Origin of the sequence: Actinomadura vinacea (genome assembly GCF_039532545.1) — a bacterium.
Taxonomy (GTDB): Bacteria; Actinomycetota; Actinomycetes; order Streptosporangiales; family Streptosporangiaceae; genus Spirillospora; species Spirillospora vinacea.
The window spans coordinates 224,672-279,685 of the sequence record NZ_BAAARW010000024.1 but is presented as its reverse complement, the minus strand read 5'-3'; the positions used below and the strand labels follow the sequence as shown (position 1 = coordinate 279,685).

Annotated in this window: 54 protein-coding genes (2 of these 54 only partly in view); 29 read left to right on the top strand and 25 right to left on the bottom strand. The window is 72.0% G+C overall.

The genetic code is table 11. From position 1 onward, the window contains the following. From ABD340_RS32705 to ABD340_RS32690, 4 genes are all read left to right on the top strand, one after another. Positions 1–218 carry the 3' portion of a DUF1330 domain-containing protein gene (locus ABD340_RS32705; protein ID WP_344594245.1) on the top strand. Its footprint begins 79 nt before the window's first position, so the window shows 218 of its 297 coding nt (coding positions 80–297); the start codon falls outside the window, past its left edge; its stop codon occupies positions 216–218. Positions 219–698: 480 nt separating this feature from the next. After that, complete coding sequence (locus tag ABD340_RS32700; RefSeq protein ID WP_344594243.1) at positions 699–1,511, top strand: tyrosine-type recombinase/integrase; 813 nt, start codon at positions 699–701, stop codon at positions 1,509–1,511. A gap of 199 nt (positions 1,512–1,710) precedes the next feature. Continuing rightward, positions 1,711–2,184 (top strand): SDR family oxidoreductase, encoded by a 474-nt coding sequence (locus ABD340_RS32695; RefSeq protein WP_344594346.1) that lies wholly within the window; start codon positions 1,711–1,713, stop codon positions 2,182–2,184. After that, entirely contained in the window at positions 2,181–2,594 is a 414-nt protein-coding gene (locus ABD340_RS32690) for a Rossmann-fold NAD(P)-binding domain-containing protein (protein ID WP_344594242.1), read from the top strand. Before ABD340_RS32695 ends, ABD340_RS32690 begins: the two co-directional genes overlap by 4 nt. A gap of 310 nt (positions 2,595–2,904) precedes the next feature. On the opposite strand, the gene ABD340_RS32685 is transcribed toward ABD340_RS32690, so the two are convergent. Continuing rightward, positions 2,905–3,858 carry a GlxA family transcriptional regulator gene (locus ABD340_RS32685; protein WP_344594241.1) on the bottom strand — a complete coding sequence of 318 codons (954 nt, stop codon included), beginning with the start codon at positions 3,856–3,858 and terminating at the stop codon, positions 2,905–2,907. A 71-nt stretch (positions 3,859–3,929) separates the two neighbouring features. On the opposite strand from ABD340_RS32685, the gene ABD340_RS32680 reads away from it, so the two are divergent. Then, positions 3,930–4,757 (top strand): alpha/beta fold hydrolase, encoded by an 828-nt coding sequence (locus ABD340_RS32680; protein WP_344594240.1) that lies wholly within the window; start codon positions 3,930–3,932, stop codon positions 4,755–4,757. Between the two features lie 207 nt (positions 4,758–4,964). Here the strand turns inward: ABD340_RS32680 and ABD340_RS32675 are convergent, their stop codons facing one another. The 10 genes from ABD340_RS32675 to ABD340_RS32630 form a co-directional block, all read right to left on the bottom strand. Further along, positions 4,965–5,762 (bottom strand): carbon-nitrogen hydrolase family protein, encoded by a 798-nt coding sequence (locus ABD340_RS32675; protein ID WP_344594238.1) that lies wholly within the window; start codon positions 5,760–5,762, stop codon positions 4,965–4,967. A 17-nt stretch (positions 5,763–5,779) separates the two neighbouring features. After that, positions 5,780–6,427, bottom strand: a complete 648-nt coding sequence (locus ABD340_RS32670; protein WP_344594237.1) for an RraA family protein — start codon at positions 6,425–6,427, stop codon at positions 5,780–5,782. A 25-nt stretch (positions 6,428–6,452) separates the two neighbouring features. After that, entirely contained in the window at positions 6,453–7,244 is a 792-nt protein-coding gene (locus ABD340_RS32665; protein ID WP_344594235.1) for an ABC transporter permease, read from the bottom strand. A gap of 12 nt (positions 7,245–7,256) precedes the next feature. Beyond that, on the bottom strand, positions 7,257–8,117 hold the full coding sequence (locus tag ABD340_RS32660; RefSeq protein ID WP_344594234.1) for an ABC transporter permease: 861 nt from the start codon (positions 8,115–8,117) through the stop codon (positions 7,257–7,259). Next, positions 8,114–9,166: an ABC transporter ATP-binding protein gene (locus ABD340_RS32655; RefSeq protein WP_344594232.1), complete on the bottom strand. Its 1,053-nt coding sequence runs from the start codon at positions 9,164–9,166 to the stop codon at positions 8,114–8,116. The genes ABD340_RS32660 and ABD340_RS32655 overlap by 4 nt, the downstream gene beginning before the upstream one ends. Before the next feature lie 9 nt (positions 9,167–9,175). Continuing rightward, positions 9,176–10,246: an ABC transporter substrate-binding protein gene (locus ABD340_RS32650; protein WP_344594230.1), complete on the bottom strand. Its 1,071-nt coding sequence runs from the start codon at positions 10,244–10,246 to the stop codon at positions 9,176–9,178. Positions 10,247–10,280: 34 nt separating this feature from the next. Further along, a complete protein-coding gene (locus ABD340_RS32645) occupies positions 10,281–10,937 on the bottom strand; it encodes a GntR family transcriptional regulator (RefSeq protein ID WP_344594228.1) in 657 nt (218 codons plus the stop codon). A gap of 183 nt (positions 10,938–11,120) precedes the next feature. Next, positions 11,121–12,221 carry a winged helix DNA-binding domain-containing protein gene (locus ABD340_RS32640; RefSeq protein WP_344594226.1) on the bottom strand — a complete coding sequence of 367 codons (1,101 nt, stop codon included), beginning with the start codon at positions 12,219–12,221 and terminating at the stop codon, positions 11,121–11,123. Positions 12,222–12,731: 510 nt separating this feature from the next. Then, complete coding sequence (locus tag ABD340_RS32635; RefSeq protein WP_344594224.1) at positions 12,732–13,211, bottom strand: DUF3995 domain-containing protein; 480 nt, start codon at positions 13,209–13,211, stop codon at positions 12,732–12,734. Between the two features lie 97 nt (positions 13,212–13,308). Further along, entirely contained in the window at positions 13,309–13,806 is a 498-nt protein-coding gene (locus ABD340_RS32630; protein ID WP_344594223.1) for an FBP domain-containing protein, read from the bottom strand. Between the two features lie 72 nt (positions 13,807–13,878). On the opposite strand from ABD340_RS32630, the gene ABD340_RS32625 reads away from it, so the two are divergent. The 3 genes from ABD340_RS32625 to ABD340_RS32615 all read left to right on the top strand — a co-directional run bounded on the left by ABD340_RS32625 (position 13,879) and on the right by ABD340_RS32615 (position 16,384). Next, positions 13,879–14,448, top strand: a complete 570-nt coding sequence (locus ABD340_RS32625; protein ID WP_344594222.1) for a TetR/AcrR family transcriptional regulator — start codon at positions 13,879–13,881, stop codon at positions 14,446–14,448. Positions 14,449–14,681: 233 nt separating this feature from the next. Next, the gene (locus ABD340_RS32620) at positions 14,682–15,101 is read left to right on the top strand and encodes a YciI family protein (RefSeq protein ID WP_344594220.1); all 420 of its coding nucleotides are present in this window, start codon (positions 14,682–14,684) and stop codon (positions 15,099–15,101) included. Beyond that, entirely contained in the window at positions 15,098–16,384 is a 1,287-nt protein-coding gene (locus ABD340_RS32615; RefSeq protein ID WP_344594345.1) for an RNA polymerase sigma factor, read from the top strand. Before ABD340_RS32620 ends, ABD340_RS32615 begins: the two co-directional genes overlap by 4 nt. A 177-nt stretch (positions 16,385–16,561) precedes the next feature. On the opposite strand, the gene ABD340_RS32610 is transcribed toward ABD340_RS32615, so the two are convergent. After that, positions 16,562–17,047, bottom strand: coding sequence for a carboxymuconolactone decarboxylase family protein (locus tag ABD340_RS32610; RefSeq protein ID WP_344594218.1), 486 nt, complete (start codon positions 17,045–17,047; stop codon positions 16,562–16,564). 196 nt (positions 17,048–17,243) lie between these two features. Between ABD340_RS32610 and ABD340_RS32605 the strand changes: the two genes are divergently transcribed. The 3 genes from ABD340_RS32605 (at position 17,244) to ABD340_RS32595 (ending at position 22,763) form a co-directional block, all read left to right on the top strand. Beyond that, positions 17,244–18,158 carry an RNA polymerase sigma-70 factor gene (locus ABD340_RS32605; RefSeq protein ID WP_344594217.1) on the top strand — a complete coding sequence of 305 codons (915 nt, stop codon included), beginning with the start codon at positions 17,244–17,246 and terminating at the stop codon, positions 18,156–18,158. A 153-nt stretch (positions 18,159–18,311) separates the two neighbouring features. Further along, a complete protein-coding gene (locus tag ABD340_RS32600; protein WP_344594216.1) occupies positions 18,312–20,669 on the top strand; it encodes an ATP-binding protein in 2,358 nt (785 codons plus the stop codon). 63 nt (positions 20,670–20,732) lie between these two features. Continuing rightward, a complete protein-coding gene (locus tag ABD340_RS32595) occupies positions 20,733–22,763 on the top strand; it encodes an ATP-binding protein (RefSeq protein WP_344594214.1) in 2,031 nt (676 codons plus the stop codon). A 41-nt stretch (positions 22,764–22,804) separates the two neighbouring features. On the opposite strand, the gene ABD340_RS32590 is transcribed toward ABD340_RS32595, so the two are convergent. Beyond that, positions 22,805–23,725: an FAD:protein FMN transferase gene (locus ABD340_RS32590; RefSeq protein ID WP_344594212.1), complete on the bottom strand. Its 921-nt coding sequence runs from the start codon at positions 23,723–23,725 to the stop codon at positions 22,805–22,807. Positions 23,726–23,902: 177 nt separating this feature from the next. Further along, the gene (locus tag ABD340_RS32585) at positions 23,903–24,100 is read right to left on the bottom strand and encodes a DUF5999 family protein (protein ID WP_344594344.1); all 198 of its coding nucleotides are present in this window, start codon (positions 24,098–24,100) and stop codon (positions 23,903–23,905) included. A gap of 199 nt (positions 24,101–24,299) precedes the next feature. On the opposite strand from ABD340_RS32585, the gene ABD340_RS32580 reads away from it, so the two are divergent. Further along, positions 24,300–25,406 (top strand): tyrosine-type recombinase/integrase, encoded by a 1,107-nt coding sequence (locus ABD340_RS32580; RefSeq protein ID WP_344594210.1) that lies wholly within the window; start codon positions 24,300–24,302, stop codon positions 25,404–25,406. Positions 25,407–25,413: 7 nt separating this feature from the next. On the opposite strand, the gene ABD340_RS32575 is transcribed toward ABD340_RS32580, so the two are convergent. Next, on the bottom strand, positions 25,414–26,397 hold the full coding sequence (locus ABD340_RS32575; protein ID WP_344594209.1) for a helix-turn-helix transcriptional regulator: 984 nt from the start codon (positions 26,395–26,397) through the stop codon (positions 25,414–25,416). Between the two features lie 64 nt (positions 26,398–26,461). Between ABD340_RS32575 and ABD340_RS32570 the strand changes: the two genes are divergently transcribed. Continuing rightward, a complete protein-coding gene (locus ABD340_RS32570) occupies positions 26,462–27,862 on the top strand; it encodes an FAD-binding oxidoreductase (protein ID WP_344594207.1) in 1,401 nt (466 codons plus the stop codon). On the opposite strand, the gene ABD340_RS32565 is transcribed toward ABD340_RS32570, so the two are convergent. Then, positions 27,829–28,500, bottom strand: coding sequence for a response regulator (locus ABD340_RS32565; RefSeq protein ID WP_344594206.1), 672 nt, complete (start codon positions 28,498–28,500; stop codon positions 27,829–27,831). The genes ABD340_RS32570 and ABD340_RS32565 overlap by 34 nt on opposite strands. Beyond that, positions 28,497–29,702, bottom strand: a complete 1,206-nt coding sequence (locus tag ABD340_RS32560; RefSeq protein ID WP_344594205.1) for a sensor histidine kinase — start codon at positions 29,700–29,702, stop codon at positions 28,497–28,499. The genes ABD340_RS32565 and ABD340_RS32560 overlap by 4 nt, the downstream gene beginning before the upstream one ends. 132 nt (positions 29,703–29,834) lie before the next feature. On the opposite strand from ABD340_RS32560, the gene ABD340_RS32555 reads away from it, so the two are divergent. The 3 genes from ABD340_RS32555 to ABD340_RS32545 are packed head-to-tail and all read left to right on the top strand — an operon-like array spanning position 29,835 to position 32,411. Beyond that, the gene (locus ABD340_RS32555) at positions 29,835–30,776 is read left to right on the top strand and encodes an ABC transporter ATP-binding protein (RefSeq protein ID WP_344594204.1); all 942 of its coding nucleotides are present in this window, start codon (positions 29,835–29,837) and stop codon (positions 30,774–30,776) included. After that, complete coding sequence (locus ABD340_RS32550) at positions 30,773–31,657, top strand: ABC transporter permease (RefSeq protein ID WP_344594202.1); 885 nt, start codon at positions 30,773–30,775, stop codon at positions 31,655–31,657. The genes ABD340_RS32555 and ABD340_RS32550 overlap by 4 nt, the downstream gene beginning before the upstream one ends. A 49-nt stretch (positions 31,658–31,706) precedes the next feature. Then, positions 31,707–32,411, top strand: coding sequence for an ankyrin repeat domain-containing protein (locus ABD340_RS32545; RefSeq protein ID WP_344594201.1), 705 nt, complete (start codon positions 31,707–31,709; stop codon positions 32,409–32,411). Positions 32,412–32,436: 25 nt separating this feature from the next. Here ABD340_RS32545 and ABD340_RS32540 read toward each other — a convergent pair whose 3' ends face one another. Continuing rightward, complete coding sequence (locus ABD340_RS32540) at positions 32,437–32,787, bottom strand: DoxX family protein (protein WP_344594199.1); 351 nt, start codon at positions 32,785–32,787, stop codon at positions 32,437–32,439. Continuing rightward, positions 32,784–33,089, bottom strand: a complete 306-nt coding sequence (locus tag ABD340_RS32535; RefSeq protein ID WP_344594198.1) for a hypothetical protein — start codon at positions 33,087–33,089, stop codon at positions 32,784–32,786. The genes ABD340_RS32540 and ABD340_RS32535 overlap by 4 nt, the downstream gene beginning before the upstream one ends. Positions 33,090–33,215: 126 nt before the next feature. On the opposite strand from ABD340_RS32535, the gene ABD340_RS32530 reads away from it, so the two are divergent. Further along, a complete protein-coding gene (locus ABD340_RS32530) occupies positions 33,216–34,127 on the top strand; it encodes a LysR family transcriptional regulator (protein WP_344594196.1) in 912 nt (303 codons plus the stop codon). A gap of 50 nt (positions 34,128–34,177) precedes the next feature. Here ABD340_RS32530 and ABD340_RS32525 read toward each other — a convergent pair whose 3' ends face one another. Then, positions 34,178–36,481: an ATP-binding cassette domain-containing protein gene (locus tag ABD340_RS32525; protein ID WP_344594194.1), complete on the bottom strand. Its 2,304-nt coding sequence runs from the start codon at positions 36,479–36,481 to the stop codon at positions 34,178–34,180. Between the two features lie 470 nt (positions 36,482–36,951). Beyond that, positions 36,952–37,314, bottom strand: coding sequence for an antibiotic biosynthesis monooxygenase family protein (locus tag ABD340_RS32520; RefSeq protein ID WP_344594193.1), 363 nt, complete (start codon positions 37,312–37,314; stop codon positions 36,952–36,954). A gap of 106 nt (positions 37,315–37,420) precedes the next feature. Here ABD340_RS32520 and ABD340_RS32515 point away from each other — a divergent pair, with 106 nt between their 5' ends. Then, positions 37,421–38,383, top strand: a complete 963-nt coding sequence (locus ABD340_RS32515; protein ID WP_344594192.1) for a helix-turn-helix transcriptional regulator — start codon at positions 37,421–37,423, stop codon at positions 38,381–38,383. Between the two features lie 6 nt (positions 38,384–38,389). Here ABD340_RS32515 and ABD340_RS32510 read toward each other — a convergent pair whose 3' ends face one another. After that, a complete protein-coding gene (locus ABD340_RS32510) occupies positions 38,390–38,986 on the bottom strand; it encodes a TetR/AcrR family transcriptional regulator (protein ID WP_344594191.1) in 597 nt (198 codons plus the stop codon). A gap of 85 nt (positions 38,987–39,071) precedes the next feature. Here ABD340_RS32510 and ABD340_RS32505 point away from each other — a divergent pair, with 85 nt between their 5' ends. Both ABD340_RS32505 and ABD340_RS32500 read left to right on the top strand, forming a co-directional pair. Beyond that, entirely contained in the window at positions 39,072–40,061 is a 990-nt protein-coding gene (locus ABD340_RS32505; protein ID WP_344594190.1) for an ATP-binding cassette domain-containing protein, read from the top strand. After that, positions 40,058–40,888: an ABC transporter permease gene (locus ABD340_RS32500; RefSeq protein ID WP_344594188.1), complete on the top strand. Its 831-nt coding sequence runs from the start codon at positions 40,058–40,060 to the stop codon at positions 40,886–40,888. The genes ABD340_RS32505 and ABD340_RS32500 overlap by 4 nt, the downstream gene beginning before the upstream one ends. 18 nt (positions 40,889–40,906) lie before the next feature. Here the strand turns inward: ABD340_RS32500 and ABD340_RS32495 are convergent, their stop codons facing one another. Further along, positions 40,907–41,725 carry a TetR/AcrR family transcriptional regulator gene (locus tag ABD340_RS32495; protein WP_344594187.1) on the bottom strand — a complete coding sequence of 273 codons (819 nt, stop codon included), beginning with the start codon at positions 41,723–41,725 and terminating at the stop codon, positions 40,907–40,909. A 101-nt stretch (positions 41,726–41,826) separates the two neighbouring features. On the opposite strand from ABD340_RS32495, the gene ABD340_RS32490 reads away from it, so the two are divergent. Both ABD340_RS32490 and ABD340_RS32485 read left to right on the top strand, forming a co-directional pair. Further along, entirely contained in the window at positions 41,827–42,831 is a 1,005-nt protein-coding gene (locus ABD340_RS32490) for an ATP-binding cassette domain-containing protein (RefSeq protein WP_344594186.1), read from the top strand. After that, the gene (locus ABD340_RS32485; protein ID WP_344594184.1) at positions 42,831–43,664 is read left to right on the top strand and encodes an ABC transporter permease; all 834 of its coding nucleotides are present in this window, start codon (positions 42,831–42,833) and stop codon (positions 43,662–43,664) included. Before ABD340_RS32490 ends, ABD340_RS32485 begins: the two co-directional genes overlap by 1 nt. Positions 43,665–43,706: 42 nt before the next feature. Here the strand turns inward: ABD340_RS32485 and ABD340_RS32480 are convergent, their stop codons facing one another. Together ABD340_RS32480 and rsgA are read right to left on the bottom strand one after the other, a co-directional pair. Beyond that, complete coding sequence (locus ABD340_RS32480; protein ID WP_344594182.1) at positions 43,707–44,222, bottom strand: GNAT family N-acetyltransferase; 516 nt, start codon at positions 44,220–44,222, stop codon at positions 43,707–43,709. Continuing rightward, positions 44,219–45,280 carry a ribosome small subunit-dependent GTPase A gene (gene rsgA, locus ABD340_RS32475; RefSeq protein ID WP_344594181.1) on the bottom strand — a complete coding sequence of 354 codons (1,062 nt, stop codon included), beginning with the start codon at positions 45,278–45,280 and terminating at the stop codon, positions 44,219–44,221. The genes ABD340_RS32480 and rsgA overlap by 4 nt, the downstream gene beginning before the upstream one ends. 297 nt (positions 45,281–45,577) lie before the next feature. Between rsgA and ABD340_RS32470 the strand changes: the two genes are divergently transcribed. The 7 genes from ABD340_RS32470 to ABD340_RS32440 form a co-directional block, all read left to right on the top strand. Further along, complete coding sequence (locus tag ABD340_RS32470; protein WP_344594179.1) at positions 45,578–46,567, top strand: hypothetical protein; 990 nt, start codon at positions 45,578–45,580, stop codon at positions 46,565–46,567. An 84-nt stretch (positions 46,568–46,651) separates the two neighbouring features. Further along, positions 46,652–47,902, top strand: a complete 1,251-nt coding sequence (locus ABD340_RS32465; protein WP_344594178.1) for a hypothetical protein — start codon at positions 46,652–46,654, stop codon at positions 47,900–47,902. A gap of 74 nt (positions 47,903–47,976) precedes the next feature. Next, positions 47,977–48,702 (top strand): response regulator transcription factor, encoded by a 726-nt coding sequence (locus ABD340_RS32460; protein WP_344594177.1) that lies wholly within the window; start codon positions 47,977–47,979, stop codon positions 48,700–48,702. Next, the gene (locus ABD340_RS32455; RefSeq protein ID WP_344594176.1) at positions 48,699–50,174 is read left to right on the top strand and encodes a sensor histidine kinase; all 1,476 of its coding nucleotides are present in this window, start codon (positions 48,699–48,701) and stop codon (positions 50,172–50,174) included. The genes ABD340_RS32460 and ABD340_RS32455 overlap by 4 nt, the downstream gene beginning before the upstream one ends. A gap of 101 nt (positions 50,175–50,275) precedes the next feature. Next, positions 50,276–51,589, top strand: a complete 1,314-nt coding sequence (locus tag ABD340_RS32450; RefSeq protein ID WP_344594174.1) for a bifunctional glycosyltransferase family 2/GtrA family protein — start codon at positions 50,276–50,278, stop codon at positions 51,587–51,589. After that, positions 51,586–53,748 carry a glycosyltransferase family 39 protein gene (locus ABD340_RS32445; RefSeq protein WP_344594173.1) on the top strand — a complete coding sequence of 721 codons (2,163 nt, stop codon included), beginning with the start codon at positions 51,586–51,588 and terminating at the stop codon, positions 53,746–53,748. The genes ABD340_RS32450 and ABD340_RS32445 overlap by 4 nt, the downstream gene beginning before the upstream one ends. Before the next feature lie 39 nt (positions 53,749–53,787). Beyond that, on the top strand, positions 53,788–55,014 hold the 5' portion of the coding sequence (locus ABD340_RS32440) for an ArnT family glycosyltransferase (RefSeq protein ID WP_344594171.1). 840 nt of this gene lie beyond the right edge of the window; only the first 1,227 of its 2,067 coding nucleotides appear in the window; its start codon is at positions 53,788–53,790; its stop codon lies off the right edge, out of view.

Here is a 55,014-nt window from a genome sequence, read left to right as displayed (position 1 = left end):
CCCTCGCCGAACACGACGGTCAGCTCCTGGCGTTCGGCGCGCCCGCGCGACTCGAAGGACCGGTGGAGTACACCAAGATGGCGCTCGTCGCCTTCCCCTCCGAGCAGGCCGCGCGCGGCTGGTACGCCTCCGACGGCTACCAGGAGCTGGCAGACTGGCGCGTCCAGGTCATGGGCCACCCCGTCGACGTCAACCTGCTGGCCGGGCTCACGGCCTGACCGGCGTGGGCCGCCCGGCCCACGGGCCGGGCGGCCCACACGGTGATCAACGCCTTCAACCAGCTCGATATCGCCTCGGTGTGGGGTGACGGCAAGACCGTCGCGGAGAGTGCTCGGTTTTGCGTGTTCTCGGAAGTCGCGGCGGCAGTCTACTTCTGAGAATGCGTCATTCTCAGCGTTGTTCGGGAGTTCGTAGCGGCGGGTGCGTTCGCGTAGGGGGCCGCCGTCGTACCTGGGAGAGACCGGGCGGATAGGTGACCGACGAAGGCGGCATTGGGTATCAGGTCGGCCAGTTGCTCGTCGACCTCCGGTCGGCTGGGTTTGGCGTACTGACAGGTGCGGTTCGGACCCCGCTGTGGCTGTGACACAGAATGGGAATTACCTGTCACACAATGCCCTCCAGCTGTGTCCGCCCAGGTCGCCGCTCGCCGTGGCGGGGGCGACTCGGCAACGTTATCTGTCACATCGATCCTCTGGGAGGTGCTCGTGCCGGTCGTCGCGTTCCCCGGCTCGTCCGGCCCGGCTTCCCCGTCCGGTGACTCGGCCACCGTCGCCGGGGCGGTCGAGAAGTTCATCGACTCGTTGCAGGCGGCCACCACCCGCGCCGGCTATGCCGCCCCCCTGGCCCGCCTGGTCGACGTCACCGGGCCGCACCACCCGGTCGCCGCGCTGGAGCCCGAGCACTACGCCGCGGTGATGGAGCGCTGGAGTTCGGCGTCGGCGGCGACGTGGAACCGGCACCTGTCGGCGCTGGTGTCCTTCACCGCCTGGGCCAACCGGCAGGAGCTGCTGGCCACCAACCCCGCCCGGCGCCTGGAGCGCCGCAAGACCAGCCGCCGCGGCGACCGCGTCATCCCCCGGGCCCGGCTGGAGGCGTTGTTCGCCGACAACTCCCACGCCCTGCGCGAGCGGGTGCTGTGGTGCATGCTGTATGAGACCGCCGCCCGGGCCGAGGAGATCCTGTCGCTGAACGTCGAGGACCTGGACCTCAAATTCTGCCGGGGCCGGGTGGTCTCCAAGGGCGGCGCGATCGAGTACGTGCACTGGGCCACCGGCGCCGCCCGCCTGCTGCCTCGCCTCCTGCAGGGCCGCACGTCCGGGCCGGTGTTCCTGGCCGACCGGCGCGCCCCCACCTCAGGGCGCCGCGCGCCAGCGGCCGCCGACGTCTGCCTGGTCACCGGCCGGGCCGCCTGTCGTATCCGCGCGCCGAGTACCTGTTCAAGACCGCCTCCGCCGCACTCGACCCGCACGGGGTCGGGTGGACGCTGCACCAGCTGCGCCACTCCGCGCTGACCCACCTGGCGGCCGCCGGACGGTCCGCCACCGAGTTGCAGGCCAAGTCCCGCCACGCCCACCTGGGCAGCCTCGGGCACTACGTGCGCCTGGGGGAGGAGACCTCCGCCCGCATCACCGCCGAACACGACCCCGCCGCACTCGCTGAGCGGGCACACCCCGACCTCGTCACGCCTCACCCGGCGCGCACCCCGCTGACCTGCGGCTTGCCCCTTTCGGGCTTGCTTGGTCTGCCCCCCTTCGGCTGCTGGCCGGGCGTGGCGTGCCGCTGCGGGCGATGACCGGCGACCCCGCCCGTTCGCCGTCGGTCGAGACGGATGTGGAGGTGGCGGGGGCCGATTTCGAGGCTCCGGAGACGCTGCGTGACGCCGTGGCCGGCGTGGAGGGTGTATTCCTGCTCACCGCGCCGGGGGCGTGGGTTCCCGAGCACGACCTGGCGATGATCAGCGCCGCCCGCGTTGGCGGGGTGCGCAAAGTGGTGAAACTGTCGGCCGTCGGAGGCCGTTCTTCGACCGACGACGGGGGCACCATGCCGGCGGACTGGCACGCGCCAGGAGAACGAGCCCTGGCCGACTGCGGGTTGGCCTGGGCGGCGTGCGGCCGTCTTCGTTCGCTTCCAATGCGCTGCGCTGGGCGGACGCGATCCGAGCCGGACAGCCGGTGCCGAACATGACCGGGAACGGCACGCAAGGTGTCGTCGACCCCCGCGACGTGGCCGAGGTGGCAGTGGAGGCCCTTCTTGGCGCCGAACATGACGGCATGGCTCTGACACTGACTGGGCCTGACCTGGTCAGCGTTCCCGGCCAGGTCGCTTTACTGTCCGAGGTGCTCACCCGCCCGATCAGTACCGTCGAGGTTCCGCTGGAGGCGGCGCGGAAGCAGATGCTCGCCAGCGGGCTGGATCCCTCCGTGGTCGACGTCGCTGTCCGCGGATCCCAGCTGGTCCGCGACGGCGGCAACGCCGTCGTGACCAACGACGTCCACCGCGTCCTCAGCCGCCCAGCTCGCCCCTTCCGCACCTGGGCCCTGGATCATCGCGGTGTGTTTCTCGACACGGAGGAGACCGCGCGGGCGGCGAGGTAGGCGCTCCAGTCGTGTTGGGCGTTGGTGCCCGAACACCAGGCACTGCTCGACGCAATCACCTGCCGGGATCTCAGGCGATGGCCAGGCGACCGACAGGTCCTTCCCCGCCTATACAGAACACCTCGACTTGTCTGACGCTACCTTCGCCTGCCCTGGCCACGTTCTGCCGGCTGGACGAGCTCGGCCGCGCCGTGGGCCGGCCGATGTGCTTCTTGCCCGGCAGCATCCGGCCTTCGGACTCCGCGTAGTTGCTCGGAGCTTCAGCGGCGGGAATGGCGGCGAGCCTGCCACATGTGCTGGGCCTTCTTGCCTACCGGGTTTCGCTGAAGGTCCGTCGGTAGGCGCCGGGTGTGGTGCCGAGGTGCGCCCGGAAGCGGCGGCGCAGGTTGACCGCCGAGGCGAGTCCGACCCGGGTGGCGATGGCTTCCACCGGAAGGTCGGTCTGCTCCAGCAGTACCCGTGCCGCGTCGAGGCGCTGGCCGAGCAGCCACTGTCCCGGGCTGGTGCCGAGCTGTTCGGTGAACTGCCGGGCGAGAGTTCGGCTCGACAGCCCGGCGCGTTCGGCGAGCCGGCCGACGGTCAGTCGGGTGTCGAGCTGGGAGGAGGCCCACTCCAGCAGTGGCGCCAATGACTCGTCCGCCCTGGCCGGGGCGGGCTGTGTAACGTATTGGAGTTGGCTGCCCTCCCGGTGTGGCGGCAGCACCATGTTCCGGGCGATCTGGGCGGCGTATGCCGCGCCGTGGTCGGAACGTACGAGGTGCAGGCACAGGTCGATGCCCGCACCTGTTCCGGCGCTGGTCGCCACGTCGCCGTGGTCCACGTAGAGCACGTCCGGGTCTACCCGCACCTCGGGAAAGGCGGCGGCGAGTTGGGCGGCCTGGCGCCAATGGGTGGTGGCGCGGCGGCCGTCGAGCAGTCCGGCCTGAGCGAGGACGAACGCCCCCGTGCAGATGGCGACGATCCTCGCCCCGCGCCGATGGGCAGCCCGCAGTGCTTCGGTGACGGTCGGCGGCACCGGTGCGCCGGCCGGCTGCCAGCCGGGGACGATCACGGTGTCCGCCTCCCGCAGGGCCGTCAGCCCCGCGTCGACGAGCATCGCGTAGCCGACGGTGGTCTGCAGAGGGCCGGGGCGCTCGGCGCAGATGCGGAAGTCGTAGTGGGCCGGCACGTCCTGCCGGACGGTGCCGAAGACCTCGGCGGCACAGGCGAGTTCGAAGGGGGACTGGGGTGGGTTGAGCAGGGCCACCACCCGGTGACGGTTCATGGCAGGAATATACCCATGAATGTCTTTTTGGACTCTCGGCCGGGAGGTGGGCCCCAGGACACAGTGGTCCCATGAGTGAAACCACTGAAACGGGCGTGCTGAGGACCTCAGTCCAAGTCGACGGCGAAACGGCCAGCTACCTGACCGCAGAGCAGGACGGCCCGGCCGTGTTGCTGCTGCACGGAACGTATTGGAGCCGTGTGTGGCTTCCGGTGGTGGGCCGCCTCGCGGAGGCGGGGCTGCGGCCCCTTGCGGTCGATCTCCCTGGGCTGGGTCGCTCGGGAGGCGAACTCACCCTGGAAACGGCCACGGTCCCGGCTCTTGCGGATTGGGTGGTGCGATTCGCGTCAGCGCTGAAGATCTCCGGGCCGATCGCCGTGGCAGGCCATGACATCGGCGGCGCCGTCGCCCAGCATCTCCTCGCCCACGATCGGCTGGAGGTGTCCCGGCTGGCCTTGGTCAACTCCGTCCTCTACGACTCCTGGCCAGCGCCCCACGTGGCCCGGTTCCGGGACCCGGGGGCCGCCGCCGATGAACTTCTCGTCGCCCGCCGACAGGCCGTGACAGCGGCGCTGGCCGGTGCCGCCACCGAGCAGCGGATCGCTGACTATCTGGATCCGTGGACCGATCCGCGGGTCCGCCGCTCGTGGCTGGCCATGGCGGCCGCCGCCGAAAGCCGCTACACCCTCGAGCTCGTTCCCGCGCTGCAGCGGTCCACGACGCCTAAGCTGCTGATCTGGGGCGAGGACGACGGCTTCGAGAAGGTGGAGTACGCCGAGAAGTTCGCCCTGGAGATCCCGCAAACCACGCTCATACGTATCCCGGAAGCGGACCACATCCCCACGGAGAACGCCCCCGGCCAGATCGCCCGCGCCCTCATCGATTTCTTCACGGCGTAGAGGGTTTGCAGCGCCGGGGTGCGCAAGCTGGGCGAGAGCGCCAAGCCGCCGGCCAACGGGCGGGTCCGGATCGGCGGCAACACCAAGACCTTCACCGCGACCGTGGTGCTGCAACCGGTGGCCGAGGGCAAGATCGGGTGGACGACCCGGCGGATGCCTACCTGCCCGAGTTCGGCCTTGGCCGGCGGATCACGGTGCGGATTCTTCTCAGGACGCGGAGACGCTGAACCGCCGGTTGGCCAGGCTCGGGTTCTTGGCGCACACCTGGTCGACGCGGTCGGCGGACACGACGCCGGAAGCGATGCCCGGTGCCTCTCCCGCCGACGCGACGATCACCCCCATCGGGTCGATGATCATGCTTTGCCCGGTGCAGCGCGGCCCGGTCTGGCCGGACACGACCAGATAGGAGGTGTTCTCGATGGCGCGGGCGCGGGCCAGCGTGGTCCAGTGGTCCTCCTTGGACGGGCCGACCGCCCACGCCGCGGGCACGACGATCGCGTTGGCGCCGGCGTCGACCAGCAATCTGGCCATCTCGGGGAACCTCAGGTCGTAGCAGGTCATGACGCCGAACGTGAGGCCGCCGAGCTCGAAGGTGAGCGGCGCGAAGTCGGCGGGCCTGATGCGGTCGGACTCCCGGTAGCCGAAGGCGTCGTACAGGTGCACCTTGCGGTACACGCCGACCAGCTCGCCGCGGGCGTCGGCCGCGATCACGGTGTTGGACGCCCGATGGTCGTCCTGGAGCCGCTCGGTCATGCCTGCGACGACGGCGATGCCCAGCCGCTTGGCGGCCTCGCGGACGCCGGTGACGAACGGGCCGTCCAGCGTCTCCACCGCGCCGGAGATGTCCGCGTTCGGGTCGGGGTTGGAGTACATGGCGTTCTCCGGCACCACGACCAGTTCGAGCCCGTCGGCGGCGGCCCGCTCGATCAGCTCGGTCGCGGTGGCGAGGTTGGCCTGCTTGTCCGTGGTGGCGCCGAACTGCGCGACGCCGATCCTGATGCTCATCAACGACTCCAATCGAATCAGGCGTAGTGCTTGGCCGCGCCGGAGATCTCCGAGATCCGCCCGCCCGCGGCGATCAGCTCGCGGGCCGGGATCTCGGCGTCCTCCTTCTTCTTGAGCAGCGCGGCCACCTCCCGCGCTTCGCCCGGATCGATGATCGCGATCCCGTCGGAGTCGGCGAACACCACGTCACCCGGCCTGACCACCACGCCGCCGACCGAGACCGGCACGTTGATGGCGCCCTCGATGCCGGCGATCCTGGTGGTGAGGGCGGCGACGCCGCGCGAATAGGCGGGGAAGCCGTACCCGGACATCTCCTCGATGTCGTTGATCTGGCCGTCGATGACCGCGCCGACGGCGCCCCTGGTCTTGGCCGTGAACGACACCAGCCCGCCGAAGCAGGACCGCTGCTCGTCGCCGCTCTGCTCGACAACGAGGACGTCGCCCGGGCGCAGATCGTCCACGGCCACGTGGACGGCGGTGGAGTCCAGGTGCGGCAGCCGTACCGTCACGGCGGTGCCGACGAACTTGAGCGGCCGGACGTTGGGCGTCAGCCCGCGGGGGAACCCGTGATCACGCAGGTGGCCCAGGGTCGAGGTGCAGACCTGGCTCAGTGCCTCGACGATCCGGGGATCGATCGAGGGCGCGGAAGGATGGCGGATGAACATGCAGAACCGCTCCAGATAGGTGTTTCTAGCGAAGGACCTTCTTCAGACCGGCGACGCGTTCGATGACCACCACGAACACGATGCTGATGGCGATCAGGACGACGGACAGGGCCGCGATCTGGGGGTCGGTCCGTTCCTCCACGTAGTGGAAGATCTCGACGGGCAGGGTGGTGGCCTGAGGGCCGACGACGAAGAGCGAGATCACCGCCTCGTCGAAGGAGATCAGGAAGGCGATCACGCCGCCGGCCAGGACGCCGGGCGCGATGAGGGGCAGCGTCACCCGGCGGAAGGTGTGCCAGGGCGATGCCCCGAGTGTGCGCGCGGCCTCCACGCACGACCTGTTCATGGTCATCAGGCTCATCGAGGTGGTCCTGATCACGTACGGGACGGTGATGGCCAGATGCGCCACGATCAGCCCGCCGTACGTCCCGGTGATCCGCATGGGCTCGAGCACCAGCAGCAGCGCCAGGCCGAGCACGATGGCGGGAACCATGAGCGGGGAGAGGAAGAAAGCCGACAGCGCCCCGCGGAAGCGGAACTCGTGCCAGGTCAGCGCCACGGCGGCGGGCACCCCGATCAGCAGCGCGAGCAGCGCCACGCCTGCGGCGACGACCGCGCTGACCTGGAAACCGTGGATGAACTCCGCGTTCTGCGCCAGGCGCACGTACCACTGCAGGCTGAACCCCTGCGGCGGGAAGGCCATCGTCGCCTGGGTGTCGACGGAGATGAGCACCACGATGAGGATCGGGGCGAGCAGGAACAGGTACAGCAGCGTCACGAGGATCCGGGTCGGCCAGCCTCTGAGTTTCGATGTCACTGTCGGACCTCCCTACTGCGCCTCGATGCGCCGAAGAGCCCTCTGGTAGAGGACGATGACGATGGCGAAGAGCCCGAGCAGGATGAAGGCGATGGCGGCGGCGAACGGCCAGTTGAGCGTCTCCGTCGCCTGGTCGTAGATCTCCGTGGCGAGATAGAAGACCTTGCCGCCGCCCACCAGCCTGGGCGTGACGAACGAGCTGATGGTCAGGACGAACACCAGCAGCGCCCCGGTGAGCACGCCGGGCATGCTCAGCGGCCACACCACGCGCCAGAAGGTGCGCCACCGGTTGGCGCCCAGGCTCTGCGCCGCGTGCTCCAGTTCGGGGTTGAACCGGCCGAAGCCCGCCAGCAGGGCCAGGATCATGTACGGCATCATGATCTCGACGAGCGCCACGTAGACGCCGATCCTGTTGTTGATCAGCGCCACCGGCCCGTCGGTCAGCCCGGTCGCCAGCAGGGCCTGGTTGACCACGCCCTGGTTGCCCAGCAGCACCAGCCAGCCGTACGTCCGCACGACGGAGCTGGTCAGCAGCGGCGCCACGGCGAGCGCGATCAGCACGCCCTTGAACCTGGACTCGGTGCGCACCAGGAACAGCGCGATCGGATACGACACCACGATCGTCATCGCCGTGACGCCGAGCCCGAGGAGCGTGGTCTCCCAGGCCATGTCCCAGTAGTAGGAGTCGCCCACGAACTGCTGGTAGGAGTCGGAGGTGAACGTCTCCTCGATCAGCCCCGAGGAGTCTCCCCGGTTGAAGCTCATCCGCAGCAGCCACAGCAGCGGCAGCAGGAACGACACGGCCATGCCGATGAGGCCGGGCACGGTCAGGCCCAGCACCGTCATCCGGTGCGAGCGGGTCGCCCGGGTCATTTCAGCACCAGGGCGTCCTCGGCCTGCCAGGACAGCCGCACGCGTGCGCCCCGCTCCAGCCTGCCGTCTCTGCCGGCCACGGACTGGACCGACACCGTGGTGTCGCCGACCCGCACGCCGTACTCGATGGAGTCGCCGACGTACACGACCGTTTCGACCGTGCCCTGCGCGTCGTCGGCCGCCGCGCTCGCGCGCAGCCGGTGCGGCCGGACCAGCACGGTCGCCGCACCCGGCCTGCCGTGGTCGTCGATCGCGCGCATCGGGCCGAGCCCGGCCACCTCGAGTTCGGCCACGCCGCCGGTGGTGCGCTTGATCTCGGCCTCGAACAGGTTGGCGCGGCCGATGAAGCCGGCCACGAACCTGTTGGCCGGGTGCTCGTAGATCTCCTCCGGCGTGCCGACCTGCTCGACCACGCCGTCCGACATGACCACGATCCGGTCGGACACGGCCAGCGCCTCGTCCTGGTCGTGGGTGACGAACACGGTGGTGATGCCGAGCTTGCGCTGGATGGCGCGGATCTCGTCGCGCATCGTGTCGCGCAGCTTGGCGTCCAGGTTCGACAGCGGCTCGTCGAGCAGCAGCACGGCCGGTTTGACGACCAGCGCCCTGGCCAGGGCGACCCGCTGCTGCTGGCCGCCGGAGAGCTGCTTGATGCGGCGGCTCTTCAGGTGGCCGAGCCTGACCAGGTCGAGCGCCTCCTCGACCCGCCGTCTGGCCTCCGGCTTGGACACGCGACGCATCTCCAGGCCGAAGGCCACGTTGCGTTCGACGTCGAGGTGCGGGAACAGGGCGTAGTTCTGGAAGACCAGTCCCATGCCGCGCTGGTGCACCGGGGTCCTGGTCAGCTCGGTTCCGTCCAGGTGGATCTGCCCGGAGGTCGGCTCGATGAGGCCGGCGATCATCCGCAGGGTGGTGGTCTTCCCGCACCCGGACGGACCGAGCAGGGAGACGAACTCGCCCTTGTCGATGTCCATCGTGAAGTCGGCCACGCTGGGTCGATCAGTGCCCTGGTACGTCTTGACGAGGTCGGTGAGCTGGAGGAATGCCATGCCGTCCCCTCAGCTCGCCAGAATCTGGCGGCGCCAGAGCTGCGTCCAGTCGTCGCGGTTGGCCGCCACCTGCGCCCAGTCGACGTCGAGGATCTTCGCGGACTTCTTCGGGTCGAGCGCCGTGCGGGCGAGCGCCTTGCCGCTCGGTTCGGCCTTGGTGTTGGTGGGCGCGTAGTACATCGTGTCGGTGAAGGAGACCTGCGCCTCCGGGCTGAGCGCGTAGTTGACGAACGTCTGCGCGGCGGCCGGCGAGGACGAGTCCTTCACCAGGTTGATGGTGTTGGTCTGGAAGATCGTTTCCTCTTCCGGGATGGCGACCTTCATCTTGCCCTGGCTCTGGTCCTGGTAGTACTGGCCGCGCGCGTTCCAGCCGATGGCCAGCGCGGCCTTGTTCGACTGCACGAGGGTGTACGCGTCGGGTTGCGGATCCCAGGTCTGCACGTTCGGCGCGAGCTGCTTCAGCCGGGCCACGCCCGCGGCCACCGACTTGGTGTAGTCGCCGCCGGCCTTCTGGTTCTCGACCAGCATGAGCGCGGTGCCCTGGATGTCGGGCTGGGCGGGGACGACGACCTTCCCCTTGTACTTGGGGTCCCACAGGCTCTCCCACTTGGTGGGCGCGGGGCTGACCGAGTCGTTGTAGATCAGCACGAGGCTGTCGAACGTGAGGGCGGGGCCGAAGTTGCCCGCGACCTTGCCGCGCGGTTCTATGTCGGCCATGTTGGGCACTTTGGCGGGATCGAGCGCCGCGAAGAGCCCTGACTTGTTGGCGGTGCCCGAGGTGGAGATGTCCATGATGGACACGTCGCTGTCGGGGTTTTTCCTGGCGGCGCGGAGCGAGGCCAGGTTCTCCGCCGAGTTGGCGGAGCCGACGTACTTCACCTGGATCTTCGGATATTTCTTCTTGAACGGCTCGATGACGGCCTTCTGGAAGTTGTCCTCGAACACTCCCGAATAACCCTTGACCGTGATGGTTCCCGAGTCCGCCGAGTCGTTGGCGTTGGTGGCGGTACCTTTTGCGCATCCTGCGACCGTTACCAGGGCAAGAGCGAGCATGCCCCCGGCCAACGAGGTCTTTCTCATGGTATTTCCTAGCGAGGGGGGATCGGCGATGGCGTTAGGTGATGGTGTCGAGTTTCTGTAGTTCCATCTGCCGGGCATACGACGTGTCGATGTGCTCGCTGACCAGCACGGCCGCCTTCTCCGAATCGCGCTCGACGAGAGCGGCCTTCACGGCCCGGTGACCCTCGTTGACGGTCTCCATGCCGAGCCTGCTGTGCGCCAAATACCAGATCCGCAGGGATCCGCAGTTCAGCTTGTTCACCGACTCGGCCAGGAACCGGTTGTCCGTCGACTTGGCGATCTCCAGGTGGAACTCGTGGTCGTACTCCACTGCCTCGTACGGGTGGCCCGCGGCGATCTCCTCGTCGATGCGGTCGCAAATCCAGTCGAGCCGATCGAGCCGCGCCGATGTGACCCGCCGTGCGGCCAGACGCGCCACCGGCTCCTCCAGGAGGTGGCGTGCCTCGTACAACCTGGACAGGTCTCCGAGCTTGATTCCGCGCACATAGGGGGTGCGGTGCGGCGGGTAGGTGATGAACTGCTCGTCGGCCAGCCGCTTGAGCGCCTCCCTTGTGGGGGTGCGCCCGAAGCCGTAGTGGGTCAGCAACATCGCGTCGTCCAACGGCGCGTCTTCGGCGAGGTCGCCTACGACGATCGCGCGCCGGAGCGCGTGATACGCCTGCTCGGTCTTGGTACGTCCGGGGGAGGTCATGGAGTGTCGTATACCTTCGATATATTTGAGGTACATCGAAAATATGAGACTGTTGTGATGATGGTCAAGGGGTCGTCGTGCTTCTTTTACGCGACGGCCACCTGCGCACCCCTGTTAGGTCTCAGGGGATCTGGCCGAACCGGCGCCGACCGCGTGAACGGGGGCGGCCCGCGGGTGTGTCGTTCAGCGGGGGGACGCATCGATCTGTACGCGGTGGCTGTCGTTGTCGGAGAGGAACGACGCCAGCGCCCGTCCCTGCTCGGCCACGTTGGCGCGGTCGGCTCGGGAGAAGCGGCGCAACGGGGTGACGATCACGGTGTCGGCCTTGACGCTCCAGGTCGCGGCGACCCGGCCGTCGACCAGGACGACCCGAGCACCGGCGACGGACAGGCCGCGGTGCGCGTCGTCGACGATCCTGCCGCGGTCGTGGTAACCGAGCAGCGCGTTGTCGAACGCCGGCAGGAACCGCACCGGGGCGGGGGTGTCGGGGTCGGGGCGCGGCGCATCGGGGAGGTCCAGCAGTTCCCGGCCTCGTTCGTCGCGGAAGGTGATCAGCTCCTCGCGTATCGCGGCCACCGCGGCCGGTAGGCCGGCGAGGCCGCACCAGGCCCGCAGGTCGGCCGAGGAGGCGGGCCCGAACGCGGCCAGATAGCGCCGCACCAGAACCTCACCGACCGGATCGGAGCCCTCCGGAGCCGGCGGTGCGATCTCGCGCCCCAACCAGGAGGAGAGCATGACGTTGCGCACCCCCGCCCTCGTGCGCCACAGTCCGCGCGGTGGCAGCTGCACCGTCGGGATGAGGGCGGCGATCAGCATTTCGCCCAGCGCCCGATGTCCCGGCGTCGGCCACCGCTCGGCCAGCGCCCGCGCCAGTTCCGCCATCGAGCGGGGCTCGCCGTCGGCCATGACCGCCCGGCCTGCCGCCGCAAGCTCGTCGAGGTCCACCCCGGCGAGTTCGCGGCGGTAGGTCCCGAGCACCCGTTGGCGCAGCATGATGTCGTGGCGGGCCCGCCAGGACAGGACGTCGTCGGCGGTGAGCAGGTGGACGGTGCGGCGCATCAGGTGGGTCCGCACCACGCTCCGCCGGATCAGCAGGTCCGAGAGCACCGCCGGGTCGAACGTGCGCAGCCGCGACCAGAGCCCGACGAACGGTTCCTGCGGCTCCTGCGCCTGCAGGCCGCACAGGTGCGCGACGGCGTCGAGGGCCGGCAGGTCGGCGTGATCGAGCAGCAACTGCCGGGCGAGCGTCGCGCGGTTGAGCGCCCGGGTGTCGAGAACGGTCATCGGCGCTCGCCCGCCCCGGCCGGATACCGCCCCAGTTCTCGCATCTTCACGGTACGCCGTTCCCTTCGGTTTCATGCAGGACTCGGGAGCCAGCGGGGTTCGGTGGGTGACGCCGCTCAGGACGATGGCCCGATTCTGCGAGCCCGTCACCGCTCCGGTTGATTGCTGCCTGTCGGGCGTCCCGCGCAGGATGTCGGAAGTCGGCCTGGCGGTGGATCGCCCGGCCGTTGAACCTCGCGTGCGGTGCCGGCCGCGAGGTCGGCCCGGGTGACACCAGTCGGGCAGGTTGTGCCGCATCACGGACAGGCCCTCGACCACGATCGGTGTTGAGGGCTGAGGGGCCACCGTGTTCGGGCCGATCGGGTTGTCGTTGCCTGGCACGCGGCAACAGTGCCAGGAGAAGCGGCCAGGGAGTGACCGCTTCTCCGGTCGATAAGACGTCGCCTCTAGTGAGCTCTACAGGCCGTTCCCTGCCCGCACCGTGACGGGCGCCCGGGGAAGGGTGGCAGTTCAGGTTGTTCCGGCCTCATGCGGCGATCGCTGCCTGAAGTACCAGGCGGTGGCGGTCCAGAGCGTGCCCCAGGTGAGGAAGAAGGGGGACCAGAGCATAAGGTCCCAGCGGGCCAGGTGACGGACGAGGTCGGCGTGTTCGGCCGGCGGTGGGTTCAGGCCCGTGAGGACGAGCGTGTCACCGAGGAAGCCGAACCCGACCGGGCCGATGGAGCGCAGAATCATCGCGATTCCGAGGATCCGGCAGGTGGCGAGGAGGAGCCGGCGTGGCAGGCGCCGGCCCCAGGGCCGGACGGTGGCGAGCGCGATCAGCACGCCGATGATGGAAGCGGCGAACAGGATCCAGTGGCCGGCGACGAAGAGCGGGTCGCGATCCAGCAACCGCTCGCGAAGGTCTGGGCGCAAGGGGTCTTTGTCGGCGAGGGCGTTGGCGCCGAGGGCTTGGGCGAGTTTCATCAGCCCGTACGCCGCGGTGCACACGCACGTCCCGTAGGCGGGCCAGCCCATGCGGCTCGACGCCGAGGCCGAGGCGGCGCACACGGTGGACGGCCTGATCAGGAAGTGCCTCCCGTGATGATCACTGGATGACCTTGTCCAGGAACGTGTGCAGGTTGGCCCGGATGCGTGCGACCTTCTCCTCCGTGGAGATGGTCTCATCGAGAACCCCGCTTGCGACGGATCGCTTCTTGTCGCGCACGTACAGCGAGCAGTCGAGGTCGCCGCAGAGGTACTGCCCGACCGAGTTGCCCTGGCGGCCCGCCTCGCCGGTCCGGCGCGCCGTCATCAGTGCCACCCCGCCGCTGGTGCGGGTGGTCAGGCACAGTGAGCACATGCTCCGCGCGGTGAAGCCGCGCGCTGAGCTCGAGGCCGTGCGCAGCGCGATTCCGACCAGGCGGCCGTCGCGTTCGGCGACCAGGTAGGAGCGTGCGGGAGCACCCGGATCTTGCCACCCCAGGAAGTCCAGGTCGTCCCAGGGCAGGTCAGCGAAGTCCTTGGGCAGGCCAAGGCGCTGGGCCTCGCCTTTGGAGCAGTTGACGAAGGAGGTGCGGATGTCGCGTTCAGTGACAGGTCTCATGGACGGCGACGCTAGTCTTCCTAATAGACTTAGGCAAACGTATTAGCTACCTAGGAAATAAGGAAGGGGTCCATGGTACGCGCAGGGGTGACCGTTGAACGCCTGACCCTGGCTGCGGCGGAACTGGCCGATGACGTCGGCTTCGACAACGTGACCGTCGCGGCGCTGGCACGCCGGTTCGGCGTCAAGGAAGCCAGCCTGTACTCGCACATCAAGAACGCCCGCGACCTGAAGACGCGCGTGGCGCTGCTGGCCTTGGCCGAACTCGCCGACCAGGTCGCCGCCGCGGTGGCCGGACGCGCGGGCAAGGACGCGCTGGTGGCCTTCGCGGGCGCCTACCGGGACTACGCCAAGCGGCATCCTGGCAGGTACGCCGCGGCGCGGATGAAGCTTGACCTTGAGACGGCGGCCATGAGCGCGGCGGGGCGGCACGCGGAGATGACGCGGGCGATCCTGCGCGGCTATGAGCTGTCGGACCCCGACCAGACCGATGCGGTACGGATGCTGGGCAGCGTGTTCCACGGCTATGTGAGCCTGGAGACCGCGGGCGCGTTCCAGCACCACCCGCGCGAGGTGGAAGCCTCCTGGTCCAGAACTCTTGACGCCCTCGACAGCGTCCTCCAGAACTGGCCGCCGGCCTGACGGCGAGACGGACGGCCGGCCTGGGCCGAGGTGCGGCACTCCGGGGTTCGGCCGACTTGGTCAACACTGACCTGAATGCGCCGCTAGCGTGGACCTGTGAGCGTCTTCGGGCCGGACGCCGCCGGAGTTCCTCAGAAAAAGATCGGCGGCCGTGTCGATCCACGGCATGCCCCGTTCGACCTAAGGGGGAAAGGGCCCGAGAGAGGGTCCCGACACCCCGAGGAGACAGAATCATGAAGTACATGCTGGTCATGCGCGCCACCGACGAGGCCTTCGCCGGGATGGCGGACATCGACTTCAACGAGATGCTGGAGACCATCGGCAAGTACAACGATGAGCTGATCCGGGCCGGCGTGCTGGTCGCGGCCGAGGGACTCGACGACGCCGCGGAGGGCGTGGTCGTCGACTACTCCTCCGAGCCGCCCGTGGTCACCGACGGCCCGTACGGCGAGACCAAGGAGCTGTTCGGCGGGTTCTACATCCTCAACGTGGCCTCCAAGGAGGAGGCCGTCGAGTGGGCCAAGCGGTCGCCGATCACCGGCGCCGGCTTCAAGACCGAGATCCGCCGGGTCACCACGATCGACGAGTTCCCGCAGGACAACGAGTGGGTCAAGAAGGAGCGGGCGTGGCGGGAAGCCACCGGCCAGCTCTGAGCGGATCGACCGGCCGTGAGGCCGTCGCGGCCGTCTGGCGGATCGAGTCCGCACGGATCGTCGGTGCGCTCGCGCGGTATACCGGCGACTTCGCGCTGGCCGAGGACCTCGCACAGGAGGCGCTGGCCGAGGCGCTCGTGACCTGGCCGCGCGACGGCGTCCCCCGCAACCCGGCGGGGTGGTTGCTCACCGTCGGCCGGCGCCGTGCGATCGACGCGTTCCGCCGCCGCGCCGCCCTCGACGACAAGTACAGCGCCCTCGCCCGTGAACTGGGCGAGGGCGGTGTCTCCTCGGGGAGCGCATCCGCCGATCCGGTCCGGGACGCCGGCGACGTGCTGTGGGATCCGGACCAGATCGACGACGACGTGCTGGCGCTGATGTTCGTCTCCTGCCACCCCGTCCTGTCACGGGAGGCGAGGGTGGCGCTCACCCTGCGGGTGGTCGGCGGTCTGACGAGCGACGAGATCGCCAAGGCGTTCCTCGTCCCGACCGCCACCGTGCAGGCGCGGATCACCCGGGCGAAGAAGACCCTCGGGGCGGCCCGGGTGCCGTTCGAGGTGCCGCCGGCCCAGGAGCGGGCCGGGCGGCTCGGCTCGGTGCTCAGCGTGGTCTACCTGATCTTCACCGAAGGGTCCTCGGCCAGCTCCGGTGACGATCTGATCCGGCTCGACCTCGCGAGCGAGGCGCAGCGCCTCGCGCGGGTGCTGAGCCGGCTGATGCCGGACGAGTCGGAGGTCCACGGCCTGCTGGCGCTGCTCGAGTTGACCGCGGCGCGCTTCCCCGCCCGCACCGGCCCGGACGGGGAGCCGGTGCTGCTGGAGCACCAGGACCGCCGCCGCTGGGACCGTGCCGCGATCGGCCGGGGACAGGCCGCCCTGGCCCGCGCGGAGCAGGCCGGGCGGGGCCTGGGCGCCTACGGCCTGCAGGCGGCGATCGCCGAATGCCATGCCGTCGCTCCCTCGGTCGACGCGACGGACTGGGAGCGCGTCGTGCTCGTCTATGAGGCGCTCGGCCGGCTCGCGCCGTCCCCGGTGGTCGACCTCAACCGGGCAGTGGCGGTCTCCATGGCGCAGGGACCGGCCGCGGCGCTGCCGATCGTGGACGAGTTGGCGTCCGCCGAGGCGCTGTCGCACTCGCACCTGCTGCCGAGCGTTCGCGGGGAGTTGCTCACCCGGCTGGGACGCACCGACGAGGCGCGCACCGAACTGGAACTCGCCGTACGGCGGTGCGGCAATGAGCGCGAGCGGGTGGTGCTGGAGCGCAAGCTCGCCGACCTCGGCTGACCGGCCGGCGATACGCGCCGTGGGCACGCCGGGGGCATCCTGCTGCTGTGAGCGTCGTCCAGTGAGCGAGGCATCTACAAGGTCAAGTCCTCCGACGCCAGCAGGAAGGTGCAGGACCAACCGCGGCCCGGCCCGGATCGAATGATCCCGCGGCCGGGCCGATGATTCTCCTGCCGATCAGCTCGACATGCTGGTGAACATGCCGGGCTCGTAGGAACCCCCCGGGTTGCGCACGATCACGCCGAGCCGGTTGGCCGCGTTGACCATGGCGACAAGGTAGACCAGCGCGACGATCTGGTCTTCGTCGTAGTGCTTGCGTACCTGGGCCCAGGTCTCGTCGGACACGCCGTGGTGGGCGTCGGCGAGCCGGGTCCCCTCCTCGGCGAGCTCCAGCGCGGCCCGCTCGGCCTTGGTGAACACGGTGGACTCGCGCCAGGCGGCGACCAGGTGGAGCCGGACCGCGGTTTCGCCGGCGGCCGCGGCCTCCTTGGTGTGGAAGTCGACGCAGAAGCCGCAGCCGTTGATCTGGCTGGCGCGCAGCATCACCAGCTCGTGGATGGCCTTGGGCAGCGGCGACTGCTGGATCGCCAGGCTGACGTTGTAGAACCGCTTGGCGATCTTGGTGCTGAGCTCGTTGGCCATCAGGTCGATTCGGGGTTCCATGACTTCGTCCTCACTCGTGGAGTCGCCTGCCGCGGATCGTTCGCGCGGCGTCCTGACGAACACGAGACGCCCGCGCCCGGATCCTTGTGACAGCGCGGGTCATGTGACGTGCGCCACCGCCCCTGGGTGTCACAAAGCGGTCGGGGCCGGAGTCTGGTGTGTGGCACGGTCGAAAGCGAACAGGCGGGAGCCGGCAATGAGCGAACCGACGACGGGGACGGCCGAGCCGCTCGCTCGTGGCGGCCGCGCGGACGAGGCCACCGAGGCGTTCGTCCGCCACCGGAACCTGCTCTTCACTGTCGCCTATGAGCTGCTCGGCTCGGCGGCGGACGCCGAGGACGTCGTGCAGGAGACCTGGTTGCGGTGGGCGGGCGTCGATCTCGACACGGTGCGGGACCAGCGTGCGTACCTGGTCCGGATCACCACCCGCCAGGCACTCACCCGGCTGCGCACGCTGGGCCGGCGCAAGGAGTCCTACGTCGGCCCCTGGCTGCCCGAGCCGCTGCTGACCGCGCCCGACGTGGCCGAGGACGTCGCGTTGGCCGACAGCGTCTCGATGGCGATGCTGCTGGTGCTGGAGACCCTCACACCGACCGAACGGGCGGTGTTCGTCCTGCGTGAGGTGTTCGACCTGGGGTACGACGAGATCGCCGAAGCCGTCGACAAGAACCCGGCCGCCGTCCGCCAGATCGCCCACCGCGCGCGGGCCCACGTCGCCGCGCGCCGCCCGCGCGACGTCGTCTCCCCAGCCGAGACCAGAGCCGCGCTCGAGGCCTTCCAGCGTGCGGTCGAAACCGGTGATCTGCAACGCCTGCTCGACATCCTCGCACCGGACGTCGTCCTGCTGACCGATGGCGGCGGAGTCGTGCAGGCCGCACTGGAACCCGTTCTGGGAGCCGACAGGGTGGCCCACGTGCTGGGCAGGATTTCCACCGCGTCGCTGCTGCCGGCACAGGTCAACGGTTACCCGGCTCTGATCCTCCGGCCCGGCGGCCGGATCGACACCGTCATGGCGGTGCGCGTCGACGACGGCCGCATCACCGGCCTGTACGCCGTGCGCAACCCCGAGAAGCTGGCACGTGTCGAACGGGAGATCACCCTGCGCCGCTGAGACGGGTCCACCGCCACCGGTGACCGTTCAATTACTCCTGACTGACTGCCTGCGGGTTCTTTTGACCGTTCTATTGGCGAACGCGGGGGAATGGCGTGAATAGAGTGGTAATTGCATGTAATGCAGTGCGCGGTTGCGCGGTGCGAGGCGGTGATGGTCACAGCGACATCGAGCGTCGCGAGCGGACGCCGGACGTCGAGGCTGCCCGCCGAGGCGACGAGTTTCGTGGGACGGCGGCAGGAACTGGCCGAGGTCCGGCGCATGCTGTCGGTTTCGCGGATGGTGACCTTGACCGGCGTGGGCGGGGTCGGCAAGACCCGGCTGGCCACGCGGTCGGCGACGACCCTGCGGCGGGCGTTCCCGGACGGCGTCTGGCTGGTCGAGCTGGCCTACCTGGAGAAACCCGAACTCCTCATCACGCTGGTCATGGAGGCGATGGAGATCAGGGACCACTCCAGCCGGCCGCCGCTGGAGGTGCTCGTCGGGCATCTGCGGGACAAGCAGGCGCTGGTGGTCCTGGACAACTGCGAACACCTGCTGTACGAGTGCGCCGTCCTGGCCGAGACACTCCTGCGCTCGGCCCCCGAGCTGCGGATCCTGGCCACCAGCCGCCAGATTCTGGGGATCGCCGGTGAGCAGACGCTGACGCTGCCGCCGCTGTCACTCGACAGCGGCGGCACCCGCACGGCGGTCAGGGCGCCCGCGACATCGGACGCGGTGCAGCTGTTCACCGAGCGCGCGCAGGCCGTGGTGCCCGAATTCACCGTCACCCAGGAAAACCAGGAGACGGTGGAGGGGATCTGCCGGCGGCTGGACGGGCTCCCGCTGGCCATCGAGCTGGCGGCGGTGCGGCTCCGGGTGCTCTCGGTGCAGCAGCTGCTGGAGCGGATCGACGACCGCTTCCGACTGCTCACCGGGGGCTCGCGGGCGGTCCTGCCCCGGCACCAGACGCTGCGGGCGCTGATCGACTGGAGCTACACCCTGTGCACCGAGCGGGAACGCGCGCTGTGGGCGCGGGCCTCCGTCTTCAGCGGCGGCCTGGACCTGGAGGCCGCCGAGGAGGTGTGCTCCGGCGACGGGATCACCGGCGCCGAGGTCGTCGAGCTGATCGCCGCCCTGGTGGAGAAGTCGATCTTCACTCGTGAGGAGTATCCGGGCACGGTCCGGTTCCGGCTGCTGGAGACGATCCGGCAGTACGGCCGCGAGCGCCTCGCCGAATCGGGCCGGACCGCCGAGATCCAGCGGCGCCACCGCGACCACTACCGGGCGCTGGCGGCCGAGGCGCGGGTCCGGCTGTTCGGGGCCGACCAGGTCGCCTGGCTCGGCAGGCTCCAGATGGAGCATGCCAACCTGCGCACCGCCCTGGAGTACTGCCTCTCCGACCCGGCCGAGGTCAGGGTGGGGCTGGGCATGGGCGCCGATCTGCTCTACCACTGGATCACCAGCTACTACCTGGCCGAGGGGCGCCGCTGGATGGACCGGGCGCTGGCGTCCGACACCGGACCGAGCGAGGTCCGGGCCCGGGCGCTGTGGTCCAACAGCTGGCTCGCCATCATCCAGGCCGATCCCGACGCCGCCGCCGCGATGCTGGAGGAGAGCAAGGCCATCGGGGAGAAGCTCGGGCTGGAACCGGTCCTGGGCTATGTGGCCGTCTTCTCCGGGATGATCGCCATGGTCCGGGACGACACCGAGACCGCGATCGCCCTCTACGAGGACGCCGTGCGGCGCCACACGTCCACCGGGGACCCGGTGGGCCGCGCGCTGGCCTTGATCAGGCTCTCCCTCGCCCAGTCCTTCCTGGGCGACTCGGCGCTCGCCATCTCCATCGGCGAGGAGGGCATCGCCGTGTGCGACGCCTACGGGGAGGGCTGGCACCGGTCCTACACGATGATGGCGCTGGGGGTCGAGGTGTGGCGGCAGGGCGATGCCGCCCGCGCGACCAAGATGGAGCAGGAGAGCCTTCGCTTCAACCGTTCACTCGATGATCCCCTCGGAATCGGGGTGAACCTGGAGGTTCTGGCCTGGATTGCCGCCACCGAGCGGCAGTACGCGAGGGCGGCCCGGCTGCTGGGGATCGCCGAGACCGTCTGGAAGGCGGTCGGGGCTCCCCTGTCGGGGTACGGGCACCTGGCGCACTACCACGACGAATGCGTGGACGACACCCGCCGGGTGCTCGGCCCTGCGGCGTACCTCGCGGAGTTCGAGCAGGGCAGCGATCTGCGCTACGAGGACGGGCTGGCCTACGGGCTGGAGGAGCCCGCGCCGGCGGCCGCCGCGTCCCAGGGCACCGGCGGGTCGTCGCCGCTGACCCCGCGGGAGACGGAGATCGCCCGGCTGGTGGCCCAGGGGGCGCGGAACAAGGGGATCGCCGCCACGCTGGTGATCTCCCAGCGCACCGTCGAGGGGCACATCGAGCACATCATGAACAAGCTCGGTTTCAACTCCCGTGCCCAGATCGCCGCCTGGGTCAGGGAGCAGGAGCACGGCGCGGGCGCCGGGTCGTCCGGGTGAGGGTGCGATATGCCTGGTGAGGAAGTCACGCGGGGCCGTCGGACAGCGAACGGTTCCACGTTCGTGGGACGCCTGCGGGAGATGTCCGAGGTCCGGCGGCTGCTCCCCGGGACACGGCTGCTGACCCTGACCGGCGCGGGCGGGGTCGGCAAGACCCGGCTGGCGCGACGGGTGGCGCACGTGCTGCGGGCGCGTTTCCCGGCCGGAGTGGAGATCGTTGATCTGGCCACGGTCGAGGACGGCTGCCTGCTCGAGGCGACGGTGGCGGCCGCGCTGGGACTGCGCGACACGGGGCGGCGGCCCATGCCGACCCTGGTGGACCACCTCGCCGACAAGCGGTTCCTGCTCGTCCTGGACAACTGCGAACATCTGCTGCAGGAATGCGCCGATCTGGCGGCGAGGCTGCTGAGCGGCGCGTCCCGGCTGCGCATCCTCACCACCAGCCGGCAGGCGCTGGGCGTGAGCGGAGAGCAGGTGCTGGTGGTGCCCACGCTCGAGGTCCCGGCGGCCGGTGCCGGCCTCCAGGGCGTCGCGCGCAGCGAGGCGGTGCGCCTGTTCGCCGATCGGGCGGCCGGCGTGCTGCCGGGATTCGCGGTGGACGCGGCGACCGCCCCCGCCCTCGCCCGGCTGACCCGGCGTCTGGAGGGGCTCCCGCTGGCCATCGAGCTGGCCGCCGCGCGGCTGCGCAGGATGCCGCTGGACGAGCTGGCGAGCGAACTCGATCGGCGTTTCGACCTGCTCGCCACCCGCACCACCTCGGCGCTGCCACGGCACCGGACGCTGTACGCGACCATGGACTGGAGCTTCGGGCTGTGCACGCCCGGCGAGCGGCGGCTGTGGTCGAGGTTGTCGGTGTTCCCTGGCGGGGTGGACCTGGAGACCGCCGAGACGGTCTGCTCGGGAAACGGGATCGCGCCCGAGGACGTGCTCGACCTGCTCGCCGGGCTGGTCGACAAGTCCATCCTGATCAGCGTCCGGAACGACACCGGGGTCCGGTACCGGATGCTGGAGAGCCTCCGCGCCTACGGGCGCGAGAGGCTGGCCCCTGACGACGAGCCGGCGCTGTACCGGCGTTATCGCGACCACTACCGCCGGCTGGCCGAGCGGAACCGGATCGACCGGCTGGTCTCCGACCAGTTCGATCGCTACCGGGCGGTGCTGGCGGAGATCCCCAACCTGCGTCTGGCGCTGGACCTGTGCATCCGCCGGCAGGCCGACCCGTCCGCGGGTCTGGAGATCGCAGTCTCGCTGTGGGCGGCCTGGCTCCTCGCCGGTTCCCTCAACGAGGGTCGGCGTTGGCTGGAACGCGGAGTGCAGTTGGTGCCGCAGGCCGGTTCCACCCGCTTGATGGGCCTGTGGGTCGAAGCCCTGTTCGCCGCCTACCAGGACGACCTCGCCGTGGCGAAGCTGCGGGCGGACGAGTGCCTGCTCGTCGCCGACCGCATCGGCGACGAGCAGGCCGCGGCGTTCGCCCTCCAGGCCGCCGGCATCGCGGCGCTGTCCGGCGGCGACGCCCGGCGCGGGTTCGCGCTGCTGCGCGACGCGCGCGTCCGCCACCGGGCCAGGGGCGACGAGCATGCCGTCGCCGTCAACCTGCACTACGCCGCCTCTTTCGGCGTGGCCGCCCGGAGCCCGGACCAGGCCGCCGCCCTGGGGAAGGACCTCCTCGCGCTGGCCGAGGCGCACCAGGCCCGGATCTTCCAGGCGTACGCCCTGATCACTCTCGGGTACGCGGCCTGGCGGCAGGGCGACCCGCGGCTGACCGAGGCCAGGATGCGGCGGGCGGCCACGATGCTGGCCGAGATCAGCGACCAGTGGGGGCTGATCCAGTGCCTGGAGACGCTCGCCTGGACCGCCTGCGCGGACGGCCGCCATGAGCGGGCCGCCCGGCTGCTGGGCGCGGCGAGCAGGCTCTGGCGGGCCGTCGACATCCCCCCGCTCGGGCTGCAGGCCCTCGCGCACTCGCATCGGGACTGCGACGCCGAGGCCCGCCGGGAACTGGGGGCGCGGCTGTTCACCGCGGCCTACCGGTCCGGGGCGAGGCTGAGCTTGGACGGCGCGGTCGCCTGCGCGCTCGGCGATCAGAAGGGCTGACGGACGGGGGGTGCCGCCCGCACCCCTCTGATCACCGCAGATCAGCGCGGATCAGAGGGGTGCGGAACCGGTTCCCTCCACCGGGCGCCGTGGGATACGGCGACCGGATCGCGGCCGTCGGGCCAGTTCCCGACGGTGGCGACGCTGCCGTCGGTGTGCACCATCCGGGCCCGCAGCTCGCGGGATCCCAGCCAGGCGGCGGCGTCGTATCCGGAGGCGAGCGCGACGACGCTGGCCGTCTGCGCGGCGACGCAACCGAGCGCGATGACCGAGACCAGCCGCCAGGGCCGATGCGCGCCCACGATCGACCGTGGATCCAGCGGCTGGGGAAGGACCCGCCCGTCCTCCGCCGTTCGAACCGGCAACGCCAGGCTGGAGGTGGCCAGCCCGCCGGGGGCTCGCAGCACGATGTCCCGGCCCTGGAACGACTCGCCGCGCTGCCCTTCGTGCCCGTTGGCCACTCGGGCCGGCCAGCCCGCGTCAGGAATCGGTCCGGCGACCGCGATGGCGCCGGGGAAGGAGACGCACACGCCGCATCCGGCCTGGCCGGCGGCGGCCTCGGCGGCCCTGTCGGCGGCGAACGCCGTGCCGATGCCCCAGAGGTCCAGGGTCGTCCCGGCGGGTATCCTCACCGTCCCGGGCGGCTCGTCGATCAGGATCGTCCTGCTGCTTCCGTCCCGAGGGGTCCCCACGAGGGGGTCGACCAGGCCCCTGGTCAGTTCGGAAGCGTGCAGGGCCGTCCATAGCACCGCCTGGAAGGTGGCTCCGACCCTTACAGGACGACCCGCGGCCGCGTTGACACGTGCCAGGTCGGAGTCGCCCCGCAAGACGCCGCAGGCGGCGTTGATGTCGGCGACCACGTGGTCGACGGCCCGCCGGGCCACGCCGAGGCGGTCGAGCCGCTCCACCATCACCGTGGCCACTCCGCCCCAAAGCGGAAAGCGTTCACGGCCGTAGGTCATCGGTTGCTCCCTGGTCGGAGGGGAACCGGATGCCCCGACGGTCGGCGGCTGTGCCGTCGCGGCGCCCGGTTCCCCGGCAGTGGGCCGGCGGGACGTTCCCGCCGGTGCAGGGGGGCATGTCTGGTTTCGGTGGCGCCGGTTCCCGGTCACCCACACTCCCTTCCGGATCACGGCGGTTCACACCGCCGCGACGCACAAGTCCGACCGCTCCGCGGGGACGGCGCGCCCGTCGGGCAGCAGCTCGCCGCAGTCGTCGAAGATCACGATCCCGTTGCAGAGCAGGCCCCAGCCCTGTTCCGGGTGGTAGGCGACGAGGCGCGCGGCATCATGATCAGGTGCGTTCGCTCGTGGGCAGGGTGGTTGGTGCTGGCACATGGTTCCGGCTCTCATTGACACGAAGATGCTGCGGAGAGAACCCGCATTGCCACCAGCATGCTGCGGGCTCCCCAGAGGGGAGAGGGGAGAAACCCCCATATGGCCACCTAAACGCGCCCCCGTAGGGGGTGGGGGCGACGGGTGGAGACGATCCGAAGCGGCCGTGGCGATAATTTGGGTCTTCGCGGGAGGGAGCTTCATGGACGACTCAGCCGGTGGCGCCGAGGTGGCCGTGTCCCCGTCCGGCGGCGTGCCGGCGGCGAGCGGGCGGGTACTGAGCGGGCCGGTACTGAGCGGACCGGCTCCGGCTCGCACCCCGCACCAGCTCGCCGATCTGCTGCGGCGGGCCGGGGCCGCGGCCGGGCTGCCCGAGCGGATGATCGAAGAGCTGGGAGCGACGACCGCGGCCTGGTTGCAGGGTGAGCGCCGTTCCTCTCCCGCCACGCAGGCCGGTTACATCCGTGAGGTCGCCTGGTGGATCAGCTGGGTGATCGTGCGTGGAGTGGATCCGACCGATGCGAGCCATGTCGAGGCGGACCTGTACGCGGCGGCGCTGCGCGCCCAGGGGTTGAAGGACGCCACACGTGCCCGGCGGCTGTCGGCCGTGAGCTCGTGGTACGCCTACCTGCACCGGGCCGGGGCGGCCACCCGCAACCCCTTCGGCGCGGGCATGGAACGGCCGCGGGTGAGCCAGTACTCCACCACCCGGGGGATCTCCGCGGACGACATGGAGCGGATGCTGGCCTACGCCCAGGTCCGCGAGTCGAAGCGGACGTTCGCGCTGCTGGCGCTGATGTTCTCCACCGGATGCCGGGTCGGGTCGGTCACCGAGACCACCGCGGGCGGTCTCGGCCATGACTCCGGTCACCGCACGATCGACCTTCCGGTCAAGGGCGGCGCGACCAAGCGGTTCGTCCTGCCTCCGCTGGCGAGCGAGGCCGTCGACGCCTACCTGGGGGAACGGGGCGCGGTCCGGCCCGAGGAGCCGTTGTTCGCCACGCGGACCGGGCGGCATGTCGATCAGCCGTACGTCTTCCGGCTGGTGCGGCGTATCGCGGCCGCGGCGGGCGTGCGGGGCGCCGACCGGTTGTCGCCGCACAGCATCCGGCACGGCGTGGCCACCGTCCTGCTGGACGGCCACGCCCTGCACGTGGTCCAGGACTTCCTCGGTCACGCCAATCCCGCGACCACGCGCCGCTACGACGACGATCGCGAGAGCCTGCACCGTTCCCCGGCCTACAACCTCGGTCAGGCGCTGGGCGCCGGCGTGGCCCGCCACCGCTCCCGGTACGAATCCGGAGAGTGAGGCCGGTTCAGGCCGGGAGGCGGGTCCGGAGGGCGCGGAGCCGATCGGTGATCTCTTCGGGGGCGTCCAGGGCGCAGCCGGCACCGAGGGCGGCGATCGCGGCGACGTACTGGGTCACCAGCTCGGCCGAGTCCGCGCTGAGGCGGACCGTGCACGCGTCCGGTCCGTGTTCCTCTATGTCCCCTGGGATGTGGGCGAACAACCGGGACCGCACCGCGTCGGCGCCCAGTTCGACCGTGATCCGGGCGGTGTACCGGTACGACGCGCCGGCGAACGAGGCGGTGAGGTAGGCGGCCGCGTCCGGCGCCGGCAGCTCGCGCGGGAGGAAGCGGCCGTGCCTGGGGACGGGGCGCTCGATCCGGTCGACGCGGAAGGTGCGCCAGTCGGCCCGGTCGGGGTCGTAGGCGATCAGGTACCACCGGCCCTGGTGGGTGACCAGGTGGTGCGGGTCGACGCGGCGCTCGGTGGCGTCCCCGGCCCGGGGCCGGTAGTCGAACGCCAGCGCCCGCCGGTCGCGGCAGCACGAGGCCAGCACCGCCAGCACCGCCGGGTCGACGCGGGGCGCGCCGCGGGCCGGGACGGCCGCGGTGGCGCCGCCGAGCGCGGCCAGCCGGGGGCGCAGGCGGGCGGGCAGCACCCGTTCCAGCTTGGCCAGCGCCCGCATCGAGCTCTCCTCGATCCCGGCCACGCTGCCGCCCGCGGCCGTGACCAGACCGAGCGCGACGGCGATCGCCTCCTCGTCGTCCAGCAGCAGCGGCGGGAGGTCGCGGCCGGAGACCAGCCGGTAGCCCCCCGCGGTGCCGGTGGTGCTCTCCACGGGGTAGTCGAGGGCGCGCAACCGGTCGATGTCGCGGCGCACGGTGCGGACGGTGACGCCGAGCCGCTCGGCCAGCTCGGCGCCGGACCATTCGCGCCTGCCTTGGAGCAGTGACAGCAGCCGCAGCAGCCGCCCGGGCAGGTTCTTGCGCGCTGATTCCGGTTCCGCGTCCACACCGTCCAGAATGCCATCCCCTTGAGGACAAGATGTGTCCTCAGGGGCTCCTAGCGTTGGCCGTATGAACGAGACGATCGATGAACTGGCCGGACGCGTGCGGGGAGCGGTGTACGTGCCCGGCGCCGACGGATATGACGGCGAGCGGATCGGCTTCCAGCTCCTGGAGCCGCACCGTCCCGCGGTGATCGTGGCCGCGGCGGGGGCGGACGACGTCCGCGCGGCCGTCGAGTACGCCGCCGCGCACCACGCCCCGGTCGCGGTGCAGGCCGGCGGGCACGGCCTCGCCGCTCCCACCGAGGGCGTCCTGATCAGCACCCGGCGCATGTCCGGGGTGCGGGTCGATCCGGGGAAGCGCACCGCCTGGGTCGAGGCGGGCGCGACCTGGCGGAACGTGATCGAGGCGGCTGCCCCGCACGGCCTGGCGCCGCTGTCGGGCAGCTTTCCCGGCGTGGGCGCGGTCTCCTACACCCTGGGTGGCGGGGTGGGCCTGATGGCCCGGCGGTACGGTTTCGCCGCCGATCACGTGCGCCGCGTTGACCTGGTCACTCCCGATGCGCGGCAACGCCAGGTGACGGCCGAGTCCGATCCCGATCTGTTCTGGGCGCTGCGCGGCGGTGGCGGCAACTTCGGCGTCGTCACCGGCATGGAGATCGACCTGATGCCGGTCGACCGGATCTACGGCGGCGGCCTGTTCTTCGACGTCGAGCAGGTCCCCGAGGTGCTGGACGCCTGGCGGCGCTGGACCGCCGCCGTCCCCGAGGAGATGACCTCGGCCGTGTCGATGCTGACCTACCCCGACCTGCCGGTCCTGCCCGAGCCGATGCGCGGGCGGCACGTCGCCCAGATCCAGATCGCTTTCCTCGGCACCGAAGCCGACGCGCGGTCACTGGTGGAACCGCTGCGCTCGCTCGGGCCGGTCCTGCGCGACACGCTGCGCGAACTTCCCTACACCGAGTCCGGCACGGTGTTCGACGAGCCCGACCAGCCGCACGCCTACCGTTCGCGCAACCTCCTGGTGCGCGACCTCGCCCCGGGGGCGCTGCCGGGGCTGGTGAAGGCCGCGAGCCCCGCGGCGCCGGTGATGGGCGTGGTGGGCCTGCGGCATCTGGGCGGCGCGCTGGCACGCGCGCCGCGTACCGCCAATGCCGTCGGCCACCGGGACGCCGCATACGCGGTGATGATCCTGTCCCCGGTGGAGCCCGGCGAGGCCGAAACGGTGCGCGACTTCCACCGTGACGTCCTGGCGCCGTTCGCCGGGCAGGCGCTGGGATGCTCCCTCAACTTCAGCTTCGGCCCGCTCGACGGGCAGGAGATCCGTTCGGCGTTCGCGCCGGAGGACTTCGAGCGGCTCACCCTGCTCAGAGCACGGCACGACCCGCACGCCCTCCTGCGCGCCAACCATCCCGTTCCCGCGGCCCCTGGGCGCGGTCATCGGGAGGGGGAGACCAGGCCCATCTCGTAGGCGAGGATGACCAGGTGGACGCGGTCGCGGGCGTCGAGCTTGGCCAGCAGCCGCGTCACGTACGTCTTGACGGTGGCCGGGCTGATCACCAGCCGGTCGGCGATCTCCGCGTTGGACAGCCCGCCGCCGATCAGGGTCAGCACCTCGCGTTCCCGCTCCGTGACGCCGCCGGTGGCGACGCCGCCCGGGAGGTGCCGCGGGGCGGGGGACGGCGGCCCGGCCGCGAACGCCTCGATCAGCCGCCGGGTGACGCTCGGCGCGATCAGCGCCTCCCCGGCGGCCACCACCCGGATCGCCGCCAGGATGTCGGTCAGCGCCATGTCCTTGACCAGGAACCCCGACGCGCCCGCGCGCAGCGCCCCGTAGACGTGATCGTCGTCGTCGAAGGTGGTCAGCACGACCACGCGCGCCGGCTCCGGCCCCGCCGTGATGATCCGGGTGGCCTCGATGCCGTCCACGCCGGGCATCCGCAGGTCCATCACGACCACCTCGGGCCGCAGGTCGCGGACCAGCCGGACGGCCTCGGCACCGTCCCCCGCCTCCCCGGCCAGTTCGAGGTCGGGGGCGTCGGCCAGGACCATGCCCAGCCCGGCCCGCACCAGCGGCTGGTCGTCGGCCAGCACCACCCGGACCGTCATCCCGCCCCCGCCGGCAACGGCAGCCGGGCCGCCACCCGGAATCCGCCCTCGGGACGCGGCCCGGCGGTGAAGTCGCCGTGCAGCAGGCCGACCCGCTCGCGCATCCCGGCGATGCCGTACCCGGTACCGGTACGGTGCCCGTCGCCGCCCTGCCCGGAGTCGACGACCTCGATCGACAGCGCCTCGTCCCCGAGGTCGATCGTCACCCGGCAGTGGCGGGTTCCGGCGTGCCGCACCACGTTGGTCACCGCCTCCTGGACGATCCGGAACGCCGACAGGTCGATCTCGGGCGGCAGCGGGTCGCGGCGCCCCCGCCACCGCACGTCGACGTGCACGCCGGCGGCCGAGGTCGCCGCGGCCAGCCCCGGCACGTCGGCCAGCCCCGGCGCGGCGGCCAGCCCCGGCGCGGCGCCCAGCGCCGCGGGCGGCGCCTCGGCACGGCGGAGCGCGCCGAGCATCCGGCGCAGGCCCGCCAGCGTCTCCCGGCTCGCGCTCTCGATGTTGCCCAACGCCTCGCGCGCCCCCTCCGGCCGCGTGTCGATGACCAGCCGCGCCGCGCCCGCCTGGATCGCGATGATGCCGATGCTGTGCGCCACCATGTCGTGCAGCTCGCGGGCGATGCGCAGCCGCTCCGCGGTGATCGCCTGGTCGTGCAGGGTCCGCGCGTGCTCGTGGCTCTGCCGCAGCGAGTTGCCCACCAGCCAGGCGATCACGGCCGTCAGCACGACGGCCAGCTCGGTCGAGGTGCCGATGGGGTAGCCGAGCAGCAGCCGGACGGCCACGTACCCCGCCGGCGTCCCGAGCGCGAGGGCGGCCGCGGTGATCGAGGTCCGGCGACCGCGGGTCATGGCGATGTACCACAGCGCGATCTCGGCCGGGAGGAACTGCTCGAAAGTGATCTCCGTCGAGCTCAGCGCCATCGACATGTTGACCGCGGCGGTGAGCAGCAGCGCCAGCGCGGCCAGCGGCCGGCGGCTCAGCAGCGCGCCGCCGGCCAGCGTCGTGGCCGCCGCCGTCGCCAGGGAGAGCCATTGCCCGGTGGGGAGATCGGAGAAAAGTCTGCTGGACCGAAAGTCCTCCACCTCGCCGGGCAGCCGGACGCTCACCGCCCACGAGTACCCCAGCGCCGCCAGCCACGCCAGGACCGTCCAGACTCCGGGCGGCCACCGCCGGAGCGGCGGGACGGGCTGCGCGAGGTCCATGCGCTGATCGTATGGGCCGCTCGGGACGGGCACATCCGACCGAGGGCCTACAGCCACGGTCGACATCGGCCGCGCCCGAATGGGAACGGTGGTCCGATGCCCCGCCCGGGCCGGTTCCGGCAGCGTGGAGGGGTGATCGAAGCACATGAACTGACCAAGCGCTACGGCCGGGTCACGGCCGTGAACGAGCTGAGCTTCACCGTCCGCCCAGGGGTCGTCACCGGATTCCTCGGCCCCAACGGCGCCGGGAAGACCACCACCCTGCGGATGATCCTGGGGCTGAACGCGCCCACCGGCGGCACCGTCACCGTCGGCGGCCGCCCGTTCCGGAGCCGGCCGCGGGGGCTGCGGCACGTCGGTGCGCTGCTGGACGCGGGCGACGTGCACGGCGGGCGCAGCGCGCTGGCGCACCTGTCCGCACTCGCCCGCGGCAACGCCGTTCCGCGCAGCCGGGTCCACGAGGTCCTGGACGAGGTGGGCCTGGCGGGAGTGGCGCGGCGCCGGATCGGCGGGTTCTCGCTGGGGATGAAGCAGCGGCTCGGGATCGCCGCCGCGCTGCTCGGCGATCCGCCCGTGCTGATGTTCGACGAGCCGCTCAACGGCCTGGACCCCGAGGGCGTGCTGTGGTTGCGCGGGCTGCTGCGCGGCTTGGCCGCCGAAGGCCGCGTCGTGTTCATCTCCAGCCACATGATGAGCGAGATGGAGCACACCGCCGACCATCTCCTGGTCATCGGCCGCGGCCGGTTGATCGCCTCGGAGCCGCTGGCGGAGTTCGCCGCACGCGCCAGCCGGCCGAGCGTGACCGTCCGCACGCCCGACCCGGCGGCGCTGGCCGCGCTGGCGACCGGCGCGGGCGCCACCGTCCACCGCGAGGAGGACGGGGCGTGCACGGTGACCGGGCTGAGCGCGGACCGGATCAGCGAACTGGCGTACGAGCACCGCGTCATGCTGCACGAGGTCACACCGCGCGGCTCGGCCCTGGAACAGGCGTTCATGGAACTCACCGCCGGCAGCGCCGAGTTCCTGACCGAGGCGGAGCCCGGCCGCGGAGCCGGGCCGGAGGAGGAGCGATGAGCACGGCGAGCACGCCCGAGCGGGCCGCGCCCGCACCATTCGGGACGGCCGGCGATGCGTCCCGGGACGAGCCGCGCGCCGGGTTCGGCGCCCTCGCGGCCGCCGAGTGGATCAAACTGCGGTCGCTGCGCTCGACCTACGCCGTCCTGCTCACCGGTGCACTGGCCATCATCGCGATCTGTGCGAACTCCGCCCGCTCCAACGTCCATCTGATCGAGACGAACGGCACCGAGGAGCAGCGCCAGGCGATCGATCCGATGAACGCCCCGTTCATCCCGGACGCCTACCTCATCCTCCTGATCGTTTGCGGTGCGGTGGGGGCGATGGCGGTCGCGGGCGAGTTCGGCAGCGGGTCGATCCGCACCACGTTCGCGGCCGTGCCCGCCCGCCGCCAGGTGATCGCGGCCAAGGCCGCGGTGGTCACGGCGGTGACGCTGGTGTTCGGCACGGTGGTGGCGGTGTCCTCGTTCGCGCTGACCCAGGCGATCTTCCACCAGGTGCGCATCGGGCTGCCGTTCGACGCGCCGGGCGCACCGCGGGCGATCGCCGCGACGGCGCTGCTCGCGCCGCTGTCCGCCCTGGTCGGGCTGGGCCTCGGCGCGCTGGTCCGGCACGGCGCGGGCGCCGTCATGGCGGTGGTCGGGGTGCTGGCGGTGCTGCCGCGGTTCTTCATGGGCGAGACGTACCGGTGGGTCAAGGAGATCGGCAACGCGATGCCGCTCCCGGCCTGGTCGGCCCTGGTGGAGAACCCGCGGCCGCACCATGTGGCGGTGCCGGTCCGCTATCCGGTGGAGTCCGGCGAGGCGTGGATCGTGTTCGGGGCCTGGACGCTCGCGGCGGTGGTCGTCGCAGTGCTGGTCGTCCAGCGCCGGGACGTGTGACGGCGGCCACGGGGACCCGTCCCGGGGCAGGCCGCCTACCGTGCCGGGCGTGCGATCTTCGGGGAGGCGAGGCCGGCGGCGCGTCCCGGCGGTACCGCCGCTGTCCGGGTTCGGCGGCATACGGGGCCGCCGCCGAGCCCGGCAGGTGGACGCGCTGCTGTCCGCCGCGGCCGCCGGCGATGCCGGGCGGCTGCGGCGCAGCCTGGCCAGGGGCGTGCCGATCGACCGCTCCGATCCGCGCGGCGACACCGCGCTGCACCGCGCCTTCTACGCCGGGCGGCTGGAGGCGGTCGCGAACCTGCGGGCGTTCGGCGCGGACGAGAACCTGCGCAACAAGGAGGGCCTGACCCCGCCGGAGATGGCACGGGTCGCCGAGGCCGAGGAACTGCTGCGCGAGGGCGTCCGGTGCCTGGCCGCCGACGGGGCCTGGCGCGCGGAGGAACGCGCCAGGCCCCTCTACGACCGGCTGGTAAGGCAACCGCCGCGGATCCTCAACCCGGCCCTGGCGCGCCTGGCCCGCCGGGACGGCGAGTGCCGCGCGCTGCCGATCCTCGCGATCAAGGTCGGTGCGCGCGGATCGGAGTCCGGGCTCGTCGCGATGCTGGACGGGTTCGGCGACCGCTCGATGGCCGTCGCCTACCTGAACTCCGGATCACCAGTGCTGCGGGAAGCCGCCGAGAGGTGGGCGGGACGCAACGGCTACCGCGTCTACCACCGGGCGGGCCGGGCCGGCGTCCTGTGGGGACGATTCTGACATCGGCCCCCTGGCGTCGGAGGTTTCACTGCGCTACGGCCACGGCCAGGGACGCGCTCGCCAACGCGAAACAGCCTCCGGGGAAGGCGATGTTGTGGAAGACGCGGGTGCGGACATGGACGGCGATGGCGCCGAGGAAGAACAGGACGAGCCCGAGCGCGGCGGCGATGCCCAGAAACCGCACACCCGCCAGTCCGAACAGGAGCCCCGCGGCTCCGGCGCCCTTGAGCAGGCCGAGTACGGGAATCCAGGATTCCGGGAGGTTCACCGCCGCCGCGTTGGCCCGGACGAACCGGGCCCCCGCCAGATCGGCGACGGCGACCGCGGCGTTGACCAGGATCGTCAGGGCGGTGATGACGACGTAGGCGACCGTCATCGGGTGAAACCGTACGAGCCGATCACCTCGAGCGGCTGCGGCGTCGGGGCGCCCCCTTCGACCCACTGGGCCACGGTCGCCTGGAGGTGGCGCGCCGCTTCGATGCCGGGCAGCGGGTTCTCCAGGCCCTGGTTCAGCTCCAGCAGGGCGACGAACTCGTTGCCGCCGGGGCGATGCAGGTAGAGGTACCGGATCCCCTCCGGCTGCTCGTCCCGCACGGCCTGGAAGGTCGCCTCGGTCGCGCGGATCACCTCCGCGACGCCTTTCTCGGCCACCTGGTAGCGAATCAGCAGAAGAGGCATGACGTCCTCGCGTTCCGTTGTGGGATGCGGGTGGTGCGGGCGGTGCGGGCGGTTCCTCCGCCCGCGGTCTCCACTCTGGCCAAGCCCCGGAATCGCGTCTAATACCTGCATCCATAACCTGGTGGCATGGATGTCGACACCCGGTTGCTGCGCTACTTCGCGGCCGTGGCGGGGGAGGGGAACCTGACCCGTGCCGCCGAGCGGCTGTACGTGTCCCAGCCCGCGCTGACCAAGCAGATCAAACAGCTGGAGAACCTGCTCGGGGTACGGCTGTTCACGCGGTCGCGGGCCGGGATGGCGCTCACCGAACCGGGCCGGGCCCTCGCCGAACGGGTGCCCGCGCTGCTGGCCGACTGGGACCGGACGCTGCAGGAGACCAGGGCCGCGGCCGGGCGGGCGGCGCGGGTGCTGCGCGTCGGTTTCCTGGCCAGCGCCGCCAACGAGGCCACCCAGCAGATCATCGCCGCGTTCGGCCGCCGCCGGCCGGGTTGGCGGGTGGACATGCGGCAGGGGTCCTGGGGCGACCCGACCGCCGGGCTGGCCGACGGAGGGGTCGACGCCGCCCTGCTGCGGCTGCCCTTTCCCGGCCAGGACGCGCTGCTCGTGGAGAAGCTGTTCACCGAGCCCCGCTGGGTGGCGCTCCCCAGCGCGCACCCGCTCGCCGACCGTGACCGGATCGCCTTCCGCGAGCTGTGGGACGAGCCGTTCGTGGCCGCCCCGCCCGAGACCGGCGAGTGGCGGGACTACTGGCTGGCCACCGACGCCCGCGACGGCCGCGCCCCGCTCATCGGCGCCGTCACCGACCAGCCCGACGACTGGCTGAACGCGATCGCCAACGGCTACGGCGTCGCCCTCGCCCCCGAATCGACCGCGCGCTTCTACGCCCGTCCGGGCATCACCTACCGTCCGGTGACCGGTGTCGCCCCCAGCCAGGTCGGTGTCGCCTGGTCACCCGCCGCCGACGGCGACGCGGCCGTCCGGGACTTCGTCCGCTGCTGCGTGGACTACAGGGCGTCCAGGGACACGGCCGGGTCCTGAGCCCGGCCGTGTCCCCCGGAGGGAGGACCTGCCAGGGGTCCTAGGGGCCCCTAAGAGCGGTGCACGTATTGGCGGAGATGCTCGGCGGTCAGGGACGTCCCGGTGTCGACCAGATCGGCCGGGGTGCCGGTGAAGACGACCCGCCCGCCCTCGTGACCGGCGCCCGGCCCCAGGTCGATGATCCAGTCGGCGTGCGCCATCACGGCCTGGTGGTGCTCGATGACGATGACGGTGTTGCCGTCGTCGACCAGGCGGTCCAGCAGGGCGAGCAGGTGGTCGACGTCGGCCAGGTGCAGGCCGGTGGTGGGCTCGTCCAGGATGTAGGTGGTGCCGTTCCGGGCCATGTGGATGGCCAGCTTGAGGCGCTGCCGCTCGCCGCCCGACAGCGTGGTCAGCGGCTGTCCCAGGCCGATGTAACCGAGCCCGACGGCGTCGAGGCGGTCCAGGATCGCGTTCGCCTGCCCGGTGGTGAAGAACTCGCGCGCCTCGGCGACCGACATGCCGAGCACCTCGCTGATGTTCTTGCCGCGCAGCCGGTACGACAGCACCTCGGCTGTGAAACGCCGGCCTTCGCACTCCTCGCACACCGACGCCACCTCGGCCATCATGGCCAGATCCGTGTAGATCAGGCCGATGCCCTTGCAGGCCGGGCAGGCGCCCTCGGAGTTGGCGCTGAACAGGGCCGGCTTGACCCCGTTGGCCTTGGCGAAGGCGGAGCGGATCGGGTCGAGCAGCCCGGTGTAGGTCGCCGGGTTGGAGCGCCGCGACCCGCGGATCGGCGACTGGTCGGCGACGATCACGCCGTCCCGGTGCGGGAGCGAGCCGTGGATCAGGGAGCTCTTGCCCGACCCGGCGACGCCCGTGACCACGGTGAGGACGCCCAGGGGGAGGTCCACGCTGACGTCCTGGAGGTTGTGCAGCGTGGCGCCCTCGATCCGCAGGTGCCCGTTGGCCGGACGCGTCTTCTCCCGCAGCTCGACCCGGTGGTCGAGGTAGCGGCCGGTGAGCGTACCGGACCGGCGCAGCCCGTCCAGGTCGCCCTCGTAGCAGAGCCGGCCGCCCTCCGTCCCGGCGCCCGGCCCGAGGTCGACCACGTGGTCGGCGATCGCGATCATCTCCGGCTTGTGCTCCACGACCAGCACCGTGTTGCCCTTGTCGCGCAGCTGCAGCAGCAGGTCGTTCATCCGCTGGATGTCGTGCGGGTGCAGGCCGGCGGTGGGCTCGTCGAAGACGTAGGTGACGTCGGTGAGGCTGGAGCCCAGATGCCGCACCATCCGCACGCGCTGCGCCTCGCCGCCCGACAGCGTCGAGGACTCGCGGTCCAGGCTCAGGTAGCCGAGCCCGATCTCGACCATCGAGTCCAGCGTGTCGCGCAGGGACTCCAGCATCGGCCCGACGGAGGGGGCGTGGACCGTCCGGACGAACTCGGCCAGATCGCTGATCTGCATGGCCGAGCACTCGGTGATGGTGCGGCCGTCGATCCGGGACGAGCGGGCGGCCTCGTTCAGCCGGGTACCGCCGCAGGCCGGGCAGTCGGTCAGCTTGACCGCCCGGTCGGCGAACGCGCGCGCCTGCGGGCGCATCGACTCGCGGTCCTTGGCGAGGTACATCCGCCGGACCTTGACGACCAGGCCCTCGTAGGTGAGGTTGCTCCGGTCGATCTTGATCTTGGTGGCGGGCTTGTGCAGGAAGTCCTCCCACTCGGCGGCGGTGAAGTCCTGCAGCGGCCGGTCCGGGTCGTACAGGCCCGAGTTGGCCATCACCTGCCAGTACCAGGTGTCCACGCCGAAACCGGGGACCTTGATCGCCCCCTCCTTCAGCGACAGCCGCCGGTCGACCAGCTCGTCGACGTCGATCTCGGAGGCCCGGCCCAGGCCCTCGCACTCGGGGCACATGCCCTCGGCCGCGTTGAAGCTGAACGCCAGCGGGGGGCCGACGTGCGGCGTGCCGATCCGGCTGAACATGATCCGCAGCATGGTGTGCGCGTCGGTGGCGGTGCCCACGGTGGAGCGCGAGTTGGCGCCCATCCGCTCCTGGTCGACGATGATCGCCGCGCTGAGGTTGCGCAGCGCGTCGACCTCGGGACGGGCCAGGCTCGGCATGAAGTTCTGCAGGAACGCGGTGTAGGTCTCGTTGATCAGCCGCCGCGACTCGGCCGCGATCGTGTCGAAGACCAGCGAGGACTTGCCGGACCCGGAGACCCCGGTGAAGACGGTGAGGCGGCGCTTGGGGATGTCGAGGGAGACGCCGGTGAGGTTGTTCTCCCGGGCGCCGCGGACCTGGATGAGGTCGTGGCCGTCCGCGGCCCGATGATCGGAAGAGCGGCCGCCGCCGGCCTGCTGGCTGGAGAGCACGAAGATCCTTCGGTTCGTAGAGGGGGGAGGGGGATTCGAAAAGAGGAGCCTACACTGTACGCTGTACGGCGTTTTCTCGGCGGGCCGCGACGCTCGCCCCGGACCCGCGCGGCACGTCCGCCGTGCCGTAACGCATCCTGAGCCCGCACGCCTCGACGGCGGGCCCGTCGTCCCGCTCTTGACGGCCGGACTTTTCCGGTCTGTCGTCATTGTGCGCCACTGATTTCATGCCTTCAAGTTTGCCATTGAACTGCTTATTGAACCTTTCGCCGAAGTCATCCCAGATACTGCGAAAGCAGTGCAGCAAAACCCTCAACCACGACGTTAGGTTCTGCGTGATGTCGCGGGCGGGGCCGCTACGCCCGCCGGGCGGTCCGGGCGCCGATGACGAGGCCGTCATCCGCGCTGGACGGCGGTGCGAGCGGCTTCGTGCTCAAGCCGGGTAATCCTTATGAGCTGATGGCGGCCGTTCACGACCCCGTCTCCCGCGGCCCCGGGCCGACCTCGCGCGCGACCGTGTAGCGGGGAGATCCGGTCATGCGGGGTTCGGCCTCGCCCTTCAAGCCGTCCAGGGCGCTCTGGATCGCCGCGATCCGGCCCTCGTTGTCGGAGACCTCTTCGAAGTGCCTGAAGTCGGCCTCGCTCGCCCAGTGCACCAGGTTGTAGACGCGCGTGCCGTCCAGGCTCACCAGGAAGCGGGCGGACCGGTAGCCGGGGTAGAACCGGACCCAGCGTTCTTGGATCTCGGCGAACGCCTCGACCAGTTCGCGCTGGGTCTCGGGGCCGTCGACGGTGTAGTCGATGATCGAGTAGTAGCCGGGGTCGGCGGTCATGGGCGCACCTCTTCAGATCGTTTGCCCCCACCCTCAAACCTCAAGCCATCTTGAGGTCAACCGTATAGGTCAGCTTCTGTCCGTTACTTCGGGCATGCTCGAAGGCATGGGAGACACTTCGGCGCGGTTGCTGAACCTGCTGTCGCTGCTGCAGACGCCGCGCGACTGGGCCGGGAGCGAGCTGGCGGAGCGCCTCGGGGTCAGTCCGCGCACCATCCGGCGCGACATCGACCGGCTGCGCGAGCTGGGCTATCCGGTGAAGGCGACGATGGGCCCGGTCGGCGGGTACCGGCTGGTCGCGGGCACGGCCATGCCGCCGCTGCTGCTGGACGACGAGGAGGCGGTGGCGATCGCGGTCGGGCTGCGCACGGCCGCCGGGCATGCGGTCGAGGGCATCGGCGAGGCGTCGCTGCGGGCCCTGGCCAAGCTGGAGCAGGTGCTTCCGGCGCGGCTGCGGCACCGGGTCGGGACGCTCAACGCGGCCACCGTCCCGCTGCCCGCCGCGGCCGGTCCCGCCGTCGACCCGGAGATCCTCGCGGTGCTGGCGGCGGCCGCCGCGGGATGTGAACGGCTCCGCTTCGCCTACGAGTCGATGAGCGGCGTCCGCAGCCGGCGCCTGGTGGAGCCGCACCGGCTCGTGCCGATGGGACGGCGCTGGTTCCTGGTCGCCCACGACAACGACCGCGACGACTGGCGGATCTTCCGGGTGGACCGGGTGAGCGAGCCGCGTCCGATCGGGCAGCGGTTCGAGCCGCGCGAACCGCCCGGTCGGGACGCGGCCGCCTTCGTCCTGGACAAGCTCTACTCGTTTGCGCCCGCCTACCGGGCGGTGGCGACCCTCCATCTGCCCGCCGAGCGGGTGCGCGGGCGGCTGGGGGACAGTCCCGAGGAGATCGAGCCGATCGACGAGCACCGGTGCCGCCTCAACGGCAACAGCGACACCCTGGAGTGGCTGGCCAGCCGGCTGATCATGCTGGGCTGCGAGTTCGAGGTGCACGAGCCGCAGGAGCTGATCGACTATCTGCGGGAGCTGAGCGGTCGCGCCGCCCGCGCCTCCGGGGCCGCCTGACCGCGGTCAGGTCCGGTGCCTGATGCCGTTCTCGAACGTGCGGACCACGGTCGGGGTGACGCCGTGCCGGGGGATCAGGCCCTTGTCGGCGTTCTCATACCCGGTGAAGACCAGGGCCCAGAGCACTTGCTGGATCCAGGCCGGGGCGACGTCGGGGTCGAACGCGCCCTCGGCCTGACCGCGCTCGATCAGCCGCAGCACCGGGTCGTCGACGGGGAGCGCGCCGTCCTCGCACCCGTCGTCGGCGCGCGGGCCGTACTCCGCCAGGACCCGGGGGTCTCCCCACAGGAACAGGATCCGGTCGCCGGCCCCGACCATGGCCGCGATGAGCCGGCGCATCGCCTCCAGCGGCGGGCCGTCCTCGAGCTGCGCCTCGGCGACCGAGCGGCCGAGGACCTCCAGGGAGTCCTCGACGACGGCCTTCATCAGCTCCTGGCGGTCGGGGAAGTAGCGGTGCAGGGTGCTGCGCCCCACGTCGGCGGCCTCGGCGATGTCGGCCAGTGTCGCACCGTGGTCGCGCGCCAGCACCGAGGCGGCGGCGGCGAGGATCGCGCGGCGGGTGCGGCCGCGGGTGCCGGACTCGGGGATCTCGGTCGTGCTCATCGCACCAAAACGTATCACTTGACAACCAACATGAGAGCTGTGCCACCCTGAATGGGACATTGATGTCCCAAATAAGGAGTTGCCTGTGCAGCAACCGACATCCGCGGTCGTCGTCGAGGGGGTCCGCAAACGCTTCGGCGCGACCGTCGCCCTCGACGGGTTCGACCTGGCGGTACGGGAGGGCACGGTGTGCGGCCTGCTCGGGCCGAACGGCGCGGGCAAGACCACCGCCGTGCGGATCCTCAGCACCCTGCTGCGGGCCGACGGCGGCCGGGCCCGCGTGGCCGGGCACGACGTGGCCCGCGAGCCGGCCGAGGTCCGCCGGCGCATCGGGCTGGCCGGGCAGCATCCGGCCGTGGACGAGATCCTCACCGGCCGGGAGAACCTGGAGATGTGGGGGCGGCTCTACCACCTGGACGCCCGTACCGCCCGGCGCCGGGCCGACGAGTTGCTGGAGCGGTTCGGGCTGACCGAGGCCGCGCGCCGCCGCGTCAAGCACTACTCGGGCGGCATGCGCCGCAGGCTCGACCTGGCCGCGAGCTTCATCCTCTCCCCGCGCGTGCTGTTCCTGGACGAGCCCACCACCGGCCTGGACCCGCGCAACCGCAACGAGGTCTGGCAGAGCGTCCGGGCGCTGGTCGAGGGCGGCACGACCGTGCTGCTGACCACCCAGTACCTGGAGGAGGCCGACCGGCTGGCGCACCAGATCGCGGTGATCGACTCCGGCCGGGTGATCGCCGACGACACGCCCGCCCGGCTCAAGGCGCAGACCGGCGGCGACCGCATCGACCTGGTGCTGCACGAGCCGGAGACACTCGCGCGGGCCGCCGAGGTGGTCGCCCGCGTCACCGCCGCCGAGCCCCGCGTGGACCGGGACGCCCGGCGGGTGGACGCCCCGGTGCGCGACGGCGTCGAGGCGCTGACCGAGATCATGTCGACGCTCGCCGGGGACGGTGTCGCGGTCGAGGACGTCGCGCTGCGCCGTCCCACCCTCGACGAGGTGTTCCTGCGCCTGACCGGCCACCGTGCCGCCGAGACCGTCCCCGCCGAGGCCGTCCCTGAGGAGGCCGCATGACGACGGTGCTCACCGCGCCCGCCGCGCCGAGGACGCCGCAGGCCCGGCTGCGCTGGGCGCTCGCCGACGGCTGGACGGTCGCCCGCCGCGATCTGATCCACTGGCTGCGCAACCCCGCCGTGATCGCCTATCAGCTGCTCTGGCCACTGATGATGGTGCTGATGTTCGGCTACGTCTTCGGCAGCGCGATGGTGGTGGCCGGCGGCGGCGACTACCGCGAGTTCCTGATGCCGGGCCTGTTCGGCCAGACCATGATGTTCGGCGTCGCGACCACGCTCACCGCGGTCTCCACCAACGCCTCCTACGGCGTGACCGACCGGTTCCGCTCGATGCCGATGTCCCCGTCGGCGGTGGTGCTGGGGCGCAGCTTGTCCGACCTGATCAACTCGGCGCTGGAACTGGCCATCCTGATCGGCTGCGGCCTGGCCGTCGGCTGGCGGTGGAACCAGGGGCCGGTCCGGGCGCTGGCCGCGGTCGGGCTGCTCCTGCTGCTGCGGTTCGCGCTGATCTGGGTCGGCATCCTGGTCGGGCTGATGATCAAGCCGGAGGCCGCCGCGGCGGCCTGGGCCCCGCTGTTCCCGCTGACGATGGTCGCCAACACCTTCGTCTCGCCCGAGCAGATGCCCGGCTGGCTGGGCGCACTCGCCGCGTGGAACCCGCTGTCGGCCACCGTCGCCGCCTGCCGGGAGCTGTTCGGGAACCCGGGCCTGGGCGGGGACTCCTGGGCCGCGCAGCATCCGATCCTGTTGGCCGTGGCCTGGCCACTGGTGATCGTGGCGGTGTTCCTGCCGCTGTCGGTACGCCGCTACCGCCGCCTGGACCGCTGACAGGAGAATCCGTCTCGATCACCCGTGCTCGCCCGTCCGCTCGTCATCGTGTCGAGGCTTCGGCGGGGAGGGGAATGGCAGGGACGGCACGGGTGGGAGTGCGGCCTGGACGCAGTCGAGGACGCGTTCCAGGCCGTGGCGGAAGGCGGCCTCGCTGCCCATGTGGGGCTGCCGCGCGTCCCTGACGATGCGGGTGAGCATGGGGTGCTCGCCGCTGTTGATCAGCTGGTGGACGTAGGGCGCGCTGCGCCCCATCCAGCCCTCCTTGCTCAGCCCGCTGCGGCGGTGTTCCTTCTCCCAGGCCAGCTCGTCCTGGACGGCGCTGTCCACATACCCCATGACCAGGCCGAACAGCACGAGCATGTCGTCGATCGGGAGGCCGAGGTCGAGCGCGCCGACGCCGAACTCCAGCACCCGCAGCTCGTTGGGCCCGAACGAGGGCCGTCCGTGCTGCGCCTCCGACAGCCACGGGTGCCGCAGCCGCATCGCCCGGCTCCGCCCGGCGAGCAGGGTCAGGTCGGCGCGCCAGTCACCGGAGGGCCGGTCGGGCGGGTCGAGTTCGCCCATCACGTGGTCGACCATCAGCTGGATCAGATCGTCGCGGCCGGGCACGTACCGGTACAGCGACATCGCCCCGGTGCCGATCTCGGCGGCGATGCGGCGCATGGACGCCGCCTCCAGCCCCTCGGCGTCGGCGATCCGCACGGCCGTCTCGGTGATCTGCGCGCGGCTGTAGGCCGGACGCGGTCCCCGGGACGGCCGTTCGGGCCGCATCCAGATGTTCACGTACCCGGTGTCGTCCCCGGTGTCATCGCCTCGCTCGGTGCCGTCGGCCACCCGGCCTCACCTCCTCCTTCGGAATCTTAGTTGCGTACGCCGTACTCGGTTGTTTAGCCTGCCGTCATTAAACCGCGTACGACGTACCCAATGGAGGGGACATGGCGGAACCCATCGTGGTCGCCGAGGGACTGCGCAAACGTTTCGGCGACACCCACGCACTGCGCGGCCTCGACCTGGCGTTGCCCGCGGGCCGGGTCTGCGGCGTGCTCGGCCCCAACGGCGCGGGCAAGACGACCCTGATCCGGATCCTGGCCACGCTGTCGGACCCCGATGGCGGCACCGCGCGCATCGCCGGGCACGACGTCGTCCGCAAGGCCGACCGGGTGCGCGCGCTCATCGGCCTGGCCGGCCAGTACGCCGCCGTCGACGAGAAGCTCACCGGGCGCGGCAACCTGCGCATGTTCGGCCGGCTCTACCACCTGTCCCGCGCCGACGCCCGCCGCCGGGCCGACGAGCTGCTGGAACGCTTCGGGCTGATGGAGGCCGCCGACCGGCAGGTGCTCGGCTACTCCGGCGGGATGCGGCGCCGGCTCGACCTGATCACCAGCCTGATCCTGCGCCCCCAGGTGCTGTTCCTGGACGAGCCCACCACCGGCCTCGACCCGCGCAGCCGCAACGAGATCTGGGACAGCATCCGGGAACTGGTCGCCGACGGCACCACGGTGCTGCTGACCACCCAGTACCTCGACGAGGCCGACCGGCTCGCCGACGCCGTCGCGGTCGTCGACCACGGCCGCGTGATCGCCGACGGCACCCCCGACGAGCTGAAGGGCAGCATCGGGGACCGGCTCGACGTGGCGCTGGAGGACGCCTCGCTGGTGGCGCGCGCGGCGACCGTCCTGGGCGGCCTGACCGGCGGGGAACCGGAGGCCGCACCGGAGACCGGCCGGCTCAGCGTCCCGCTGAACGGCGGCGCCAAGGCGCCGGTGCGGCTGGCCGACGTCGTGCGGGAACTGGACCGCGCCGGAGTCGCCGCCGCCGACGTGAGCGTGCGCCGCCCGACGCTGGACGAGGTCTTCCTGCGCCTGACCGGCCAGCCCGCCACCGCCGGACCCGCCGAACCCGCGGGCGCCGAACCCGAGAAGATCAAGGAGGGCGTGTGATGACCACCGTCCAGACGTTCGCGGCGCCCTCCACCCTGGAACGGGTGCGCTGGACCCTCGCCGACGGGCTCACCCTCGTCGGCCGCGAGCTGAGCCGCATGCGCCAGGAACCCGGCGCCCTGATCGGTGCGCTGATCTTCCCCGCCATCATGGTGGTGCTGTTCGGGTACGTGTTCGGCAGCGCCATCCAGGTGCCCGGCGGCGGGAACTACCGCGAGTACCTGATGCCCGGCCTGTTCTCCATGGTCACCTTCACCTCCGTCATGGCGCTCACGATGCAGGTGGCCACCGACGCCTCCAAGGGCGTGATGGACCGGTTCCGTTCGATGCCGATGGCCCGGTCGGCGGTGCCGTTCGGGCAGACCGGCGCCGACGTCCTGACCGGCTTCCTGAGCGTGGGCATCATGGCGGCGGCCGGGCTCCTGGTCGGCTGGCGGGCGCATCGCGGAGTGCTGCCGACCGTCGAGGCGTTCGTGCTGCTGTGCGTGCTGCGGTACGCGCTGAGCTGGGTCGGCTGCTACCTCGGCCTGGTGGTGAAGAACGAGCAGACCGCGGACCAGCTGATGCCCCTGGTCCTGCCCTTCACGATGCTGTCGAACTCGTTCGTCCCGACCGAGGGGATGCCGGCCTGGCTGCGGTTCCTGTCCGATTGGAACCCGGTCAGCGCGCTCACCGCCGCCTCCCGGGAGCTGTTCGGCAATCCGGGCGTGGCGACGGGCGACGTGGCCTGGCCAATCGCGCATCCCGTCGCGGCCGTGCTGCTGTGGTCGGCCGTGCTGCTGGCGGTGTTCATGCCGCTGTCGGTCCGCACCTACAAGCGCAAGGGCCGCTGAACGGCCCGTCCGGCGGGGCACGCCCCGCCGGACGGGCGCGGATCAGACGCCGAAGGGCGCCGCGTACTCGATCGTGCCGGACGCGGCGGGCACGGAATCGTCGAGGACCAGCGCCATCAGCGCCTCGTCCGGCACCTCGAACGACGCCCGGATCCCCAGCCGCGAGGCCGGGACGAACCCGAACCTGGGGTAGTACTCCGGATGCCCGAGGACCACGACCAGGGGCTCGCCCCGCTCAGCGGCCGCCCGCAGCGCGGCCCGGGTCACCGCGCCGCCCGCGCCGCGCTTCTGGTACCGGGGCGGCACGGCCACCGGGGCCAGCGCGAGGGCGTCCGCGCCGCCGACCCGGCAGCGGGTCAGCAGCGCGTAGCCGGCGACCTCTCCGCCGGGCGTCTCGGCCACCCAGGACAGGCCCGGCAGCCAGGCCAGGTCGGCGCGCAGGGCGTCCACCAGGTCGGCCTCCTCCGAAGTGGGGAAGGCGGCCAGCACGACCCGCCGCACGGCCGGCACGTCCCGGCCGGTCTCGGGCCGGGTCTTCCACTCGATGGCGTCGCTCACCGCTTCTTCCCCTCGATCTTGTAGCGCTGCCGCAGCGACTTGCTGAGCTCCTTGTACCGGCCGGCGCGCTCGGCGCGCAGCCGGGCGTCGCCGCGCGAGGCGATCCACTCGTTCTCGCGCTGCAGCTTGCGGTAGCTGTCCAGCCGCCGCCGCGGCAGCCCGCCCGCCTCGACCGCGGCGAGCACCGCGCAGCCGGGTTCGCTGTCGTGGGCGCAGTCGGTGAAGCGGCAGTCCAGCGCCAGCCCCTCCACGTCGGCGAAGGTGCGCTGGAGCCCCGCGGCGGCGTCGATCAGCCCGACGCCGCGCAGCCCGGGCGTGTCGATCAGCACGCCGCCGCCGGGCAGCGGCCGCAGCTCGCGGCGCACGGTGGTGTGCCGGCCCTTGCCGTCCTGCTCCCGGACGGTGCCGGTGGCGAGAACCTCGGCGCCCAGCAGCGCGTTGCCGAGGGTGGACTTGCCCGCGCCCGACACCCCGATCAGCGCGATCGTGCCGGTGAGGACGGCGGTGACGATGTCGACGCCGGCGCCCGTGGCGGCGCTGCAGGAGACGAGGTCGGCGCCGGGCGCCACCGCGGCGACCTGCTCGGTCAGCGCCGCCTCCTCGGCGGGGCCGGCGACCTGGTCGGCCTTGGTCAGGACGATCACGGGCCGGGCGCCGCTCTCCCAGGCCAGGGCGAGCAGCCGCTCGATCCGTCCCAGGTCGACGGGCTCGGCCATGGAGACGGTGATGGCCACGGTGTCGACGTTGGCGGCCAGCACCTGCCCGCGCGACTCGCCCGAGGCCGAGGCCCGGACGATCGCGGTACGGCGGGGGAGCAGCGCCGCGACCGCGGGTCGCCCCCCGGGCCGCAGCGCGGCCCAGTCCCCGGTGCAGGGGCCTTCGACGGTGGTGGTGTCGGCCCGCAGCGGGCCGGTCTCGGTGATCGCATCGCAGCGGCCGCGGTCGACGGCCGCGATGCGGGCGGGGATCAGCCCCGCGTCGCGGTATCGGGTGAAGTCGTTCTCCAGGCACTCGTCCCAGCCATAGGCGGTGAGGGCCTGCGAAGATGCAGAGGACAACGGTTGATGAACCCTTGCGTGAAGGGGCCCCGGCGAGACGGCCGTGAAGGGGTCAGCCCAGGGCCCGGGAAATGAGGATGGCCGGAATGCTGCGCGCAGCAGCGATCACCGCGACGGCCATTCACCTCACCTCCCCATAGGTCCGTTGCTCCTCATTGCAGGCTACAAGATCACCTCGAGGTCTTCCACTCGATTCCTGCCGGCAGCGGCTTCGGTGCCCCTTCTCCCCCGCGCGGGGGAGCGGGTTGGGCTCTGATGGGGAGGCACGGCCCCGTGCCGCCGTCGAGGATCGAGCCCATGGCGGCAATGATGATCTCGCTGCGACCGTCCCGGCCGAGCACGTGGGCGGCGATCGGCATCCCCTGGCTGCTCGCCTACGGACTACTGCAGGCCTACTGGGAACTGGGCCACCGGCCGTCGGAACTCTCTCCGATCGGCGAGGACCTGGTGTTCCTCAACGGCTGGGGAGTCGTCGCGTTGTGCGCGGCGGCCGGGCTGCTGCTGGCCGGGATGGCGAGGCCGCGGTTGTCGGGGGCGCCCCGGCGCGTGCTGCTGCTGGCGGCGTGGGCGGCGGCCCTGACCCTGGTGGCGGTCGCGGCGATGGCGCTGCTGGACGTGGTCGGCGGGCTCCTGCCGGGTCTGGGCATCGAGTTCTTCCCGCTCGGGGCACTGAGCCGGGCCGGGTGCCTGGGCGGCGGCGCCATCGTCGGGCTCGCGGCGCTGTCGTACCAGCGCCGCACCCGGGACGGCTGCGCCGTGTGCGGTCGAGCGCAGGACTCGCCCACCGCGCCGACGGGCATGCCGGCCTGGGCGTTCGCGGCGGCGTACGGCGCCGTCGCGGGCTGCGTGGTCCGGATCGGCGCCCAGCTCGCCGTCGGCCTCGACCGGTCCCCGCTCGCCTCGGACGTCTCGGCGCTGCTGTTCGAGATCGGGTTCCTGCTCGGCGGCTGCCTGCTGCCGCTGTCGCTGGTGCACTCGTGGGGAAGGACCTGGCCGCGCCGGTTCCCCGGCCTGGGCGGGCGTCCGGTGCCCCGGCGGATGGTGCTGTGGCCCGCGGCCGGGGTCTCCGCCGGGCTGATCGTGTACTTCGGGCTGACGCTGCTCCAGATGATCTCCGAGCGGCTGCGGGGACGGAACCCGTTCCCGCCCTCCGGGGGCCTGGACCTGCCGGAGACGTTCTTCTGGTTCGCCGTGCCCGCCTACCTGGTCTGGGGGATCGGGATGGCGGTCGCGGCCCTCGCCTACCACCGGCTGACCCGGCCGTCCTGCCGGGAGTGCGGCCGCTGACGCCGGGCGGGGAACGAAAGGGATGAAACGCGTCAGTGCCGGTTATGGTGATGTCAAAGACTCGACCAGCGTGGGGGCGTTGCCGTGGACGAACAGGCGGAGAAGCCCGGTGCGATCGCGCCGCACGACGTTGACCCTGCACCGCCCGCCCGTGCCGGTGATCTGACCCGCGCCGGCGACGACCGGCCGCTGGCCTCCCGGCTCGACCAGGCCGCGGCGGAGCGGATCGAAGGGCTGTGGAACGGCGTCGGCCCGGCCGCCGCGGAGGCCGCCCGGCTGGCCGGCACCGTCAGCGAGCCGGTCCGCCAGGCCGCGCGGGACGCCGCCGGCCGCGCCGCGGTCGCCATCGTCGAGCAGATCTCCGGCACCCCCGCGATGCGCGCCGTGGAGCAGGCCGCCCGCGAGGCCGCGGTGAAGGTCGCCACCGCGGCGGCGGAGAAGGCGGTCGCCGAGGCCCGCGCCGCGGCCGAGTCCAACGCGGTCACCGGCGCGGCCCTCGATGTCACCACCGGCGCCATGACCATCGCAGGGCAGGCCGCCGCCCACCCGATGGCCGTCGCCGCGGCCCGGCTCGCCGCCCGCAACCCGTTCGCCCGCGCCGCCACCGCGACCGCCCTCGACGTGGCCGGACGCGCGGTCGCCGCGCCCGTCGTGCAGGCCGCGACCAAGGCGGTCGTCGACTCCACCATCGACACCGTCGCCGAGGTCGCCGTCGACGTGGCCCTGGACGCCGGCCGCGACGTCGTGCTGCGGGTCGTCCGGGAGACCGCCCGCGACACCGCCCGCGAGCTGGCCGCCACCGTCGGCGGGCGGGCCCGCGAGGCGGCCGCGGTAGCACCGGTGACCGCCTCCACGGTCGACGCCGTCGCCGAGGCCGCCGGCCGGGCCGCCGGGAGCGACACCGTCCGCGGCACGATGCGCACCGCCGGCGGGCTGCTGGCCGCGGTGGCGGGCAGCGCCGTCGCCCGCACCACCCGCGAGCTGGCCGTCCGCGCCGCCGTCACCGCTGTCGAGACGGTCATGGCGGAGCTGATGCGCGAGGCCCTGAGGCTGGCGATGCGCGAGCGGCTGCGCGGGCTGGTGTTCGAGGTCACCCGGGACGTGGTCGTTGACGTCGCGAAGACCACCTGGACCAGCGCCGCGGGCCCGGTGCGGCGCCCCGAGGAGAAGGACGTCGAGCAGGCCGGCGAGACCCTCGTCGCCTTCACCGGCATGATCGGCCGGGCCGCCAAGGCGACCGCGGCCTTCGGGACCGCCCCCGACCCCGAGCCCGCCGGCGAGGACCGCGACGACGACCCCTGGGCGGCGGCCACCGGCGCCGGCCCCGCCACCTGAGAAGTTCCTGAGATTGCCGTGAGAAACGCCCCCGGGCGGCATGACCGCATGTCAGGGCTGGCTACGTTGTGTCCATGGAGCCTGGGACCCCCGGCGCGGCGCCCGCCCGGATACTCATCGTGGACGACGAGCCCGCGGTACGGGAGTCGCTGACCAGCAGCCTGGAGTTCGAGGGCTACCGGGTCGGCGCCGCCGCCGACGGCGCCATCGCGCTGGAGTGGGTCGAACGGGACATGCCCGACCTGGTCGTCCTCGACATCCTCATGCCACGGATGGACGGCCTGACCACCTGCCGCCGGCTGCGCGCCCAGGGCGCCACCATGCCGGTGCTGATGCTGACCGCCCGGGACATGGTCGGCGACCGGGTCACCGGGCTGGACGCCGGCGCCGACGACTACCTGGCCAAGCCGTTCGAGCTGGACGAGCTGCTGGCGCGCATCCGCGCCCTGCTGCGGCGCAGCGCCCTGGCGGCGCCGGCGGGCCGCAGGCCCGGCGAGGTCCTGGCGCTGGAGGACCTGCGGATGAACACCGTGACCCGCGAGGTCGCCCGGGCCGGCAAGCCGCTGGAGCTGACCCGCACCGAGTACATGCTGCTGGAGATGTTCCTGCTGCACCCCCGCCAGGTCCTCACCCGCGAGCAGATCCTGGAGACGGTGTGGGGGTTCGACTTCGAGCCCGCCTCCAACTCTCTGGACGTGTACGTGATGTACCTGCGCCGCAAGACCGAGATCGACGGGCTGCCCCGCCTGCTCCACACCGTGCGCGGCGTCGGCTACGTGCTGCGATCGGCCTCGGGATGAGACGGCTGTCGCTGCGCGGCCGGCTGTCGCTGCTCATCGCGGTGGCGGTGGCCGTGGCGGTGGCCGGGTGCGCGACGGCCAGCTGGTTCCTGGTCCGCGACCAGCTCTACAAGGAGCTCGACCGCAGGCTCGGCGCGCTGAGCGGCGCGCCGAACCTGCCGGACGGCCGCGACCACGTCCCGCCCGGCGAGCCGCGGAAGAACGCCCCGCCCCGCGTCCGGCCCCCCTCCCTCGAACTGTCCAACGCGCTGGAACGCTGCAGCCCGACCGCCACGACCACCACCGCCGAGCTGCGGCCGCCCGGCCCGTTCGAGATCATGCAGCTGGTCGACGCCCGGGGCCGCGCGTGCACGGTGCCCAACACCGGGTCGCTCACCGTCACACCCGCCGACACGCGGGTGGCCAGGGGCGAGACCGAATCGGCCGTCCATGACGGCACCGGCGTCACCACCGACGGCGAGCGGGTCGACGTACGGGTGCACACCCGCGCCTTCGTGGCCGCCGACGGCACCCGGGCGGCGGTGTCGTTCGCGCTGCGGCTGGACCAGGTGGAGCAGCCGCTGAACCGGCTGGCGCTGGCGCTGGTCGCGGTCACCGCGGTGGGCGTGCTGGCCTCGGCGGGCACCGGGCTGCTGATCGCACGGGCCTCCCTGCGGCCGGTGGACGAGCTGACCGCGGTCACCGAGCACATCGCCCGCACCGAGGATCTCGGCACCCGGATCCCGATCGAGGGCGCCGACGAGATCGCCCGGCTGAGCCGCTCGTTCAACACCATGACCGCCGCGCTGGCCGCCTCCCGCGACCACCAGCAGCAGCTGATCGCCGACGCCGGGCACGAGCTGCGCACCCCGCTGACCAGCCTGCGCACCAACATCGACCTGCTGCTGCGGGCGGAGGCGTCCGGGCGGGAGCTGCCCGCCGAGACCCGCCACCGGCTGATGGTGAGCGTCAAGGCGCAGATGCGCGAGCTGTCCAGCCTGGTCGGCGACCTGCTGGAGCTGGCCCGCCCGGAGGAGGCCGAGCCGGCGCACGGGACCGTGGCGCTGCACGAGGTCGCGGGCCGGGCGGTGGAACGGGCCCGGCTGCGCGGCCCGAGCCTGACCATCGAGTCCGACACCGCGCCCTGGTACGTGACCGGCGACCCGGCCTCGCTGGAGCGCGCCGTGGTGAACCTGCTCGACAACGCGGTGAAGTTCAGCCCGCCGGGCGGGAGGATCCGGGTGCGCCTGGCTGGCGGCGAGCTGAGCGTCGGCGACCACGGCCCCGGGATCCCGGCCGAGGACCTCCCGCACGTGTTCGAACGGTTCTGGCGCTCCCCCTCGGCCCGCAGCCTGCCCGGCTCCGGCCTGGGCCTGTCGATCGTGGCCCGGGTCGTCACCGAGGGCGGCGGCCGGGTGCGCCTGGACCCGGCCCCGGGCGGTGGGACCATCGCGCGGATGTGGCTGCCCGGCGAACCCGTGCGCGACGACTGAACCGGGCCCGCGAGGCGCGATCCGGCGGGCGGACCGCCTTTCTCATCCGGGATTAATGATCGGCTCAGGCCCCTCCCACACCACCGGGACACCTTGGCCGCATGAGTCAAGTCGTCACCGATCCGGCCGCCACGGCCGGGGCGCAACCGGACCGTCCCGACGACGGCGCCGGCCGCGGGCGCCTCGTCGAAGTGGTCGTCCCCGTCTACAACGAAGAACGCGTGCTGGAGGCCAGCGTCCGGCGCCTGCACGACTATCTGGACGCGACCTTCCCCTACTCGTTCAGGATCACCATCGCCGACAACGCCAGCACCGACGCGACCTGGTGGATCGCCGGAGAGCTGGAGGCGGGGCTGCCGCACGTGCGCGCGGTCCGGCTGGAGCTCAAGGGCCGCGGCCGGGCGCTGCGGCATGTGTGGAGCCACAGCGACGCCGACGTGGTCGCCTACATGGACGTGGACCTGTCCACCGACCTGGACGCGTTCCTGCCGCTGGTGGCACCGCTGATCTCCGGGCACAGCGACCTGGCGATCGGCAGCCGGCTGTCGCGCGGGTCGGCGGTGGTGCGCGGGCCCAAGCGCGAGTTCGTCTCCCGCTGCTACAACCTGCTGCTGCACACCGCGCTGGCGGCCCGGTTCTCCGACGCCCAGTGCGGTTTCAAGGCCGCCCGGACCGAGATCGTGCAGGCGCTGCTGCCCGTGGTCGAGGACGAGGCTTGGTTCTTCGACACCGAGCTGCTGCTGCTGGCCGAGCGCAACGGGCTGCGCATCCACGAGGTCCCGGTGGACTGGGTGGACGATCCCGACAGCCGCGTCGACGTGCTGCGCACCGCGCTGGACGATCTGAAGGGCATGGCCAGGGTCGGGCGGCGGATGCTGACCGGGGCGTTCCGCGCGCCGGTGGGCGGGCGGCCGCGCCCCCAGCTGCCGGCCGGGATGGCGCGGCAGCTGCCCAGCTTCGCGATCATCGGGGTGTTCAGCACGCTGGCGCAGCTGGTGCTGTTCGTGCTGCTGCGCACGGTGATGGGCCCGCTGTGGGCGAACGCGGTGTCGCTGGTGATCACCACCGTCGGGAACACGGCCGCCAACCGGCGCTTCACCTTCGGGGTGACCGGTCCCGAGGGCGCGTTCCGGCAGCAGCTGGAAGGCGGGCTGGCGTTCCTGCTCGGGCTGGCGCTGAGCACGGGCGGGCTCGCGGTGCTGCACGCGACCGTGCCGGGCGCGGCCCGGCCGGTCGAGGTGGCCGCGCTGGTCACCGCGAACGGGGTCGCGACGCTGGTCCGCTTCCTGCTGATGCGCGCGTGGATCTTCCATCCGCGCCGTCTGGGCCGGCGCGCCCGGCGGCCCCGCGAAGTGAAGAAGGCGCAGCACGCGCAGGACGTGAACCAGGACGTGAACAAGGAGCAGGTGCGATGACCTTCACCGGAACCGGTACTGGAACCGGCAAGGACACGGCCGCCGGCCCGCGTGACGAATCCGCCCGTACCGAGCCCGCACAACGCGCCGACCCCGGGGACCGGCCCGGGCGGCTGCGGCGGTTCCTGCTGGGCGGCACGAACGACCCGTACTGGGCCAGGCCCGCGCTCTGGGCGATCCTGCTGCTGGCCTTCGTGCTGTACGCGTGGGACCTGTCGTCCGGCGGGTACGCCAATTCCTACTATTCGGCGGCGGTGAAGAGCGGCACCCAGAGTTGGAAGGCGTTCTTCTTCGGCGCCCTGGACTCCGGGTCGTTCATCACCGTGGACAAGCCGCCGATGGCGCTGTGGGTGATGGGCCTGTTCGCCCGGGTGATGGGGTTCGGCACGTGGAGCCTGCTGCTGCCGCAGGCACTGGCGGGTGTCGCCGCCGTCGCCGTGCTGCACGCGACGGTGCGGCGGGCGTTCGGCCGTCCGGCGGCGCTGATCGCGGCCGGGGTGCTGGCGCTGACGCCGATCACCGTTGCGATCAACCGTGACAACAACCCCGACACGCTGCTGGTGCTGCTGCTGGTGCTGGCGGCGTGGGCGTGCCAGCGGGCCGTGGAGTCCGGGCGGCTGGGCTGGCTGGCGGCCTCGGCGTTCTTCGTCGGCTGCGGGTTCAACACCAAGATGCTCCAGGCGTTCCTCGTCGTCCCCGCTCTGGCGCTGGCGTACCTGGTGGCGGCCAGGCCGGACGTGCTGCGCCGGGTCTGGCATCTGCTCGCGGCCGGTGCGGTGCTGGCGGTGTCGAGCTTTTGGTGGATGGTCGTGGTCGACCTGCTCCCGGCCGACCGGCGGCCGTTCATCGGTGGAAGCAGCGACGGCACGGTCTGGGACCTGGTCATCGGCTACAACGGCCTGGGCCGGATCCTCGGAGAGGAGGGCGGGCCCGGCGGTGGTCCCGGCGGTGGTTCCGGAGGCCCCGGCGGGGGCGGCGGTTTCGGCGGCGCGCCGGGTGCCGGGCGGCTGTTCAACGACACGCTGGGCGGCCAGATCTCGTGGCTGCTGCCGTTCGCGACGATCGCCCTGGTGGCGGGGCTGGTGCTGCTGTGGAAGCGGCCTCGCGCCGACCTGGCGCGGGCTGGGCTGCTGCTGTGGGGCGGCTGGCTGGCGGTGCACTTCGTGGTGTTCAGCTTCGCCAAGGGCGTCTTCCACCCGTACTACGCCACCGCGATGGGCCCGGCGATCGGAGCGCTCACGGGCGGGGGCGCGGTGCTGCTGTACGACGCGTACCGGCGGTCACTGGCGTGGGCGTGGGTACTCCCTGCCGGAGTGGCGATCACAGGGGTGTGGTCGTGGGTGTTGCTGAGCCGTACGCCGGAGTGGAACCCGTGGCTGCGCTGGGCCGTCGCCGCGGTGACCGTCCTGGCGGTGGCGGCGCTGGTTGCGGGCCGGACGCTGGGTGGACGTGGCCTGCGGGTGGCCGTCGCCGGGCTGGCGCTGACGCTGGTGGCGGGGCTGGCGGGACCGGCCGCGTTCGCGGTGTCGGCGGCCTCGTCCCAGGTGAACGGCACCAACCCGCTGGCGGGCCCGGTCTCCAGGACGGGCTTCGGCGGCGGTCCCGGTGGCCGTCCGGGCGGGATGCCCGGCGACGGCAGGTTCCCCGGCGGCCCGATGCCCGGTGGCGCGCCGTCTCCCGGCGCCCTGCCGCCCAACGCCCCACCCCTCAACGCCCCACCCCTCAACGCCATGCCGCCCGGTGGCATGGGCTTCGGCGGCGGTCCCGGCGGTGGTCGCGGTGGGCGGGTGAGCGAGCAGATGATCGACTACCTGCGCCAGAACCGGAACGGCGCCGCATGGCTGGTCGCGGTGGCGAGCTCGATGGAAGCGTCCTCGATCATCCTGGAGACCGGTGAGCCGGTGATCGCCATGGGCGGCTTCACCGGCCGGGACCCGGCGATGACCGTGGCCAAGCTGCAGGAGTACGTCACGAGCGGCAAGCTCCGCTACGTCCTCGTCAACGGGCAGGGGCGGGGCGGCCCGGGCGGCGGCAGCTCGGAGGTGACCGAGTGGGTGCAGCAGAACGGCACCTTGGTCGACGCCGGCGCCTATGGGGGCTCGTCCTCTGCCTCCTCCTCCGGCGGTGACAGCGGCGCCCGGCTCTACAAGCTGGGCTGACCTTCGGCCTGCGTCCCTCGTTCACAGAAGGAATTCATCATGACGACCACCTTGCCCGACGCCCGTCCCGGTGCACGGGGTAAGGCGCCCGCCTCCGGCCGTCTGCGGAGGGCGGTCCTGCGGGCGCTGCGCGGCGCCGAGCACGATCCGCCGTGGGAACGCCCCGCGCTGCTGGCCCTGCTGGCGTGCACCGCGGTCCTGTACATGTGGGGGCTGGGCGCCTCGGGCTGGGCGAATTCGTTCTACTCGGCGGCGGTGCAGGCGGGGGCGACGAGCTGGAAGGCGTTCTTCTTCGGCTCGTCCGACGCCGCCAACGCCATCACGGTGGACAAGACCCCGGGCGCGCTGTGGCCGATGGCGCTGGCCGCGCGCGTGTTCGGCGTCAACTCCTGGAGCATCCTGGTGCCGCAGGCACTGATGGGCGTGGCGACCGTGGGCACGGTGTACACCGCGGTCAGGCGGCGGTTCCCGGCCGGTGCGGCGCTGCTGGCCGGGGCCGTGCTGGCACTGACGCCGGTCGCTGCGCTGATGTTCCGGTTCAACAATCCCGACGCGCTGCTGGTGCTGCTGCTGACGCTGGGCGCGTACGGCATGGTCCGGGCCCAGGAGGACGCGAGGACGCGGTGGCTGGTGTTCGCGGCGTCGTGCGTGGGCGCGGGGTTCCTGGCCAAGATGCTGCAGGCGTTCCTGGTCGTCCCGGTGTTCGCGCTGGTGTACCTGGTCGCGGCGCCGGGGCCGGTGCGGCGCAGGCTGTGGCGGCTTCTCCTCGCCGGGGCCGCGCTGGTGGTGTCGGCCGGCTGGTGGGTGGCCGTGGTGGCGCTGGTGCCGGCGTCGTCCCGCCCCTACGTCGGCGGGTCGCAGAACAACAGCGTGCTGGAGCTGGCGCTGGGCTACAACGGGCTGGGGCGGCTGAACGGCGAGGAGGTCGGCGGGCTGGGCAATCTGAACCAGGACGCCGGGCCGGCGCGGATGTTCGGCGCCGCGATCGGCGGCCAGATCTCCTGGCTGCTGCCGGCCGCGCTGCTGCTGCTGGTGGCGGGGGCGTGGCTGACGCGGCGGGCGCCGCGCACCGATCCGGTGCGCGCGGCGCTGGCGCTGTGGGGCGGCTGGCTGCTGGTCACGGGCGTGATCTTCAGTTTCATGCAGGGGATCTTCCACGAGTACTACACGGTGGCGCTGGCTCCGCCGATCGCGGCGCTGGTGGGGATGGGCGCCGGGATGCTGTGGGAGCGGCGCGGCGACCTGGCCGCGTCGGCGGTGCTGGCG

What these genes read in the sequence shown, in the direction of transcription:
- ABD340_RS32690 (WP_344594242.1), top strand. Translation starts at nt 2,181, where the DNA reads ATGACCGGGAACGGCACGCAAGGTGTCGTCGACCCCCGCGACGTGGCC.
- ABD340_RS32685 (WP_344594241.1), bottom strand. Translation starts at nt 3,858, where the DNA reads ATGAACCGTCACCGGGTGGTGGCCCTGCTCAACCCACCCCAGTCCCCC.
- ABD340_RS32680 (WP_344594240.1), top strand. Translation starts at nt 3,930, where the DNA reads ATGAGTGAAACCACTGAAACGGGCGTGCTGAGGACCTCAGTCCAAGTC.
- ABD340_RS32675 (WP_344594238.1), bottom strand. Translation starts at nt 5,762, where the DNA reads ATGAGCATCAGGATCGGCGTCGCGCAGTTCGGCGCCACCACGGACAAG.
- ABD340_RS32670 (WP_344594237.1), bottom strand. Translation starts at nt 6,427, where the DNA reads ATGTTCATCCGCCATCCTTCCGCGCCCTCGATCGATCCCCGGATCGTC.
- ABD340_RS32660 (WP_344594234.1), bottom strand. Translation starts at nt 8,117, where the DNA reads ATGACCCGGGCGACCCGCTCGCACCGGATGACGGTGCTGGGCCTGACC.
- ABD340_RS32655 (WP_344594232.1), bottom strand. Translation starts at nt 9,166, where the DNA reads ATGGCATTCCTCCAGCTCACCGACCTCGTCAAGACGTACCAGGGCACT.
- ABD340_RS32650 (WP_344594230.1), bottom strand. Translation starts at nt 10,246, where the DNA reads ATGAGAAAGACCTCGTTGGCCGGGGGCATGCTCGCTCTTGCCCTGGTA.
- ABD340_RS32645 (WP_344594228.1), bottom strand. Translation starts at nt 10,937, where the DNA reads ATGACCTCCCCCGGACGTACCAAGACCGAGCAGGCGTATCACGCGCTC.
- ABD340_RS32640 (WP_344594226.1), bottom strand. Translation starts at nt 12,221, where the DNA reads ATGACCGTTCTCGACACCCGGGCGCTCAACCGCGCGACGCTCGCCCGG.
- ABD340_RS32630 (WP_344594223.1), bottom strand. Translation starts at nt 13,806, where the DNA reads ATGAGACCTGTCACTGAACGCGACATCCGCACCTCCTTCGTCAACTGC.
- ABD340_RS32625 (WP_344594222.1), top strand. Translation starts at nt 13,879, where the DNA reads ATGGTACGCGCAGGGGTGACCGTTGAACGCCTGACCCTGGCTGCGGCG.
- ABD340_RS32620 (WP_344594220.1), top strand. Translation starts at nt 14,682, where the DNA reads ATGAAGTACATGCTGGTCATGCGCGCCACCGACGAGGCCTTCGCCGGG.
- ABD340_RS32610 (WP_344594218.1), bottom strand. Translation starts at nt 17,047, where the DNA reads ATGGAACCCCGAATCGACCTGATGGCCAACGAGCTCAGCACCAAGATC.
- ABD340_RS32605 (WP_344594217.1), top strand. Translation starts at nt 17,244, where the DNA reads ATGAGCGAACCGACGACGGGGACGGCCGAGCCGCTCGCTCGTGGCGGC.
- ABD340_RS32600 (WP_344594216.1), top strand. Translation starts at nt 18,312, where the DNA reads ATGGTCACAGCGACATCGAGCGTCGCGAGCGGACGCCGGACGTCGAGG.
- ABD340_RS32590 (WP_344594212.1), bottom strand. Translation starts at nt 23,725, where the DNA reads ATGACCTACGGCCGTGAACGCTTTCCGCTTTGGGGCGGAGTGGCCACG.
- ABD340_RS32585 (WP_344594344.1), bottom strand. Translation starts at nt 24,100, where the DNA reads ATGTGCCAGCACCAACCACCCTGCCCACGAGCGAACGCACCTGATCAT.
- ABD340_RS32580 (WP_344594210.1), top strand. Translation starts at nt 24,300, where the DNA reads ATGGACGACTCAGCCGGTGGCGCCGAGGTGGCCGTGTCCCCGTCCGGC.
- ABD340_RS32570 (WP_344594207.1), top strand. Translation starts at nt 26,462, where the DNA reads ATGAACGAGACGATCGATGAACTGGCCGGACGCGTGCGGGGAGCGGTG.
- ABD340_RS32565 (WP_344594206.1), bottom strand. Translation starts at nt 28,500, where the DNA reads ATGACGGTCCGGGTGGTGCTGGCCGACGACCAGCCGCTGGTGCGGGCC.
- ABD340_RS32560 (WP_344594205.1), bottom strand. Translation starts at nt 29,702, where the DNA reads ATGGACCTCGCGCAGCCCGTCCCGCCGCTCCGGCGGTGGCCGCCCGGA.
- ABD340_RS32550 (WP_344594202.1), top strand. Translation starts at nt 30,773, where the DNA reads ATGAGCACGGCGAGCACGCCCGAGCGGGCCGCGCCCGCACCATTCGGG.
- ABD340_RS32540 (WP_344594199.1), bottom strand. Translation starts at nt 32,787, where the DNA reads ATGACGGTCGCCTACGTCGTCATCACCGCCCTGACGATCCTGGTCAAC.
- ABD340_RS32535 (WP_344594198.1), bottom strand. Translation starts at nt 33,089, where the DNA reads ATGCCTCTTCTGCTGATTCGCTACCAGGTGGCCGAGAAAGGCGTCGCG.
- ABD340_RS32530 (WP_344594196.1), top strand. Translation starts at nt 33,216, where the DNA reads ATGGATGTCGACACCCGGTTGCTGCGCTACTTCGCGGCCGTGGCGGGG.
- ABD340_RS32520 (WP_344594193.1), bottom strand. Translation starts at nt 37,314, where the DNA reads ATGACCGCCGACCCCGGCTACTACTCGATCATCGACTACACCGTCGAC.
- ABD340_RS32515 (WP_344594192.1), top strand. Translation starts at nt 37,421, where the DNA reads ATGGGAGACACTTCGGCGCGGTTGCTGAACCTGCTGTCGCTGCTGCAG.
- ABD340_RS32510 (WP_344594191.1), bottom strand. Translation starts at nt 38,986, where the DNA reads ATGAGCACGACCGAGATCCCCGAGTCCGGCACCCGCGGCCGCACCCGC.
- ABD340_RS32500 (WP_344594188.1), top strand. Translation starts at nt 40,058, where the DNA reads ATGACGACGGTGCTCACCGCGCCCGCCGCGCCGAGGACGCCGCAGGCC.
- ABD340_RS32490 (WP_344594186.1), top strand. Translation starts at nt 41,827, where the DNA reads ATGGCGGAACCCATCGTGGTCGCCGAGGGACTGCGCAAACGTTTCGGC.
- ABD340_RS32485 (WP_344594184.1), top strand. Translation starts at nt 42,831, where the DNA reads ATGACCACCGTCCAGACGTTCGCGGCGCCCTCCACCCTGGAACGGGTG.
- ABD340_RS32470 (WP_344594179.1), top strand. Translation starts at nt 45,578, where the DNA reads ATGGCGGCAATGATGATCTCGCTGCGACCGTCCCGGCCGAGCACGTGG.
- ABD340_RS32460 (WP_344594177.1), top strand. Translation starts at nt 47,977, where the DNA reads ATGGAGCCTGGGACCCCCGGCGCGGCGCCCGCCCGGATACTCATCGTG.
- ABD340_RS32455 (WP_344594176.1), top strand. Translation starts at nt 48,699, where the DNA reads ATGAGACGGCTGTCGCTGCGCGGCCGGCTGTCGCTGCTCATCGCGGTG.
- ABD340_RS32450 (WP_344594174.1), top strand. Translation starts at nt 50,276, where the DNA reads ATGAGTCAAGTCGTCACCGATCCGGCCGCCACGGCCGGGGCGCAACCG.
- ABD340_RS32445 (WP_344594173.1), top strand. Translation starts at nt 51,586, where the DNA reads ATGACCTTCACCGGAACCGGTACTGGAACCGGCAAGGACACGGCCGCC.